Source organism: Catenulispora sp. GP43 (assembly GCF_041260665.1).
Classification (GTDB): domain Bacteria; phylum Actinomycetota; class Actinomycetes; order Streptomycetales; family Catenulisporaceae; genus Catenulispora.
In genome coordinates this window covers 1-57,671 of sequence record NZ_JBGCCT010000040.1, presented here as the reverse complement: position 1 = coordinate 57,671, position 57,671 = coordinate 1, and the positions used below count along the sequence as shown (strand labels likewise).

Annotated in this window: 48 protein-coding genes (1 of these 48 running past the window's edge); 28 read left to right on the top strand and 20 right to left on the bottom strand. The window is 71.3% G+C overall.

All coding sequences use genetic code 11. The features are described from left to right. Nucleotides 1-398 carry the 5' portion of an MFS transporter gene (locus tag ABH926_RS47275; protein WP_370373878.1) on the bottom strand. 1,120 nt of this gene lie to the left of the window's left edge, so only the first 398 of its 1,518 coding nucleotides appear in the window; its start codon is at nt 396-398; the stop codon falls past the left edge of the window. Between the two features lie 155 nt (nt 399-553). Here ABH926_RS47275 and ABH926_RS47270 point away from each other — a divergent pair, with 155 nt between their 5' ends. Beyond that, a complete protein-coding gene (locus ABH926_RS47270; protein ID WP_370373877.1) occupies nt 554-1,519 on the top strand; it encodes an RNA polymerase subunit sigma-70 in 966 nt (321 codons plus the stop codon). Nucleotides 1,520-1,561: 42 nt separating this feature from the next. On the opposite strand, the gene ABH926_RS47265 is transcribed toward ABH926_RS47270, so the two are convergent. Beyond that, nucleotides 1,562-2,422: an SAM-dependent methyltransferase gene (locus ABH926_RS47265; RefSeq protein ID WP_370373876.1), complete on the bottom strand. Its 861-nt coding sequence runs from the start codon at nt 2,420-2,422 to the stop codon at nt 1,562-1,564. A 148-nt stretch (nt 2,423-2,570) separates the two neighbouring features. On the opposite strand from ABH926_RS47265, the gene ABH926_RS47260 reads away from it, so the two are divergent. Next, nucleotides 2,571-3,788 carry an MFS transporter gene (locus ABH926_RS47260; protein ID WP_370373875.1) on the top strand — a complete coding sequence of 406 codons (1,218 nt, stop codon included), beginning with the start codon at nt 2,571-2,573 and terminating at the stop codon, nt 3,786-3,788. Between the two features lies 1 nt (nt 3,789). Continuing rightward, on the top strand, nt 3,790-4,533 hold the full coding sequence (locus tag ABH926_RS47255) for a hypothetical protein (RefSeq protein ID WP_370373874.1): 744 nt from the start codon (nt 3,790-3,792) through the stop codon (nt 4,531-4,533). A 6-nt stretch (nt 4,534-4,539) separates the two neighbouring features. Here ABH926_RS47255 and ABH926_RS47250 read toward each other — a convergent pair whose 3' ends face one another. From ABH926_RS47250 to ABH926_RS47235, 4 genes are all read right to left on the bottom strand, one after another. Next, nucleotides 4,540-5,031 (bottom strand): nucleotidyltransferase domain-containing protein, encoded by a 492-nt coding sequence (locus ABH926_RS47250; RefSeq protein WP_370373873.1) that lies wholly within the window; start codon nt 5,029-5,031, stop codon nt 4,540-4,542. A 31-nt stretch (nt 5,032-5,062) separates the two neighbouring features. Then, complete coding sequence (gene metH / locus ABH926_RS47245; RefSeq protein ID WP_370373872.1) at nt 5,063-8,572, bottom strand: methionine synthase; 3,510 nt, start codon at nt 8,570-8,572, stop codon at nt 5,063-5,065. A gap of 156 nt (nt 8,573-8,728) precedes the next feature. Next, entirely contained in the window at nt 8,729-10,318 is a 1,590-nt protein-coding gene (locus ABH926_RS47240; protein WP_370373871.1) for a hypothetical protein, read from the bottom strand. A gap of 174 nt (nt 10,319-10,492) precedes the next feature. Next, a complete protein-coding gene (locus ABH926_RS47235) occupies nt 10,493-11,653 on the bottom strand; it encodes an FAD-dependent oxidoreductase (protein WP_370373869.1) in 1,161 nt (386 codons plus the stop codon). Nucleotides 11,654-11,735: 82 nt separating this feature from the next. Between ABH926_RS47235 and ABH926_RS47230 the strand changes: the two genes are divergently transcribed. Further along, a complete protein-coding gene (locus tag ABH926_RS47230; RefSeq protein ID WP_370373966.1) occupies nt 11,736-12,326 on the top strand; it encodes a TetR/AcrR family transcriptional regulator in 591 nt (196 codons plus the stop codon). Nucleotides 12,327-12,506: 180 nt separating this feature from the next. On the opposite strand, the gene ABH926_RS47225 is transcribed toward ABH926_RS47230, so the two are convergent. Beyond that, nucleotides 12,507-13,253: a G1 family glutamic endopeptidase gene (locus tag ABH926_RS47225; RefSeq protein WP_370373868.1), complete on the bottom strand. Its 747-nt coding sequence runs from the start codon at nt 13,251-13,253 to the stop codon at nt 12,507-12,509. Between the two features lie 224 nt (nt 13,254-13,477). Further along, nucleotides 13,478-14,527 (bottom strand): helix-turn-helix domain-containing protein, encoded by a 1,050-nt coding sequence (locus ABH926_RS47220; RefSeq protein ID WP_370373867.1) that lies wholly within the window; start codon nt 14,525-14,527, stop codon nt 13,478-13,480. Nucleotides 14,528-14,667: 140 nt separating this feature from the next. Here ABH926_RS47220 and ABH926_RS47215 point away from each other — a divergent pair, with 140 nt between their 5' ends. Both ABH926_RS47215 and ABH926_RS47210 read left to right on the top strand, forming a co-directional pair. Further along, nucleotides 14,668-14,865: a helix-turn-helix transcriptional regulator gene (locus ABH926_RS47215; RefSeq protein WP_370373865.1), complete on the top strand. Its 198-nt coding sequence runs from the start codon at nt 14,668-14,670 to the stop codon at nt 14,863-14,865. Nucleotides 14,866-14,938: 73 nt separating this feature from the next. Then, nucleotides 14,939-15,292 (top strand): hypothetical protein, encoded by a 354-nt coding sequence (locus tag ABH926_RS47210; RefSeq protein ID WP_370373863.1) that lies wholly within the window; start codon nt 14,939-14,941, stop codon nt 15,290-15,292. A gap of 81 nt (nt 15,293-15,373) precedes the next feature. On the opposite strand, the gene ABH926_RS47205 is transcribed toward ABH926_RS47210, so the two are convergent. After that, entirely contained in the window at nt 15,374-17,170 is a 1,797-nt protein-coding gene (locus ABH926_RS47205; RefSeq protein ID WP_370373861.1) for an N-acetylmuramoyl-L-alanine amidase, read from the bottom strand. 208 nt (nt 17,171-17,378) lie between these two features. Between ABH926_RS47205 and ABH926_RS47200 the strand changes: the two genes are divergently transcribed. Then, nucleotides 17,379-18,743: a C39 family peptidase gene (locus tag ABH926_RS47200; RefSeq protein WP_370373859.1), complete on the top strand. Its 1,365-nt coding sequence runs from the start codon at nt 17,379-17,381 to the stop codon at nt 18,741-18,743. Nucleotides 18,744-18,878: 135 nt separating this feature from the next. On the opposite strand, the gene ABH926_RS47195 is transcribed toward ABH926_RS47200, so the two are convergent. Next, nucleotides 18,879-19,685 carry a DeoR/GlpR family DNA-binding transcription regulator gene (locus ABH926_RS47195; RefSeq protein ID WP_370373857.1) on the bottom strand — a complete coding sequence of 269 codons (807 nt, stop codon included), beginning with the start codon at nt 19,683-19,685 and terminating at the stop codon, nt 18,879-18,881. Between the two features lie 249 nt (nt 19,686-19,934). Between ABH926_RS47195 and ABH926_RS47190 the strand changes: the two genes are divergently transcribed. The 11 genes from ABH926_RS47190 to ABH926_RS47140 all read left to right on the top strand — a co-directional run bounded on the left by ABH926_RS47190 (nt 19,935) and on the right by ABH926_RS47140 (nt 33,577). Then, the gene (locus tag ABH926_RS47190) at nt 19,935-21,821 is read left to right on the top strand and encodes an ABC transporter substrate-binding protein (protein WP_370373855.1); all 1,887 of its coding nucleotides are present in this window, start codon (nt 19,935-19,937) and stop codon (nt 21,819-21,821) included. Nucleotides 21,822-21,826: 5 nt separating this feature from the next. After that, complete coding sequence (locus ABH926_RS47185; RefSeq protein ID WP_370373853.1) at nt 21,827-22,894, top strand: ABC transporter permease; 1,068 nt, start codon at nt 21,827-21,829, stop codon at nt 22,892-22,894. A 29-nt stretch (nt 22,895-22,923) separates the two neighbouring features. Next, nucleotides 22,924-23,730, top strand: coding sequence for an ABC transporter permease (locus tag ABH926_RS47180; RefSeq protein WP_370373964.1), 807 nt, complete (start codon nt 22,924-22,926; stop codon nt 23,728-23,730). Then, nucleotides 23,727-24,725, top strand: a complete 999-nt coding sequence (locus ABH926_RS47175; RefSeq protein ID WP_370373852.1) for an ABC transporter ATP-binding protein — start codon at nt 23,727-23,729, stop codon at nt 24,723-24,725. Before ABH926_RS47180 ends, ABH926_RS47175 begins: the two co-directional genes overlap by 4 nt. A 14-nt stretch (nt 24,726-24,739) precedes the next feature. Further along, nucleotides 24,740-25,954, top strand: coding sequence for an ABC transporter ATP-binding protein (locus ABH926_RS47170; RefSeq protein ID WP_370373850.1), 1,215 nt, complete (start codon nt 24,740-24,742; stop codon nt 25,952-25,954). Continuing rightward, nucleotides 25,951-28,047: an N-acetylmuramoyl-L-alanine amidase gene (locus ABH926_RS47165; RefSeq protein ID WP_370373848.1), complete on the top strand. Its 2,097-nt coding sequence runs from the start codon at nt 25,951-25,953 to the stop codon at nt 28,045-28,047. The genes ABH926_RS47170 and ABH926_RS47165 overlap by 4 nt, the downstream gene beginning before the upstream one ends. Before the next feature lie 181 nt (nt 28,048-28,228). Then, the gene (locus tag ABH926_RS47160; RefSeq protein ID WP_370373847.1) at nt 28,229-29,290 is read left to right on the top strand and encodes an N-acetylglucosamine kinase; all 1,062 of its coding nucleotides are present in this window, start codon (nt 28,229-28,231) and stop codon (nt 29,288-29,290) included. A gap of 103 nt (nt 29,291-29,393) precedes the next feature. After that, nucleotides 29,394-30,176, top strand: a complete 783-nt coding sequence (locus ABH926_RS47155; RefSeq protein WP_370373845.1) for a class I SAM-dependent methyltransferase — start codon at nt 29,394-29,396, stop codon at nt 30,174-30,176. Between the two features lie 382 nt (nt 30,177-30,558). Beyond that, nucleotides 30,559-31,674: an N-acetylglucosamine kinase gene (locus tag ABH926_RS47150; RefSeq protein ID WP_370373844.1), complete on the top strand. Its 1,116-nt coding sequence runs from the start codon at nt 30,559-30,561 to the stop codon at nt 31,672-31,674. 187 nt (nt 31,675-31,861) lie between these two features. Beyond that, the gene (locus ABH926_RS47145; protein WP_370373842.1) at nt 31,862-32,605 is read left to right on the top strand and encodes a lysozyme; all 744 of its coding nucleotides are present in this window, start codon (nt 31,862-31,864) and stop codon (nt 32,603-32,605) included. Between the two features lie 15 nt (nt 32,606-32,620). Continuing rightward, on the top strand, nt 32,621-33,577 hold the full coding sequence (locus tag ABH926_RS47140; protein WP_370373840.1) for a GH25 family lysozyme: 957 nt from the start codon (nt 32,621-32,623) through the stop codon (nt 33,575-33,577). A gap of 103 nt (nt 33,578-33,680) precedes the next feature. Here the strand turns inward: ABH926_RS47140 and ABH926_RS47135 are convergent, their stop codons facing one another. Then, the gene (locus ABH926_RS47135) at nt 33,681-34,775 is read right to left on the bottom strand and encodes a 3-carboxymuconate cyclase (protein ID WP_370373838.1); all 1,095 of its coding nucleotides are present in this window, start codon (nt 34,773-34,775) and stop codon (nt 33,681-33,683) included. 144 nt (nt 34,776-34,919) lie between these two features. Here ABH926_RS47135 and ABH926_RS47130 point away from each other — a divergent pair, with 144 nt between their 5' ends. The 3 genes from ABH926_RS47130 to ABH926_RS47120 all read left to right on the top strand — a co-directional run bounded on the left by ABH926_RS47130 (nt 34,920) and on the right by ABH926_RS47120 (nt 37,940). Continuing rightward, nucleotides 34,920-35,795, top strand: a complete 876-nt coding sequence (locus ABH926_RS47130; protein WP_370373836.1) for a tol-pal system YbgF family protein — start codon at nt 34,920-34,922, stop codon at nt 35,793-35,795. A 378-nt stretch (nt 35,796-36,173) separates the two neighbouring features. Then, the gene (locus tag ABH926_RS47125) at nt 36,174-37,118 is read left to right on the top strand and encodes a hypothetical protein (RefSeq protein ID WP_370373834.1); all 945 of its coding nucleotides are present in this window, start codon (nt 36,174-36,176) and stop codon (nt 37,116-37,118) included. A gap of 99 nt (nt 37,119-37,217) precedes the next feature. Next, nucleotides 37,218-37,940, top strand: a complete 723-nt coding sequence (locus ABH926_RS47120) for a tetratricopeptide repeat protein (protein ID WP_370373832.1) — start codon at nt 37,218-37,220, stop codon at nt 37,938-37,940. A gap of 76 nt (nt 37,941-38,016) precedes the next feature. Here ABH926_RS47120 and ABH926_RS47115 read toward each other — a convergent pair whose 3' ends face one another. Beyond that, nucleotides 38,017-41,001, bottom strand: coding sequence for a hypothetical protein (locus tag ABH926_RS47115; RefSeq protein WP_370373830.1), 2,985 nt, complete (start codon nt 40,999-41,001; stop codon nt 38,017-38,019). A 198-nt stretch (nt 41,002-41,199) separates the two neighbouring features. Here ABH926_RS47115 and ABH926_RS47110 point away from each other — a divergent pair, with 198 nt between their 5' ends. Then, complete coding sequence (locus ABH926_RS47110; RefSeq protein ID WP_370373828.1) at nt 41,200-41,928, top strand: endonuclease/exonuclease/phosphatase family protein; 729 nt, start codon at nt 41,200-41,202, stop codon at nt 41,926-41,928. A gap of 80 nt (nt 41,929-42,008) precedes the next feature. After that, on the top strand, nt 42,009-42,737 hold the full coding sequence (locus tag ABH926_RS47105; RefSeq protein WP_370373826.1) for a hypothetical protein: 729 nt from the start codon (nt 42,009-42,011) through the stop codon (nt 42,735-42,737). 29 nt (nt 42,738-42,766) lie between these two features. Here the strand turns inward: ABH926_RS47105 and ABH926_RS47100 are convergent, their stop codons facing one another. Next, nucleotides 42,767-43,522, bottom strand: coding sequence for a siderophore-interacting protein (locus tag ABH926_RS47100; protein WP_370373825.1), 756 nt, complete (start codon nt 43,520-43,522; stop codon nt 42,767-42,769). Between the two features lie 151 nt (nt 43,523-43,673). Here ABH926_RS47100 and ABH926_RS47095 point away from each other — a divergent pair, with 151 nt between their 5' ends. Both ABH926_RS47095 and ABH926_RS47090 read left to right on the top strand, forming a co-directional pair. Further along, the gene (locus ABH926_RS47095) at nt 43,674-44,837 is read left to right on the top strand and encodes a glycoside hydrolase family 105 protein (RefSeq protein ID WP_370373823.1); all 1,164 of its coding nucleotides are present in this window, start codon (nt 43,674-43,676) and stop codon (nt 44,835-44,837) included. Continuing rightward, a complete protein-coding gene (locus ABH926_RS47090) occupies nt 44,837-46,387 on the top strand; it encodes a glycoside hydrolase family 28 protein (RefSeq protein ID WP_370373821.1) in 1,551 nt (516 codons plus the stop codon). The genes ABH926_RS47095 and ABH926_RS47090 overlap by 1 nt, the downstream gene beginning before the upstream one ends. A gap of 63 nt (nt 46,388-46,450) precedes the next feature. Here the strand turns inward: ABH926_RS47090 and ABH926_RS47085 are convergent, their stop codons facing one another. Genes ABH926_RS47085 through ABH926_RS47055 form a run of 7 tightly spaced genes read right to left on the bottom strand, consistent with a single transcriptional unit; the run spans nt 46,451 to nt 53,455 of the window. Beyond that, nucleotides 46,451-47,821: an alkaline phosphatase family protein gene (locus ABH926_RS47085; protein WP_370373819.1), complete on the bottom strand. Its 1,371-nt coding sequence runs from the start codon at nt 47,819-47,821 to the stop codon at nt 46,451-46,453. Next, nucleotides 47,818-48,987, bottom strand: coding sequence for a metabolite traffic protein EboE (eboE, locus tag ABH926_RS47080; protein ID WP_370373818.1), 1,170 nt, complete (start codon nt 48,985-48,987; stop codon nt 47,818-47,820). Before eboE ends, ABH926_RS47085 begins: the two co-directional genes overlap by 4 nt. 2 nt (nt 48,988-48,989) lie before the next feature. After that, nucleotides 48,990-49,850 carry a TatD family hydrolase gene (locus ABH926_RS47075; RefSeq protein WP_370373816.1) on the bottom strand — a complete coding sequence of 287 codons (861 nt, stop codon included), beginning with the start codon at nt 49,848-49,850 and terminating at the stop codon, nt 48,990-48,992. After that, the gene (locus ABH926_RS47070) at nt 49,850-50,476 is read right to left on the bottom strand and encodes an EboA domain-containing protein (RefSeq protein WP_370373814.1); all 627 of its coding nucleotides are present in this window, start codon (nt 50,474-50,476) and stop codon (nt 49,850-49,852) included. Before ABH926_RS47070 ends, ABH926_RS47075 begins: the two co-directional genes overlap by 1 nt. Next, nucleotides 50,473-51,315, bottom strand: coding sequence for a sugar phosphate isomerase/epimerase family protein (locus ABH926_RS47065; RefSeq protein ID WP_370373813.1), 843 nt, complete (start codon nt 51,313-51,315; stop codon nt 50,473-50,475). Before ABH926_RS47065 ends, ABH926_RS47070 begins: the two co-directional genes overlap by 4 nt. Next, nucleotides 51,312-52,238 (bottom strand): SCO3242 family prenyltransferase, encoded by a 927-nt coding sequence (locus ABH926_RS47060; protein ID WP_370373811.1) that lies wholly within the window; start codon nt 52,236-52,238, stop codon nt 51,312-51,314. The genes ABH926_RS47065 and ABH926_RS47060 overlap by 4 nt, the downstream gene beginning before the upstream one ends. Further along, nucleotides 52,238-53,455: an inositol-3-phosphate synthase gene (locus ABH926_RS47055; RefSeq protein WP_370373809.1), complete on the bottom strand. Its 1,218-nt coding sequence runs from the start codon at nt 53,453-53,455 to the stop codon at nt 52,238-52,240. Before ABH926_RS47055 ends, ABH926_RS47060 begins: the two co-directional genes overlap by 1 nt. Nucleotides 53,456-53,661: 206 nt before the next feature. On the opposite strand from ABH926_RS47055, the gene ABH926_RS47050 reads away from it, so the two are divergent. From ABH926_RS47050 to ABH926_RS47040, 3 genes are all read left to right on the top strand, one after another. Further along, nucleotides 53,662-54,213, top strand: a complete 552-nt coding sequence (locus tag ABH926_RS47050) for a polyprenyl synthetase family protein (RefSeq protein ID WP_370373807.1) — start codon at nt 53,662-53,664, stop codon at nt 54,211-54,213. Beyond that, on the top strand, nt 54,210-56,816 hold the full coding sequence (locus tag ABH926_RS47045; protein WP_370373805.1) for a PQQ-dependent sugar dehydrogenase: 2,607 nt from the start codon (nt 54,210-54,212) through the stop codon (nt 56,814-56,816). Before ABH926_RS47050 ends, ABH926_RS47045 begins: the two co-directional genes overlap by 4 nt. Before the next feature lie 174 nt (nt 56,817-56,990). Continuing rightward, on the top strand, nt 56,991-57,521 hold the full coding sequence (locus tag ABH926_RS47040; RefSeq protein WP_370373803.1) for an RICIN domain-containing protein: 531 nt from the start codon (nt 56,991-56,993) through the stop codon (nt 57,519-57,521). The last annotated feature ends 150 nt before the right edge of the window (nt 57,522-57,671 follow it).

The window sequence follows — 57,671 nt, the reverse complement described above, 5'->3', positions numbered from 1 at the left end:
GCGCCGAGCCCCTGGACGCCGCGCATGACGATCAGGAAGGTGCCGCTGGTCGCCAGCCCGCACGCGCACGAGGCCGCGGTGAACAGCGCGAGCCCGGCCACGAAGGTCCGGCGGCGTCCGACCAGGTCGGCGGTCCGGCCGCCGAGCAGCAGGAAGCCGCCGAAGCTGATCGCGTACGCGGTCACCACCCACTGCAGGTTCGTCTGGGCGAAGTGGAGCTTGGCACCGATCGTCGGCAGCGCCACGTTGACGATCAGCATGTCGACCACGGTCATGAAGACCGCCACGGCCAGGAGCGCGAACGCCCGCCATCGGTGCGGGGCGCCGGGCGTCGCAGGCGCTTGTTCGCGGGTTTCGTTCCTGCCGTCCAGTGCGGTCATGGGTGCCTCTGAGGTCATGGGTGCCTCCGGTGGTCACGGGTGGGAGCCCTCACCGATGAAGCACCGGCCGGCGCGCGAACTCGCCTGGCCCACAGCGATGAATCCGGCCCGCCGCCGGTGTTGCATTCGGTAGGAGGTGTTTTCCAGTGGCCGACGAAAGGACAGGTTCCACCATGACCGAGGCGATCCTCGCCCGGGCCCGGGCCGGGGACGGCGAGGCCTTCCGTGAACTCGTCGGTCCGCACCGCCGCGAACTGCAGGCGCACTGCTACCGGATCCTCGGCTCGGTGCAGGACGCCGAGGACGTGCTCCAGGAGGCCCTGTTGGCGGCATGGCGTTCGATCGGCCGGTTCGACGGCCGGTCGCTGCGGGCGTGGCTGTACCGGATCGCCACCAACCACTGTCTGAACTACCTGCGCGGCCAGAAGCGGCGGCCGCAGCCGCCGGAGCGGGAATGGTCCGGCGATCCCTGGTGGCTGGAGCCGTATCCCGGCGACCTGGACGAGCTCACCCCCGGCCCCGAGGCCCGCTACGACGCCCGCGAGTCGATCGCCCTGTCGTTCGTGGCGGGCCTGCAACACCTGCCGCCCCAGCAGCGTGCGGTCCTGGTGCTGCGGGACGTGCTGGGCTTCTCGGCCGCCGAGACCGCGGACATGCTCGGCACCACCGCCACCGCGGTCAACAGCGCGCTGGTCCGGGCGCGCGCCGCGCTGCCGCCCGACCGGCCCGCGCACGAGGTGCCGATGCCCAAGTCGCCGGCGGAGGCCGCGGTCGTCGACCGCTTCGTCAGCGCGTTCCAGCGCTTCGACCTGCCGGAGCTGGTGAGTCTGCTGACCGACGACGCCCGGCTGACGATGCCGCCGGAGCCGGCCGAGCACCGGGGGCCCGGGACCATCGCCCGGTTCCTGCTGGAGCTGCACCAGGGCCAGGAGCTGCGGTTCCTGCCCACCCGCGCCAACGGCCAGCCCGCCATGGTGCTCTACATCCCCGACCCCCGGGCGCCGATCTGGCGGTTCTGCGGCCTGATCGTGTTCACGCTGCGGGGCGAGCGGGTGCAGGGGCTCACCCGGTTCGCGGGGCAGGCCTCGCTGACACGGTTCGGCTTCCCCCGCACGCTGCCGCGGGGCTTCGACGCCTGAGCAGCGACGCCTGAGCAGCAGGGTCGCCACCCTGCTGCCCCGTCACCCCTTGCGCGCCACGACCCCATAAGCGATCTGCCGTTCCCGCACCGTCTTCGTCAGGTTCCGCTCGGGCCGCCAGGCCGCCATCGGCACCAGCCCCGGCTCGGCCAGCTCCAGCTCCCCCACCAGCTCCAGCACCTCGTCCCGGCTGCGGGCCTGGCACGGGATCGCCGCCTGCCGGAACGCCGCCGACGTCGCCCGCGCCAGCTCCACCGCCAGGTCCGACGCGCCGTGCGTCAGCACCAGGCAGCTGCCGGGCGCGCAGGCGTCCATCAGCGTCCGCACGTGCTTGGCGGGCTGCTCGTGATCCGGCAGGAAGTGCAGCAGCCCGGTGACCACCATCGCCACCGGCTCCCCGAGGTCGATCACCGCCCGCAGCGCCGGCTCCCGCAGCAGCGCCTCCGGCTCGCGCAGGTCCCCCTCGACGAATGCGGTCCCCGGACCGCCGTCGGTGAGCAGGACCCGTGCGTGGGACAGCACGATCGGGTCGTTGTCGACGTAGGCCACGCGCGCCGCCGGCTGTACCGCGCGCGCGATCTGGTGCGCGGTCGGTGCCGCGGGCAGGCCGGTGCCGATGTCCACGAACTGGCTCACGCCCTCGGCCGCCAGGTGGCGGACCGCGCGGCGCAGGAAGTCGCGCTGTTCGCGGCAGGCGTCGCGTAAGTAGGGGTTGGCGCGCAGCAGCAGCTCGGCGGCGGCGCGGTCGGTGCGGAAGTGGTCCTTGCCGCCGAGCAGGTAGTCGTACACCCGCGCGACGTGCGGGGTGTCGGTGTCCAGGGCGGCCGGACGCCAGTGCTGCGGCGTGTCGAAAAGCGGCGGCAGCGGGCCCAGTCCTGCGTGATCGGCCACGTGATCGGCCATGCACCCTCCTGGCGGGCCGGGCCCCGGTCAATTGTCAGCGCTCGAAGTGCCCAGCTTAGCCAATCTCTTTCTCAGGTCCACAAGCCTTAATCCGACGATAAGATCGCTCCTGGTAAGGGGCGGACGGGGCCAGGGGCGGAGACAGCACATGTGGGAGAAGGAACGACGCTCGGTCGCGACCGTGTTCGCCACCCACGGCGCCGTGACCGGGACCTTCTCCTCGCGCCTGCCGTGGCTGTCCGACCACCTGCAGCTGTCCGCGGGAAGACTCGGTATCGCGCTGCTCATGCCCTCCATCGGAGCCATCGCCACGATGCCCTTCGCCGGCCGCGCGGTGGCCCGGTTCGGTACCAGGGCGACGGCGCGGGCGCTGATCGGCGTCTTCCTGGCCGTCACCGTGGCGACCTCCTGGATGCCGAGCCTGCCGGCGCTGGCGGCCTGCATGGTCGTCTCCGGCGCCGTCGGCGGCACCTCCGACATGGCGATGAACGCCCAGGGCATCCTGGTCGAGAAGCGCATGGCCCGCTCGATCATGTCCGGCCTGCACGGCAGCTGGAGCGCCGGCGTCCTGATCGCCGCGATGGCCGGCTCGCTGGCCGCGCACGCGCACGTCGACGCCCGCGTGCACTTCGCCGTCGCGGCGGCGGTGCTGGCCGCGGCGGCCGCCTGGGGCACGCACGGCTTCCGCACCAGCGCCGCCGACGTGGGCCTGGCCGAGGAGAAGAAGGAGGACGTGCCGCTGTTCGTGATCCCGCGCGGCGTGATCCTGCTGATCGGCCTGGTCGGCTTCTGCGGCATCTACGCCGAGGTGGCCGCGCAGGACTGGTCCTCGGTCTACATGCACCGCACCCTGCACGGCGACGAAGCCGAGGCCGCCTTCACCACCGGCATGTTCGCCTTCACCATGGCCGCCGGCCGCCTGGCCGGCGACGCGGTGGTGGGACGCCTGGGAGCCACGACGACCGTCCGCGGCTGCGGCGTCCTCGGCGCACTCGGCGGCCTGCTGGTGGTCGCGGCCCACGGCCCGATCCCGGCGATCCTGGGCTTCATGCTCATCGGCGTCGGCGTCGGCGTCTCGGTGGTGGTCCCGCTGGCCTTCGCCGCCGCCGGCCACGCCGGCCCGAACCCGACGATGGGCGTCGCGGGCGTGGCGACCATCGCCTACGGCGCGGGCATGGCCGCCCCCGGCATGATCGGCGGCATCGCCGACCTGACCTCGCTGCGCGTGGCCTTCAGCGCGGTGGCGGTACTGGCCGGCATGGTCGCCCTCGGCGGCGGCCTGCTGGGGCGCAACGCACCGGCGGCGGTGCACGGGGTGCCGGGGCCGCTGGCCGCGGAGGCTGAGGCGCTGGCTACGGAGGGGTGAGGTGGAGGCCTACCACGACGAAGGTCCGGTGGTGCTCGGCGACGAACTGCTGGAGCTGCCGGGATTCTGGGCCGCGTATCTGCTGTGGCTGTGCGGGACCCAGGACGACGTCGACGTACCACGACCAGCTCTGTTCGGGGCCGACGAGGCCGATTGCGACGCGGCCTATGAGCGGCTGCACAGCTTCGAGCGATGGCCGCTGTTCCGGATCCCGTTCGCGGACGGCCACTCGGTCTCGGTCCTCGGCCGCAACTTCGAGGACGACGAGGGCCTCGACTTCCACGTCACCCATCCGGAATGGGACACGCGACGACGCCTGGCCGGCATCGAAGGACACTGGGCCGGACCCGGACTGGCCTGGCCCGAACTGGTCCATATCGCAGCGCACCCCGACTCCGGCGCCGAGGGCATCCACGACCCCGATGCCCGGCTCCTGCTGCTCCTACCGGCGCTCGGCGACGCGGAGACGCCACCGGATGCCGCCGAAGTAGTCGCCGAGGCACTCATCGGCATCGGCGTGCCCGCGGAGACTGCGCCGGAGACAGCCGCCCGCATGCTCACCGATCTCCCGTTCTGGGGGCCCGCGGAATGGCTGGTGCCGGCTGTGGACGAAGGTTCGGCCTACACCGGCATCCTCGTCTGCGACGACCCGCACAGCCCGCGCTGCGGCCTCGGCCTGGCGCACGGCCTCACCGCCGACCAGGGCGAACGACTGGCCCGCGCGCTCGGAACCTGGCCGGGCTGACACCGCTCAGAAGTGCGTGGCGATCCCGAACACCCTGCGCAGCTGCGCCATGTCGTGCCGATCGTGGTCGGCCGGCTCATAGCCCTGATGGAAGTAGACCTGCTGTTCCGCCGACATGCAGGGCACCACGGTCCCGCCGATCACGCCGGTGACGAAGCACGAAGCGGGATAGACGAAAGGCCTGTCCGCCTCCAACGAGGCCTGCGACGCCGACCCGTCTTCGCCGAAGACCAGCGGGTGCAGATCGATCTCCCGCCCTCGCGCGTCCGCCATCACGAACCGCACCGGACGCCAGTCGAGCGTTTCGGCGAACCCCGCCCGCGCCAGGGCCGCCACGACCGCGGGCTCCTGATCGAGCCGGTGCATCAGGTCCACGTCGCGGTGCGGGCGCGTCTGCTGGCCGACCAGGGCGTCGATGCCCCAGCCGCCGCCGATCCAGACGTCGGCGCCCGCCGCCCGCAGGAGGACGTGGAGCTCGACCACGTCCTCGGTCGTCATCACCGGCCACTCACCTCTCGTTGAAGCACCCTCACCCCGCGTTGAAGTAAGAAGCCTCCGGGTGGTGCGCCACGATCGCATCCGTCGACTGCTCCGGATGCAACTGGTACTCCTCCGACAGCCGCACGTTGATCCGCTCCGGCTTAAGCAGCTCCACGATCTTCGTCCGGTCCTCCAGGTCCGGGCACGCCGGATACCCGAACGAGTACCGGCACCCGCGGTACTCCACCTTGAACAGCCCCTCGGTCGAGTCCGGGTCCTCGGCGGCGAAGCCGAGCTCGTCGCGCACGCGGGCGTGCCAGTACTCGGCCAGGGCCTCGGCGAGCTGGACCGACAGGCCGTGCAGCTCCATGTACTCCCGATAGGAGTTCCCCGCGAACAGCTCCGCCGTCGCCTCGGCGATGCGCGCGCCGACCGTCACCAGCTGGAACGGGGCCACGTCCACCTCGCCGGATTCCTGCGGGCGCCAGAAGTCGGACAGGCACAGGTGGCGGTCGCGGCGCTGGCGCGGGAAGGTGAAGCTGGTCCGCTGGTCGCCGCTCTCGTCGAGGATCAGCAGGCTGTCGCCCTTGCTGACCGCCGGGAAGTAGCCGTAGACGACCGCCGCGTCCAGCAGGTTCTCGGTCTGCAGGCGCTCCAGCCACATGCGCAGGCGCGGGCGGCCCTCGGTCTCGACCAGTTCCTCGTACGAGCGCCCGCCCGAGCCGCGCCCCGGCTTGAGCCCCCACTGGCCGAGGAACAGCGCGCGCTCGTCGAGGTAGGGCGCGTATTCGGCCAGCCGGATCCCCTTCACCATCCGGTCGCCCCAGAACGGCGGCGCCGGGATCGGGTTGTCCAGCGCCACGTCGGAGCGGGCCGGGATCGGCTCGTCCGGGATCTCGCGCAGCGGCCCGGAGGCCTTGACCCGCCGGGGACGCAGCGCCGGCAGGGACGCACCGGGGACCCCGGCCTTCACCGCCGCGACCGCGTCCATCAGGTTCAGCCCCTCGAAGGCGTCGCGCGCGTACCGCACCTCGCCCTGGTACAGCTCGGCGAGGTCCTGCTCGACGTAGGCCCGGGTCAGCGCGGCGCCGCCCAGCAGCACCGGCCAGCGCCCGGCCACGCCGCGGGTGTTCATCTCCTCCAGGTTCTCCTTCATCACCACCGTGGACTTCACCAGCAGCCCCGACATCCCGATGGCGTCGGCGGCGTTCTCCTCGGCGGCGTCCAGGATGGTCTGCAGCGGCTGCTTGATGCCGAGGTTGACCACGTTGTAGCCGTTGTTCGACAAGATGATGTCGACCAGGTTCTTGCCGATGTCGTGGACGTCGCCCTTCACCGTGGCCAGCACGATCGTGCCCTTCCCGGTGGAGTCCGACTTCTCCATGTGCGGCTCCAGGTGCGCCACCGCCGCCTTCATCGTCTCCGCGCTCTGCAGCACGAACGGCAGCTGCATCTCGCCGGAGCCGAACAGCTCGCCGACCGTCTTCATACCGTCCAGCAGCACCTCGTTGACGATCTCCAGCGCGGGACGCACGGCCAGGGCCTCGTCCAGGTCGGCCTCCAGCCCCTTGCGCTCGCCGTCGATGATGCGGCGCTTGAGACGCTCCTCCAGCGGCAGCGCCGCCAGCTCGTCGGCGCGGGAGGCCTTCTGCGAGGCGGCGTCCACGCCCTCGAACAGCTCCAGCAGCCGGGTCAGCGGGTCGTAGCCCTCGGCACGCCGGTCATAGACCAGGTCCAGGGCGACCTTGCGCTGCTCCTCCGGGATGCGGGCGATCGGCAGGATCTTGGAGGCGTGCACGATCGCCGAGTCCAGGCCGGCCTCGACGCACTCGTGCAGGAACACCGAGTTCAGCACCTGGCGCGCGGCCGGGTTCAGGCCGAAGGAGATGTTCGACAGGCCCAGGGTGGTCTGCACGTCCGGGTGCCGGCGCTTCAGCTCCCGGATGCCCTCGATGGTCTCCAGGCCGTCGCGCCGCGACTCCTCCTGCCCGGTACAGATCGTGAAGGTCAGACAGTCCACGAGGATCGAGTCCTCCGGGACGCCCCAGTTGGTCGTGATGTCCTCGATCAGCCGCTCGGCGATCGCCACCTTGTGCTCGGCGGTGCGGGCCTGGCCCTGCTCGTCGATGGTCAGGGCGATGACGCCGGCGCCGTGCGCGGAGACCAGCTCCATGATGCGCGCGAAGCGCGAGTCGGGGGCGTCGCCGTCCTCGTAGTTCACCGAGTTGATGACGGCCCGCCCGCCGAGCGTCTCCAGCCCGGCCTGGAGCACCTGCGGCTCGGTGGAGTCCAGCACGATCGGCAGCGTCGAGGCGGTCGCGAACCGGCTGGCCACGGCCTTCATGTCCGCGACGCCGTCCCGGCCCACGTAGTCGACGCAGAGGTCGAGCATGTGCGCGCCGTCGCGGATCTGGTTGCGGGCGATCTCCACGCACGCGTCCCAGTTCTCCGCCAGCAGCGCCTCGCGGAACGCCTTGGAGCCGTTGGTATTGGCCCGCTCGCCGATCGCCAGGTAGCTGATGTCCTGCCGGAACGGCACGTGCTGGTACAGCGACGAGGCCCCCGGCTCCCGCTTCGGCGAACGCTGGGGGACCTCGCGTCCGCCGAGACTGTCGACCAGCTGCCGCAGGTGCTCCGGCGTGGTGCCGCAGCAGCCGCCGATCAGCGCGATGCCGAACTGGTCGACGAAGCGCTGGTGCCAGTCGACGAGCTCCTCCGGGCTCAGCGGGTAGTGCGCGCCGTCGGAGGTGAGCACCGGCAGGCCGGCGTTCGGCATGCAGGACAGGCCGATCGTGGAGTGCTTGGCCAGGTAGCGCAGGTGCTCGCTCATCTCGGCCGGGCCGGTGGAGCAGTTCAGGCCGATGCGCTCGATGCCCAGGGACTCCAGCGCGGTCAGCGCCGCGCCGACCTCGGTGCCCAGCAGCATCGTGCCGGTGGTCTCGAACGCCGCCGAGGCCCACACCGGGATGTCGATCCCGGCCGCGCGCGCCGCGGCCTTGGCGCCCAGCACCGAGGCCTTGATCTGCAGCAGGTCCTGGCTGGTCTCCACCAGCAGCGCGTCCGCGCCGCCGGCGATCAGCCCGGCGGCCTCGGCCTGGTAGGCGTCGCGCAGCGTGGGGTAGTCGATCTGGCCCAGGGACGGCAGCTTGGTGCCCGGGCCGATGGAGCCGATCACCCAGCGCGGCCTGTCGGCGGTGGCGAAGCCGTCGGCGACCTCGCGGGCCAGCCGGGCGCCGGCTTCGGAGAGCTCGAAGACGCGGTCGGCGATGTCGTAGTCGCCGAGGTTGGTGTGGTTGGCGCCGAAGGTGTTGGTCTCCACGCAGTCCACGCCGGCGCGGAAGTACTCCTCGTGCACGGCCCGCACGATGTCGGGGCGGGAGATGTTGAGGATCTCGTTGCAGCCCTCGTGGCCCTGGAAGTCGTCCAGCGTCGGGTTCTGCGCCTGCAGCATGGTGCCCATGGCCCCGTCGGCCACCACCACCCTGGTCCGGAGTGCTTCGCGAAGCGCGGCGATCCTGGCGCTTCCGGCGTGCGCGGAAGGGACGGCGGTCGAGGCCATGAGGGTTCCTCCGGGGTGAGCGGCTGCTCTTACTTGACCAATCGGACACGATTCTAGTCCGCGGCGCTTTCTGAGACAGGGCGTGTCCACCTGGTGGAGTCCGGCCCGCCGGGCCTGCGGGAGGGCCGGTCGCCGGGCGTGTCGGCGGGCGTGTTGTCAGGAGGTGGAGGCCGACGCCGCAGGCTGGGCGCCCACCGCGGCGATCGCCGCCTCGACCGGCATCCGGCGGGTGGCGATCCGCCACGCCACCTCGGCCCACAGCTCGGGGCGGCCGTCCAGACGGGCGGCGACCAGGCCTTCGAGCGGGAAATGGCCGGTCCGGTCCAGTTCTTCCTCCGTGCGCAGCCCCTGAGCGCCGAACTCCTCGGGATCCAACAGGTCGATCCAGTGCCGGCGCGGCGTCCGCCGGGCGGCCTCGACCACGGGTTCGGCGGTGCCGGCGGCCATGGACGCGCGGACCGCGGGCAGCACGGCGTCCAGGCTCCCGGCGCGCTCCAGGTCCAGCGCCCACACCGGCTCCGGCCCCGCGACCTCGGCCAGCGCGCCGTACAGGCAGGTCAGCACGGCCGGCTCGGCGCGGTCCCGCAGACCCGCGACCACCTGGTGCAGCAGGGTCGGGTCGTCGGTCAACGACCAGGCCAGGTCGATGAGCTTGTCGCCGCCGGCGGCGGTCCACCGCAGCGCCTCGTGCACCCCGGCGACCTCGGCGAAGTCGCGGAACACCCGGCTCAGGACATCCGGCGGCACGATCCGCTTGAGCAGGACCTCGCGGGCCTGGCCGAGGTCGACCTGCGCCAGTAAGTAGTCGGGGCACAGCTCGTTCTTCAGCAGCCGGTGGTACCGGCGGACGGAGCTGTACGCGAGGTCATGCTCGACCATCACCCGGCTCAGCGGGGCGCTGCCGAGCATCCACTCCGCCTGGTCGTCGCCGGCGGTCTGGGGCTGGTTCGGGGACGGGTTCGGCGGTTCGACCAGCCCGTCGAGGTAGCGCGCCGCGACCGGCTGCGGGGCCAGGGCGAGCAGGATGTTCTGCGAGGCGTAGCCGGAGCGGTTCGGATGCAGGAAGCGGTGGACGGCGCCGGGTGCCTGATCGGAACGCAGCAGTTCGGCGACCGAGCCGGCGAAGCTGCCGCTGAGGTCGATCGCGCGGGCCCAGCGCTCGTAGTCCTCCCCCAGTTCCTCGGCCAGGCGGCGCGCGAGCAGAACCCTGACGTCGCCGGTCGCCCGACGCAGCCAAGGACGCGGATACTCCGCCGGGGTGCAGACCGCCAGCGCCAACGCCAGCGCCGCCGGCCGGGTGTGGTCCAGGACCTGCTCGGCGGTCAGTGACCCGGCGCACAGCGCTTCCAGCGCCAGGGCCCGGATGCGGGTCACGGCGGCACCGAGGTCGGCATCCGTGGGAGCGTCCTCGTCCAGGACCCGCAGATAGGCGTCCAGGCCGAGCGGCCGCGGCGGCACATGCTCGGGCTGCTGGACCAGCCGCCGCGCGAGCATCCCGCGCACCGGCCCGGGCCCCCACTGCGAGATGTGCGCGACGACGGCCGGCGCCAGCGGCAGCTCGGCGGTCGCGACAGCCTCGGCGAGCTGATCGGCGGACAGCGCGCCGAGGGCGGGCACGACATCGGCCGGCCGCGCCGACCCGAGCAGCCGCAGCAGCGCGACCGGACCGGGGACCGCATCGGGCGCGGCCTCGCGCAGACGGAGGCTTTCGGTGGGCCAGGCTGGCGAGGTCGCGATGAGGGGCACGGAGGTTATGACGAGTCCGGCCGCCGTCGCTGTTGCAGTCGGTTCACAGATTTCAGCGGGTTCACAGAGCTCGGCGGGTTCACAGAGCTCGCCGTGTTCGCCGAGCACCCCCGGCCTGGTCGGGAAAGCCACCGACATCTGTTCTGCCACCAGGGCATCTTGCCCTGTCCGCGCTCATCTGAGTACCGCCGGGGCCACCGGCTGCCGCTGTTCATTGAGAATCGTGCTGATCATCTTCAGCCACCGGGTGTAGAACCAGCTGATCAGGGCGTTGGGAGTGAGCAGCCCGGCACCCGGCCGGTACTTGTCAGTCACCTCCGAACCGGCCACCAGCTGCGTCAGCCGCGCCCCCTTGAGCCGCGACCGCTCGTACTCGGCGAGCCCGGCCGGCAGGTCGCCGGCGGCCACGCGCAGCCCGCGGGCCAGGGCCCAGCCGTCCTCCAGGGCCTGGTTCGCGCCCTGGGCCACCGTGGGCGGCATCGTGTGCGCGGCGTCGCCCAGCAGCACCACGCGGCCGCGGCTCCAGCCCCGGCCCACCTTCTGCCGCCGGTGGGCGAAGAACTCGATCTGCGCGTCGTCGGCGGCGGCCAGGGTCTCGGCCACCGGCGAGGCCCAGTGCCCGAACCGCTCCTTCAGCATGGCCGTGACCGAGGGCGGCTGCGGGTCGTCGGCGTTCCAGGGCCGGTCGAACCACCATTGCAGCAGGCCGTTCCCGGCCGGCATCAGCCCGCAGAACCCCTCGCGTCCGACGATCATCAGGCCGCGCCGCGAACGCGTGGTCTCCACGTCGACCGGCGTCAGCCCCTGCCAGGTCGCCCAGCCCGCGGGCCGGGTCGGATCCGCGCCGTACACCACGTCACGCACCGCCGAGCGCGAGCCGTCCGCGCCGATCACCAGGTCCGCCGCCACCGCCGAGCCGTCGGCGAAGCGCACCTCGGCCGAGCCGGGATCCTGCTCGATCGCCACCGCGCGCCGGCCGAAGTGCAGCGTGCCCTCCGGGAGCCCGTCGGCCAGCCGCCGGATGAGGTCCCGGCGCGGCGTCGAGCGGTGCGGGTAGCCGTAGCGGACCGCCGCCCGCGCACAGTCGATGTCCATCAGCATCCGGCCGTCGGTACCCCGCAGCATCGCGAGGTAGTCGATCGGCGCGCCGAGGTCGTCGTACGGCACGCCGAGCGCGTGCAGCACCGCCGTGCCGTTGCTCCAGAGTGTCAGCGCCGAGCCCGATGTCCGCAGCGCGTCGGCGCGTTCGTAGCACGCCACCTCGTGTCCGTCCGCGATCAGCGCCCGGGTCGCGGCCAGACCGCCGATCCCGGCTCCGATGACCACCACACGCATGGGTCCCCTCCTGTCGTCTCGCCCCACCATCGATACCACCACAACAATAGTACTATCCAAGCTCCGGTATCATCTCGGGGTGATGGCTCCCCCTCCGAACCTGGCCCGCCGCCGCGCCCTGACCGACGGCGCACTGCGCGTACTCGCCACCACCGGCCTGCACGGCTTCAGCCACCGCGCCGTGGACACCGCCGCCGACCTGCCCGCCGGCACCGCCGCCAACTACTTCGGCAGCCGCGACGCCCTGCTGGCCGCCACCGCCGAGCGCGTCCTGGAACTGCACGAGCAGGACATGGCCGCGGCCCACGGCCTGGTCAGCGGCCCGGTCGACCGCGAGGGCCTGATCGGCCTGCTGGCGATGTCCCTGGAGATGTCGGCGAACCTGCACCGCGAGCGCTACCTGGCGGTCTACGAGCTCACCCTGGAGTCCACCCGCCGCCCGGCCCTGCGCAAGACCTTCGACGCCATCAGGCACGCGGCGATCGAGTTCACCTGCGAGCAGCACCGGGCCCTGGGCCTGACCACCTCGCGGCAGGATGTGGAGACGCTGATCTCGCTGTACGGCGGCGCGCTGTTCACCCTGATCACCGGCCAGGCCGGCGACGACGGGAAGACCGACACCGCGACCTGCACCGCGCTGGCCCGCACGATGGTCGCGGGCATCTCGTCCTGAACACATGAAAGCGCCCGCCACGAAAGGCTCGTGGCGGGCGCACTCGGCGGACCGGTGGCTGTCGACGACCGGTCGGTCCGTCAGTGGTGCCGCGCTATCGGATCGCGCCGCTGGTTACGGCCCATTCCCAACCGTTCCGGCGGCAGGTGGCTCCGGCTGGCGGTGGCACCGAACCGCATCCTACTTCCGGCGGGCGTTGGCGCCGCCGCCGGGAACCATCGCGAAGGAGCCGTTGTTCAGCGCCGTGGGCCCGTAGCCGCCGCTGGTCAGCGCCTGCGGGTTCGCCGCGTCGAAGGGCTGGCCGTCGACGGTGACGTTGCTGAAGTCCTGCTCGGAGAACGACGGGTAGCTCGACGTCGGCGACTCGATGACCGCCTCGGCGCTGGCGTCCTGGCCGTTGTACTGCTGCTGGGTGGACTCGGTCCAGCCGGCGGTGTTGTCGGTCAGGGTGATGGTGTAGTTGCCGGTGCCGTCGTCGGAGACGCTGCCGGTGAAGGAGTCGCCGGCCGAGACCGGGTCGTTCCAGTACACCGGCTGCGCCGGGTACATCTCGTACCAGGCCGAGTAGACCGGGCTGCCGGAGGAGCAGTCGGTCTGCACGCCGGTCTGCTCCACGCTCTGCGAGCCGTAGCCGTCGATGCCGACCCACGGCGCGTACAGGTCGTTGCTGGTGTTGCAGGTGACCTGCGGCTCGGTCCAGGACCCGGAGATGCTGGAGAAGCTGCCGGTGGCGACGTAGCCGCCCCAGTTGCTGTCCTGGAAGTTCTTCACGTTGCGGTGGTGGTGCCCGAAGGACACCGGTATCCGGCTGCGGGCCGCGGCCGCGGGCGCGCCGGTGACGCCGGCTCCGGCGGTGAGGGCCGCGCAGGCCAGGGCCGCGGCGGCGAGGCGGGCGCGCCGGGGCGCGAAGGAGGTGGGGGTGTGCATGGTGGGGATCTCCAGTTCCGATGAATGGACGGGGACTGATTCGTCAGTCTCGGAACCGAACGGCCGGTTGGGAACGCGTCGCGGCGGGCCGATGGCGGCCATGGCCGGTCGCGGCCTAACCGCCGGACGTCGAACAACCGCGTCAAGGCTCGGTAAAACCCCAGATGGAACCGCATGACACTGATGCAGCGCTTCAGTTTCGGGCGCGGCGCCCCAGCCACGTTCTAGTCCAGCAGCCCCAACTGCGCAGCCTTCGCCCCGGCCGCGAACCGGCTCCGCACCCCGAGCGCCTCCAGCGCCTGCGCGACCAGCCGCCGCAGCGTCCGCTCCGAACACCCCAACTGCCGCGCTATGGCCTCGTCCTTGGCCCCGGTCGCCAGCGCGCGCAGCAGCCGGACGTGCACCGCCGTCAGCTCCTCGTCCCGGTCGCCGCCGGCACCGGCGAACGTCGCGTACTTCTCCGCGCCGACCCACAGGTGGTCGAACGCCGCCAGCAGGCAGCGGCCGACCACCTCGCTGCGGATCACCACGTCGCAGGGTGGCTCCGCCTCCGAGCCGGGGGTGACCACCACCGAGCCGTCGAGCACCAGCAGCCGCAGCGGAATGGCGTCGGCGACGCGCACCTGGCCGCCGTCCTTCTCCAGGGCGCTGAGATAGGCCGCGGCGCCGGGCCGCCGCGCCGCGGTCCTGGACACCAGCATCCGGAACCCGACTCCGCGCTTGAGCAGGCCCAGGTCCACCTTCAGGCTCTCGCGCAGCACGTCGTTAGGCGCCAGCGCGGGGTGCATCGCGACCGCGTCGCGCCGGTTGAGCAGCGCGCGCTCGTCCAGCCAGCGCCGCAGCGCCGCGCGGTCGGTGAAGCGCAGGACGTCCACGCGCTCGGACTCAAAGCCGGCCGGCGCCCCGGAGACCAGGTCCGCAAGATCGGAGACGGTGGAGCGCCAGCGCTCGACCTCCTCGGCCATCCGCCCCAGCCCGCCGCTGGCCTGGGCCAGCACGTCGAGCACCGCCTGCTCCGGCAGCGCGACCCCGTCGCCGTCCGGCGCCAGCAGCCGCCGCTCTCCCAGCCACTGGATCCCGGCGCGCGCCTGGTCCTCGGGGACGTCGAGGCCGGAGGCGACGGCGGCCACGGGATCGGCTGCTGGATCGGCCACAGAATCGGCCACGGGACCGGCGATGGGATCGGCCGCGGCGGGCCGGCCGCGGGCCAGGAGCCGGTAGGCACGGTGCGCGGTAGTAGCCGGGTCGGGAGGGCGAAATCCACGTCCTGACACGCCCTCACCGTAGTCCGGCGGAAGCGAGGCGTAAAGGTTGCGCGACCACGTAAGTAACCGGCGTGTGATCGACTACGCGCTCCGTAGAGCGATGTAAAGCACGCTTGACGCCGCCGCGATGTAAAGCGTACTTTCCATTCATGCGGAACGACATGCGGACCCTGCGACAGGCCAAAGGACTGTCGCAGCAGGACCTGGGGCAGGCACTCGGGGTGTCGCGGCAAACGGTCAACGCGATCGAGCAGAACCGCTACGACCCCTCGCTCCCCCTGGCGATCCGCATAGCGAGGTATTTCGGCACAACGGTGGAGGGGATGTTCCATGTCGACGGATGCTGACAGGGACGCTGGCGGGGGCCAGGAGCGAAGCGGCCGAGAGCGGACCCGCCGGGGCGGACCGTGGACGGTGCCGGTGGCGGCGACCGCGTTCGGCGGCGCGTACCTGGCGATCTACCTGGGCCACCACAACGTGGCGATGGCCGTCTCGGGCCTGGTCATCATGCTCGCCTACGCGGCGGTCCTGGTCTTCGGGTCGCGGCGCTCGGAGGCTGTGGCCCTGCTCCGCGGCGAGAGCGGCGACGAGCGGCGCCGGTCGATCGAGCAGCGGGCGGCGGCGCTGACCATGTACGTGCTGGCCCTGGTCCTGGTCGGCGGCAGTCTGATCGCGCTGATCCGCGGCAAGGACACGGCGACGTGGACGACCTTGTGCGCCGTGCTCGGCGGCACGTACCTGCTGTCCACGATCGTCCTGACCCGGCGCGGCTGAGCGCGAACGGCGCGGTGGCGCGGAACACAACATTCCACGCCACCGCGCCGGTTCGATCAATCAGTCGTCATCAGTACCGGATCAGTACCAGGCGACGACGGTCACCTCCGAGCTCGGCACCCACGCCTCCCGGTGGTTGTAGTCGATCCCGAACCACAGGTTCTGCGTGCCGTCCTCGAACACCGACTTCGGAGCGGCCCACTCCGAGCCGCTCGGCGCCGTCCCGATGATGTCCGCCGAGCTCGTGGTCGGCCGACCGTAGATGCCGATCGTCCCGTTCTTCGTGGCCGGCTTCAGGCTCACCACGTAGGAGTGGACCGGGACCGCGGACCCGGCCGGGACCGCCAGCCAGGCCTTCTTGGCGTCGGCGTAGTAGCTCGGCGTGGAGTTGGACAGCCGGTCGTTCTCGCCGTACCAGATCTCGTACATGGTCATCCCGGTCCCGGCCTGGTCGGGCTGGGAGGCCAGGGAGTAGTACGGCATCTGGGTCTCGACGTTGGTGGTCTCGTCCGTGGAATCAGCGCCCGGGGCTCCCGGGATGACCGCGTCCTTCGTACTGGGACCGGTGTAGAGGGTGAAGAAACTGTTGTTCGCGGTGGTCTCGGTCCCGTTCGGGCCCAGCGGCGACTGGTCGCTGCTCGGGTTGACCCGGAACAGGCCGGCGGCCGGGGTGTTGCCGGTGGGGTAGGCAACGCCCAGGGAGTGGATCAGGCCGAAGTAGTAGTCCCACAGCCAGTACTTGCCCGGGTCGACGTGGTTCGGCGAGGTGCCGGTGGTCGGCGAGGGCGTGGTGCCGTGCGAGTTGATGTGGGCGTGGTCCAGCGGGATGTTGTACTTGTTCAGCAGGTACGCCGTGAGCTTGGCCGAGGCCAGGTACTCGGTGGCGTTGTACCACTGGTAGCCGGTGGCGTCGATGCCCGCGTGCTCGATGCCGACGGCGTGCTCGTTGTACCAGAAGTTCCCCGCGTGGTACGCGATGTCCTTCTCTCTGAGCGTCTGGTAGACCGTGCCGTCGCTGTCGATGACGTAGTGCACGCTGACACCGCTGTTGATGTCCTGGAACGTGCTGATCGCGTCCGCCGCGGTGCCCTCGATGTCGTGGATGGTCACGTCGTACAGGGCGTAGCTCGTCGGCCGGTTCGAGCTCTGGTACGTGCACGCCCCGCTGACGACGTTGCAGTCATATGTCGTCGGCACCACACAGTCGATCGCCGAGGGGTAGTCGACGTTGCTGTCCTGCGTGCAGCCGGTCGGCAGCGCGGCCGGGGCCAGCGGCACCGAACCGAGCGTGGACTTGTCCGGCGTGACCGCCTGCGGCGCCAGGGTGATGCGCGAGCCGTCGTCGGCCGTGCCGCTGAAGCCGCCCTGGATCAGCTGGTACGCGGCGTCGGCGTACATCCCGGCCACCGAGCGCGAGGAGGCGTGGCTGTAGGCGGCGATCGGCGCGTACCAGCCGGCCAGCGTGGCCGGCAGCTTCGGCGCGAGCACCAGGGCCTCGGCGCGCAGCACCGCCGCGCCGCCGCGGATGTTGGCCGCGGTGTCGTGCCGCAGGGCGGACACGCTCAGCCCGGTCAGCTTCGCCGCCTGGTCGAGGGTGTCGGTCTTGTCGTTCTTCACCAGGTTCATGCAGCCGTAGCCGCCGTCGACGCTGGCCTGCCCGCCGTGGGCGCTGAGCCGGCCCTCCAGGTAGCACACCGATTCCAGCACCTGCTGCGGCACGCCGTAGGTGTGCGACGCCCCGGCGAACGCCGCCGTGACGCTGCCGGACTGCGTGCCGGCCTGGGCCGGGGCACCGCTCAGGCCGTAGCTGAGCAGCGCGGCCACGGCCAGCAGCACGCCGGCCAGGCGCCTGCGGGCTCTGGTGGGCCGCCTGCTCATATCCCGTCTCATCATCTGTCGCGATCACCGTCCGGTTGTGGGGTCCCGTGTATCAGAGTCCGGATCGACTCCCGGGGACATGGTGCGACTGACGCCGCCGTTTGTCACGTGAAATCAACAAGAAACCAAGATGATTCTTGACGGGTGCTGGGGTGACTGCCACACTCCCGGTTCGGGGAGCCGACCACGGAGCATCCGAAAGGCAGCCATGCACACCTCGCGCGCCGCCAGAGCGTTGACCAGCACGGCAGTCCTGATCGCGGCCGGCTTGACCGGCGCGGGAACGAGCGGGCCGGCGCACGCGGCCGCGGCGGCCACCGCGCGCCCCGCCGCCGCCACTGCCACCGCCGCCGAGCGCGTCAACTTCCACAAGTGGACGACGCAGGCCGACTTCCAGTCCGGCACCGCCTCCGGCGTCACCGCGCTGGCCGGCGACCGGCAGGGCATCGCGATCTCAAGTACCGTCGGCTCGCTCCGGTATAAGGACCCGTATCTGCACACCACCAAAACCTACGCCTACAGCACCTGGACTTCGCCGTCCTACACGCCGGGCTTCGGCGCCACCGAGCTGGTCTCCTCCTGGGACGCGCAGACCCCGGCCGGCACCTGGCTGAAGGTCGAGCTGAACGCCACCATGGAGGACGGCCACCAGACCGGCTGGCTGGACATGGGCAACTGGGCCTCCGGCGACACCGACATCGCGCGCACCTCGCTGAGCCCCTCGGCCGGCGCCTACGGCCAGGTGGACACCGACACCTTCAACGCCGCCGCCGGCCACACGCTGACCAGCTACCGGCTGCGGGCCACGCTGTACCGGCTGCCGACGAGCACCGCCAGCCCGCGGCTGTGGCAGCTCGGCGCGTTCGCCTCGGCGGTGCCGGCCCGCAGCAGCGTCACCCCGAGCCCGCTGGGCGGCGCCGAGGGCACGGACCTCGCGGTCCCGCAGTACTCACAGCAGATCCACGTCGGGCAGTACAGCCAGTACGGCGGCGGCGGGGACGCCTGGTGCAGCCCGACCTCCAGCGAGATGATCACCGAGTTCTGGGGCGACGGGCCCACCGCCGCCGACATGTCCTGGGTGGACCCGTCCTACGCCGACCCGAGCGTGGACTACGCGGCGCGCTCGACGTACGACTACGCCTACCAGGGCACCGGCAACTGGCCCTTCAACGCCGCCTACGCCGCGCACTACGGTTTGGACGCCGAGGTCGTCCAGCTGCCCTCGGTCGACGACCTGGAGACGCTGGTCAAGGCGGGCATCCCGGTGGCCATCTCCGTGGCCTTCGACAACGGCGAGCTCACCGGCTCCGGCTACGGCACCGCCGGGCACCTGATGGTGGTCGCCGGGTTCACCGCGGCCGGCGACTTCGTCGTCGACGACCCGTTCTCGCCCTCGGACGCCGCCGTGCACCACGTCTACCAGCGCAGCCAGCTGGAGAACATCTGGGAGCGGACGTACTGGACCCGCTCGGACGGCACCACCGGCTACGGCTCCGGCGGCGTGGCCTACCTGTACAAGCCGCACGACATGGCGCTGCCGCCGGTCGCGGACCCGAACAACCCGACATGGTGACGCGCGTGTAACAGCCCCCGCAGACAAGGCCCCGGCGAACCGCAGTCCGCCGGGGCCTTCGCCTTGCTGGGAAACCCGCCTTGCTCAAAACCCTGAGTGTCAGTCTAGCCCAGAGGGTCAGTCCAGCCCGGAGGGTCAGTCCAGCTCCGAGCCGGTCGGCGCGACGATCACCCGGGTCCCGCTCTGCTCCAGCGCGCGCACCGCGTCCGGGTCCGCGCCGGAGTCGGTGACGATCGCGGTGACCGCGGACAGCGGGCACACCCGGCCGACCGCGACCCGGCCGAGCTTGGCGCCGTCGGCGAGCACGTACACGGACTGGGCCTGGCCCAGGATCGCCTGCCGGACCGGGATCTCCTCCAGCTGCTCGCTGGTCACCCCGGCCTTCAGGTGCACGCCGGAGGCGGCGATGAACGCGCGGTCGGCGAAGAAGCGCTCGAAGAACTTCTCCGAGCCCGGGCCCACGCACGACAGGTCGCCGCGCCGCACCTGCCCGCCGGCCAGGTGGACCTCGACGCCCTCGCGGCCGGCGAGCTCCGCGGCGGTCGGCAGCGCCACGCACAGCGCCCGGCCGCTGAAGGTGGCCGGCAGTGCGCGCGCCGTCTCGGCGACCGTGGTGCCCAGGTCGAAGACCAGGGTCTCGCCGGGCTCGACCAGCGCGGCGGCCGCGGCGGCGATGGCGCGCTTGGGGTCCAGCCGGGCGATGGCCCGCTCGTCGGCGCCGGGCTCCCAGCCCCGCGACTCCTGCGCGACCGCGCCGCCGTAGACCCGGCGCAGGATGCCGCGCTCCTCCAGGACCTGCAGGTCCCGGCGGATGGTCTCGCCGGAGACGCCGTAGCGCGCGGCCAGATCCTCGACGCGGACCCGGGTGTCGCGGCGCAGCTGTGCGGCGATGCGCAGGCGGCGCTCCTCGGGGAGGACCGCGTCGAGCAGTTCTTCCTTCATCGGTCGGGACTCCACAGCTGGCCGGGGCGGACGCGCGCGGTCGCGCGCTGCCCTCAGCGTAGTGGGGTTCACCGCCGCTGGTCGTCCGACCTCCGCCATCAGCTGGGGAATATGTGGTTTCTTGGCCGAACAATGCGTGGACTCTTGACGACTCCTCAAGGAATTGCCACACTCGGCGCCACGGTGTCGCTGTATGAGGCGTGAGACCACAACACCGCAAGGCACCACCACACCGTTTGTGAGGACGCCATGCCCTTCCCGAACCCCCGACGACGCGCTTTCGCCCTGGCGGCGGCCCTGGCCGGGGCGGCGGTGCTGAGCGCCCCGGCCGCGGCCGCCTCCGGGCCGGCCCAGGCGCGCGGCACCCATAGTCAGACCTCGTACGCCCAGGCGGCGCCGAGCTCGGCCGCCAGCAGCGGCAAGACCCTGACCGTCGCGACCACCGGCAGCATCGACTCGCTCTCGCCGTTCCTGGCCCAGCGCGCGCTGCCCACCCAGATCCACCGCCTGATGTACGACTTCCTCACGAACTACGACGCCACCGACGACCACGCGATCGGCGCGCTGGCGACGTCCTGGACCACCTCGGCGGACAAGCTGACCTGGACCTTCACCATCCGAGACGGGATGAAGTGGTCCGACGGGCAGCCGGTGACCGCCGCCGACGTGGCGTTCACCTACAACCTGATGATGACCAACGCCGACGCGGCCACCGCGAACGGCAACTTCGTCGCCAACTTCTCCAAGGTGACGGCCACCGGGAACCAGTTGGTCGTCACCCTGAAGCAGCCGCAGTCCACGATGCTCGCGCTGGACGTCCCGATCGTGCCGCAGCACGTCTGGGCCTCGCACGTGGCGGACATCGGCACGTTCAACAACGACACCCAGTTCCCGGTGGTCGGCGACGGGCCGTTCATCCTCACCGGCTACCAGAAGGACCAGTACCTCACGCTGGACGCCAACCCGAACTACTGGCGCGGCAAGCCGGCCTTCGACCACCTGGTGTTCAAGTTCTACAAGGACGCCGACGCCGAGGTGGAGGCCCTGAAGAAGGGCGAGGTCGACTTCGTCAGCGGCCTGACCCCGGCGCAGTACGACGCGCTGAAGGGCCAGTCGGACATCGCCACCAACAACGCCCAGGGCAAGCGATTCTACGCCCTGGCGGTCAACCCCGGCGCGACCACCACCAGCGGGCAGGCGTTCGGCGACGGCAACCCGGCGTTGCAGAACCAGCAGTTCCGCCAGGCGCTGATGTACGCGATCGACACCAAGACGCTGGTCGCCAAGACCCTCGGCGGGTACGGCACGGTCGGCAGCGGCTACATAGCCCCGATCTTCTCCGCCTACCACTGGGACCCCGACCCGTCCACGGCCTACAGCTACAACCCGGACAAGGCGAACCAGATGCTGGACGCCGCCGGGTACAAGAAGGGCTCCAACGGGATGCGCACCACCCCCGACGGCAAGCCGCTGACCCTGCGCATCATGGGTGAGAGCAACCGGCCCGACGACACCCAGAACGCCGCGTACCTCGCCGACTGGCTCAAGGCCGTGGGAATCGCCACCACCACCCAGATCATGGACCAGGGCAAGCTCGCCGACACCGAGACCGCCGGCACCTTCGACCTGGCCTTCGACAGCTGGGGCGAGAACCCGGACCCGGACGCCGTGCTGTCGATCCAGAAGTGCGACGGCCGGCCCACCGCCCCGGGCAAGACCTTCAACGGCGACGACTTCATCTGCGACAAGAACTACGACGCGCTGTACCAGAAGCAGATCACCGAATACGACCCGGCCACCCGGGCCGCCGACGTGAAGCAGATGGAGCAGACGCTCTACACCGACGCCTACGTCAACGTCCTGTACTACGGGAACGTGCTGGAGGCCTACCGGTCCGACGTCATCGGCTCCATGGACAAGCAGCCGCAGCCCAACGGCCTGTACTGGGGCCAGGACGGCTACTGGGCCTTCTGGTCCGCCAAGCCCGCCGCCGCCTCCTCGGGCTCCTCCTCCTCGTCGAGCTCGAACACCGGCCTGATCGCCGGCATCGTGATCGCGATCGTGGTGATCGGCGGCGGCGGTGCCCTGGTCCTGACCCGCCGGCGCCGCGGCGCCACGGCCGAGGAACGCGAGTAGCGCACGTGTCGATCACCGCTTCCGCCCTGCCGGACGCCGCGTCCCCTCCTCCGGCTCCGGCCGGGGCCGCGGCGCCCCGGCGGCGCGGCCCCGTCATCCCCCTGCGCTACGTCGTCGGCCGCCTGGCCGGCGCGCTGGTGAGCATGCTGGCCGTGGTGTTCACCGGCTTCTTCCTGTTCCGTGTCATCCCCGGCGACCCGGTGCGGGCGCTGACCCGGGGCCATCCGGTCAGCGCCGCCCAGATGGCCACGATGCGCCACCAGTTCGGCATCGACAAGCCGCTGATCGCGCAGTTCGGCGACTACGCCGCGCGCGTGGCCCGCGGCGACCTGGGCACCTCCTACCAGTACAAGACGTCGGTCAGCGCTCTGATCGGCAGCCACGTGTGGGCCACCGTCTACCTGGTCGGCACCGCGACGCTGATCGCGGCGTTCCTGGGCCTGCGCATCGGCGTGCGCTCGGCGTGGAAGCACGGCGGCCGCGCCGACCGCGCGAACACCGGCATCGCGCTGGTGCTGTGGTCGATGCCGACGTTCTGGCTGGCGCTGATCCTGATCGTGGTGTTCGGCGTCGGCTTCGGGCCGATCCCGGGCATGTTCCCGACCGGCGGCATGAACTCGCCGAACGTGCACGGGCTCCTCCCCTCGATCTGGGACCACCTGCGGCACCTGGTGCTGCCCTGCCTGACGCTGGTCGCGGTGGTCTACGCGCAGTACCTGCTCACCATGCGCGCCACGCTGCTGGAGGAGGTCGGCGCCGACTACCTGACCACGGCGCGCGCCAAGGGCCTGCGCGAGGACGACGTCCGGCGCAAGCACGCCGTGCCGAACGCGATGCTGCCGGCCGTCACCCTGGTGTTCCTGAACCTGGGCACCGCGGTGTCCGGCTCGATCCTGACCGAGACCATCTTCTCCTGGCCGGGCCTGGGATCGCTGTTCTACGAGGCGCTGACCGTGCCGGACCAGCCGCTGCTGGAGGGCCTGTTCATCTTCTTCTCGGCGGCCGTGATCGTGATGAACCTGCTGGCCGAACTGCTCTACCCGATCCTCGACCCGAGAGTGCGCACCTCGTGATAGCCGACTTCCGCCGGCGCCGCGCCGGGATGGCCGGCCTGGCCTTCCTGGTCCTGACCGCCCTGGTGGCCTTGGCAGCCCCCTTGTTCATCTCCGGCAACGATCTGTCCGCGGTGTTCGCGCCGGGCACGCCGCGCCAGGCGCCCTCCGGCCACTTCCTGCTCGGCACCGACGCCTACGGCCGCTCGATGGTGGCCGTCACCATCTGGGGCGCGCGGATCTCGCTGACCGTGGGCCTGCTGGCCACGCTGCTGGCGGTCGGGATCGGGGCGCTGGTCGGCGTCACCGCCGGGCACTTCGGCGGCTGGGTCGACACGGTGCTGATGCGCGTCACCGACTGGTTCCTGGTGCTGCCGGTGCTGGTGCTGGCCACCGCGCTGGCCTCGGTGCTCACTCCGGGGGTCAGCACGGTGGTGGTGGCGATCGGGGTGACCGCGTGGCCGACCACGGCACGCGTGGTGCGGGCCCAGACGCTGTCGGTGGAGTCCCGGCCGTACATCGAGCGGGCCAGGGCGCTGGGCGGCGGGCACTGGCACGTGATGCGCCGGCACATCCTGCCCAACGTCATGCCCCTGATGCTGGCCCAGGCCACGCTGACGGTGTCGGCCGCGATCCTCACCGAGGCCACGCTGGCGTTCCTGGGCCTGAGCGACCCCACGAAGGTGTCCTGGGGCACGACCTTGCAGCTGGCCCGGGACGTCGGCGCGGTCAGCGCCGGCGACTGGTGGATCCTGCTGCCGCCGGGCGCCGCGATCGTCGCGGTGGCGCTGGCCTTCACCCTCGTCGGCCGAGCACTGGAGCAGGTGCTGAACCCGCGGCTTCAGGAGGCCTCATGAACGACGTTCTCCGGTTGGAAGACCTGAGCGTCTCCTACAAAACAGCAGCCGGCCCGGTCCCGGCGGTGCGCGGCGTGGACCTCGCGCTGCCCGCCGGCGGCCGGCTGGGCCTGGCCGGGGAGTCCGGCTGCGGCAAGTCGACACTGGCCGGCGCGGTCCTGCGGCTGCTGCCCAAGTCGGCGGAGGTGAGCGGCAAGATCCTGCTGGACGACGAGGACGTGCAGGCCATGACCTGGGGCCGGCTGCGCGCGGTGCGCTGGGCCGAGGCCTCGATCGTGTTCCAGGGCGCGATGCACTCGCTGAACCCGGTGCGCCGGGTCGGGGACCAGATCGCCGAGCCGATCCTGTTGCACGACAGGACGGTGTCCCGGGCCGCCGCCGACCGCCGGGTGGCCACCCTGCTGGACCAGGTCGGCCTGGTCGCGGCGCGCGCCGCGGCGTACCCGCACGAGCTGTCCGGCGGCCAGCGGCAGCGCGTGATGATCGCCATGGCGCTGGCCTGCTCGCCGCGCCTGATCGTGGCCGACGAACCGACCACGGCGCTGGACGTGATGATCCAGGCGCAGATCCTGCGCCTGATCGGCGAGCTGGTCGCCGAGCACGGCATCAGCCTGCTGATGATCAGCCACGACCTGGCGGTCCTGGCCGAGCACTGCGACCGCCTGGCGGTGATGTACGCGGGCCGGATCGTCGAGCAGGGCCCGGCCGCCGAGGTGTTCGCCGACGCCCGGCACCCCTACGGCCGCGCCCTGGCCGACGCCTTCCCGCGCATCGGCGACCCGGCCTCCCGCCGAGGCCCGCGCGGCCTGCCCGGCGACCCGCCGGACCCGGCGCACCTGCCGGCGGGCTGCACGTTCGCGCCGCGGTGCCCGATCGCCGCCGAGGAGTGCCTGACCGCCGAGCCGCCGCTGGTCGCGGCCGGGGACGCGGGCGGGGACGGGGACGTACGGAGCGCGGCGTGTGTGCGGATGGACGTTGCGCGGGAGGCGTTGTGAGTCCGGAGGTTGAGATGGAAGACACGGCGGCGCCCGGCACCAGCGCGGCGCAGCACGACCCCGCAGCCGAGCCGGCCCCGGTGCCCGGCCAAGCCCCGACTGACAACGCCGCTGCGGCCACGCCCCCCGTCCTGTCCGTTCGCGACCTGTTCGTCACCTTCCGGTCCCGCCACGGCCGCGGCCGGGCCCGGGCCGTCGACGGCGTCGACCTGGACATCGCGCCGGGCGAGATCGTGGCGCTGGTCGGCGAGTCCGGCTGCGGCAAGTCCACCTTGGCGCGGGCGCTGACCGGTCTGGTCGTGCCGACGGCCGGTCAGGTGCTTCATGACGGCGCGCCGGTGTCGTACAAGTCGCGGGCGCTGAAGGCCTACCGGCGCGGTGTGCAGCTGGTCCTGCAGGACCCGGCCGGCGCGCTCAACCCGCGCCGCACGGTCTACGAAGCCGTCGCCGAAGGCCTGCGCATCCACGGGAAATCAGCCCTCGGCGGCTTCCCCGACGAGAAGGCCAAGGTCGCCGACGCCCTCTCGCGCGCCGGCCTGCGCCCGCCGGAGCGCTTCCTGGCCCTGCATCCGCACCAGCTCTCCGGCGGCCAGCGGCAGCGCGTGGTGATCGCCGGGGCGCTGGTGCTGGATCCGCAGGTGCTCGTCGCCGACGAGCCGGTCGCCTCCCTGGACGCCTCGGTGCGCGGGGAGATCCTGAAGCTGATGCTGGACCTGCGCGCCGGCACCGGGCTGTCCGCGCTGGTCGTCACCCACGACCTGGGCCTGGCCTGGAACATCGCCGACCGGGTCGCGGTGATGTACCTGGGGCGGATCGTGGAGACCGGCACCGTCGAGGAGGTCCTCACCGCGCCGAAGCACCCGTACACCAAGGCGCTGCTGTCGGTGGTCGCCGAGTCCGGTCAGGATCCGGTGATCCTGACCGGCGAGACCCCCGACTCCGCCGCCATCCCGGCCGGCTGCCGCTTCCATCCGCGCTGCCCGCTGGTGGCCTCCGGCCAGGCCGAGCAGCTCGGCGTGGCTGAGCGCTGCCGGACCGAGGACCCCAAGCCGCTGCCCGCCACCGGCCGGCACGCCGCCTGCCATGCCGCGGACCTGCTGGGCGTGGCCGCACCAGACGCACTGAACGTACCGAACGCACTCGACGCACCGCACACACCACACGCACCGCACGCACCGCACGCACCACAGAACGCTCCCACCCCCTCCGATGACGAAGGAGCCCCATGAGACGCCCCCGCAGGCGCAGAGCCCTGATACCCGTGGTCGCCTCCGCGCTGGTCGCGGCGGCCGCGGCGTTCGTGCCGGCCGCGCACAGCGCCGCGGCGACCGGCACCCCGGCCGGTCCCTCCACCCCGGCCGACCCCGGCTCGCGCCAGGCCGCGTTCGCCGCGGCCTCGGCGGAGTTCGGTGTTCCGCTGCCGGTCCTGATGTCCGTGTCGTACAACGAGTCGCTGTGGGAGGCGCACGGCGGCAAGCCGAGCTTCTCGGCCGGCTACGGCCCGATGAACCTCACCAACCTGACCCAGGCCGAGCTCAACTCCGCCGGCTTCACCAGCACGTTCCGCACCCCGGACCTGCTCAACGCGCCGGCGCTGCACACCGCCGCGAAGGCCGCCGCGCTGGCCGGAATCGACCTGGCCACGGCCGAGACCAACGACGTGCAGAACATCCGGGCCGGCGCCGCGTTGCTGGCGTCTTATGAGAAGCAGTACAACCACGGCGCTCTGCCCCCGTCGGTGAACCTGACGGCCTGGACGGTCGGCGTGGCGCGCTACGCCGAGGCCTCGGAGACCAAGGTTGCGCAGGTCTTCGCCGACGACGTGTTCACCACCATCCGCACCGGCCAGTCGGCGACCACGCAGGACGGCCAGACGCTGTCGCTGGCCTCGCAGCCGTGGGCGTACGACGACCCGGCCGCCGCGAAGAAGCTGGGCCTGGTCAGCGTGGTCCCGCCGGCCGACCCGGTGCACGACCCGTCGCTGCTGTCCGCCCCGGAGTGCCCGGCCGACCTGGACTGCAGCTACTCCCCCGACGGCTTCTACCAGCTCGACCCCAACGACAAGTCGAACTACGGCGGGCACGACCCGGCGAACCGTCCGGCCACCACGGACATCCGCTACATCACCCTGCACGACAACGAGGAGACCAACGACGGGACGCTGTGGCTGTTCCACGACCCCTCGTACCAGGCCTCGGCGAACTACGAGGTGCGCTCCGAGGACGGGCACGTCACCCAGATGATGCCGGACGAGGACATCGCCTGGGACAGCGCGAACGAGTCCTTCTACCAGCACTCGATCGGCATCGAGCAGGAGGGCTACGCGCTCGACGGAGCCACCTGGTACAGCGAGCAGATGTACCACTCGACCGCCTCGCTGGTGCGCTACCTGGCGGCGAAGTACAACATCCCGCTGGACCGGCAGCACATCCTGGGACACGACAACATCCCCGGCAGCAGTGACAGCCGGATCGCCTCGCAGCACTGGGACCCGGGACCGTACTGGAACTGGTCGCACTTCATGGACCTGCTCGGCCAGCCGATCCACCCCGACGCCCCGCCGACGTCCGACGTCGTGGCGATCAACCCGGTGTTCCAGCTGAACCAGCAGGTGGTCTCCGGCTGCCAGAACATCCAGGACCTGACGCCGTACCCGGGGCCGTACCACGGTGCCGAGTGGCCGAACCTGAACGGGCCGTGCCCGGCGAGCTACTACATCAACATGCCCAAGCAGCCGACGAACTTCGTGTGGCTGCGGACCGCGCCCAGCGACAGCGCGCCGCTGCTGTCCGACCCCTACCTGCACTCGGACGGCTCGGCCGGCACCACCCAGGCCGATGACTGGGGCGACCAGGCCGGCACCGGGCAGGAGTTCGTGGTGGCCGACCGGGCGCCCGGGGGCTGGATCGCGATCTGGTTCGCCGGCCAGAAGGCGTGGTTCCACAACGACTTCGGACCGCTGACCGCCGCGCCGGTCAAGGCGCTGACGGTGGTGCCGAAGGCGGGCAAGACCAGCGTGCCGATCTACACCGAGTCCTTCCCGGAGGCCTCGGCGTACCCGGCGGCGTTCACGTCCTGGTACGGGGGCGTGCCGCGCTCGCAGCGGATCGCCTCGAAGTACACGCTGACGCCGGGGCAGGCGTACGTGACCGACGGGAAGCTGCTGCAGAGCGACTGGTTCAACGCCTTCAACATCGACGGGTCGGCGTTCATGGACCAGACCGACTTCAAGGGCACGACGCAGTACTACCTGATCACGTACAACCACCGGATGGCGTTCGTGAACGCCGCCGACGTGGACGTGGTGCCCTCGACGTCCTGAGGCGCCGGCGCTTCGCCGGTTCGTTCGGCGGGTGGGGCCGCGCAAGGCCGCCCCACCCGCTTCAAGGCTGCCCGTAACCGGTCCCGGACCTGGCCGGAACCGTTCTCAGGCCCCGGTTCGCATGCCAGACTGTGTCAGGCACCGATCCCACAGGACTTCACGTCCACGCCAGGAGGACCCCATGCCGTCGGCTTCACCCGTCGCCCCGACCCCGGACGCCGCGTCCGCCGACGCCGCCGGTGCCGCCGTCACCCGGAACGGGGTCGTGCTGGGCGTGGAGGCCGGATCGACGCTGGTGGAGGCGGTGGTCGCGACCGTCGGCGGCGAAGTGATCGGCCGCGGCCGCTCAGCCCTGGCGAACCCCACAGCTCTCCCCATCGCGGACGTCGTGGCGCACCTGAGCGACGCGGTCGCCCAGGCCCTGGGCACGGTCGCACCGGCCTCGGTGGCCGGCGTGGTGGTCGGCGCGGCGGGCATCCTGCGCTACTCCCGGGGGCCCAGCGCCGAGGCCCTGGCCAAGACCTGGGTGGACGCCGGCCTGACCTGCCCGGTGTCCGTGGTCGCCGACGCGGTGACCGCCTTCGCGGCCGGCACCCCGCGCCGCAGCGGCTCGGTCCTGATCGCCGGCGTCGGCTCGATAGCGGCCCGCGTCGAGGGCGAGGAGGTCACCGCCCGCATCGACGGCAACGGCTGGCTCGTCGGCGACGACGGCTCCGGCTTCTGGATCGGCCGCCAGGCGGTCCGCGCGGTCTTCGCAGCCCTCGACGGCCGCGGCGAGCAGACCCTGCTGGCCCCGGCGGTCCTGGCCACGGTCACCGGCGACGACGTGGTCCCGCACTCCACCGACGAGCAGATCGCCGCCCTGCGCGACGCGGTCTACGACGGCCCCCCGATCGCCCTGGCGGCCCTGGCCCCACTGGTCTCGGCGGCGGCGACGGCCGGCGACCGCGTGGCGCAGCGCATCGTGGACCGCGCCGTCAGCCTCCTGATGGCCACAGCCACCGCCCTGGCCGGCGACAACCCCGACGAACCCCTGGTCCTGGCCGGCTCCCTGCTGACCGCCCCCGGCCCGATCGGCGCCGAAGTCCAGCGCCGCCTGGCCGGACACCACGGCGGCACCCCGCTGATCGCCGCCCCGGGCGCGGTCGGCGCCGCGTGGCTGGCGGCACGGGTGCTGGAGCCGGGGATCGACGCCGGGGTGCATGCGCGGCTGGCTGGCGGGGCGGGGGCGGCGGCGGAGTAGGGCTGGCGGCGGCAGCTTTGCTGAACTGCAGGCGGCAGGCGGCAGGCGGCAGGCGGCAGGCGGCTCAGCCTTGCAGGCTGGACGGGCTCGGTACCCTTGTGCCATGCCGGATGTGTCGCCCCAGGAGCTACATCTCGATCGCGAGCGGGCCGGATCATTCGGGTCCGTGGCCGAGCGGTATGACCGGTACCGACCGAGGTATCCCAGCGAGTTGATCGACGACCTGGCCGGCTTGCGGCCCGCAAAGGTTCTCGATGTCGGATGTGGCACCGGCAAGGCCGCTGTGGCACTCGTCGAACGTGGTCTGTCCGTTCTCGGCGTCGAGGTGGACGAGCGCATGGCCCGGGTCGCCCGCGGCCATGGCGTCGAGGTGCAGGTTGCCGCCTTCGAGTCATGGGATGCGGCGGGGCGCACGTTCGACCTCATCACGTGCGGTGACGCCTGGCACTGGATCGACCCCGAGCGCGGGGTCGCCAAAGCCGCCGAGGTACTGAATGCGGGTGGGACCATCGCGCGGTTCTGGACGTCGACGGCATTGGACGAGGCCGTCAGCGCCGCCTTCGACCCCATTTACCGCATGTATGCGCCGGAAGTCACACAGGTCTGGCATTCGGCACAGAGCATGCCGCGAGTGCACGCCTCCAGCGACGACCTCTTCGAACGAAGCGCCTCATTCTTGCCGGTGGAAATGCGGAGTTACCAGTGGGAGCGCAGCTTCGACAGCGATGAATGGGTCGGCCTTGCGGCAACTGTCAGCGATCACCGGAAACTCGGGGCTGAGCGCCTCAAGGTGTTGCTGTCGGCACTCCGATTGAAGATCAATGAGCTTGGTGGCACCATCCACTCCCACCATGAGACCTATGCTCTCCTCGCCCAGCGGGTCTAGCGAAGTTGTGCACCATTTCCGCGCACCCTGTGCTGATGCGCTAAAGCCTGCCGGATGAGCGCGCACACCGCCGCGCGCCTTCACAGCGCCCCACCCCACGCGTCCTGACCTGGTCTTAGGCTGCCGCCATTTGTTCGGTACGCGGCGGCGTGTGCCAAGAATCCACATCAACCCAGACGCCGTCTCCGGCGTCGTCCGGCCCCGCCCGCGCCGCCCGTCACCTGCTGCGACCGCCCAGACCGGGAGCGTCCCAGATCCCAGGGCGGGCGTCAAGGGTCTGCGATGGCGTTGAGTTGTGGTGTCCGCTCTGGCAAGATCCCACATGACGCCACAGGGGTGTGCCCGGTGGCCGGTGGCGGGCGATCGGGAGGTGGCGGCATCCATGGCGGACCCGTGCGTGGTGGGGCTCGACGTCGGGGGGTCGCATTCGCGGGCCGTGCTGGCCACCGTCGACGGGCGCACGCTGGGGACCGGGCATGCCGGCGGCGGGAATCCGACCGTGCTGGGCGCCGCGGCCGCCGTCGCGAACATCGTGGCGGCGTTGCGGGCGGCGCTGGGCGACGTGCCCGGCGAGCGGGTCGGGGCCTGCGTGGTGGGGCTCGCCGGCGTCAGTACCCTGATGGCTGATCCGAAGGCGCCGCGGGTGCTGGAGCAGGCCTGGGCCGACGCCGGCCTGACCTGTCCGGTGCCGGTGGTCTCGGACGTCACCGTGTCCTTCGCCGCCGGCACCCCCGCCCCCGACGGCACGCTGCTGGTCTCCGGTACCGGCGCCGTCGCCGCCCGCATGCGCGACCGCCTGCCGGCCCGCTTCAGCGACGGCTACGGCTGGCTGCTCGGCGACGAGGGGTCCGGCTTCTGGATCGGACGCCAGGCCGCGCGTGCCGCCATCGCCGCCGCCGACGGCCGCCGGCCGATGGCACACCTCGCCACGGCGGTGCTGGCGCGACTGCTGGATCAGAGGTCTGAACAGGAGGCTGAGTCAGGCGACCCCACCCCGACCGCCGCGCACCCGTCAGCCCCCGTCCATCCCGCCGCCACCGGCGCGCTCCCGCCGGCCGCCAGCATCGGCGAGGGCTTCACGCTGCGCGGCCGCAAGCGCGCCGCCGAGCTCGTCCGGGCCGTGACCGCGCAGCCGACGGTCGCCCTGGCCGGGCTCGCCCCGCTGGTGATGGCCGCCTACGAGCTCGGCGACCCGGCGGCGGTGCGCATCGTCGCCGAGGCGGCGCAGGCCCTGGTGGAGAGCCTGGCCACGCTCGCGCCGGCGCCCGGGGAGCCGGTGGTGCTGGGCGGCTCGGTGCTGGTCAGCCGCTCGCCGGTGTTCCAGGCGGTGGCCGCGGCGATCGGCCGGCGCTGGCCGGACTCGCCGGTGGGGCTGGCCGCCGACGGCGCCGCCGGGGCCGCCTGGCTGGCCGCGCGGCGGCTGCTGGGGGCCGAGGCGGCGGCGGCCGGGCACGCGGTGTTCACCGGTGCGAACCATCAGTTCGCAGAATTCTCATAAACAGTCGTTGACTGTTGTTGTTTTCCCGCTACATTGACTCATTGCCGACGGCGGCGAGCCGGGGTCCGAAACAGCACCCTGACAGCTCCGCACCGCCGAAGGCACAGGACGGGGGCGTCTTCGGGCGTTCGCGCTCCCGGTCCACGTCGTGGTTCCACCATCAGGTCTCACCCCACAGGAGAGCTCAATGGTCAAGATCTCGTCGCACAGCGCCCTTCGCACCCGGCGCCGCGCCCTCACGGCGCTGGCGATCGGCGCGCTGGCCGGCACCGCGGCGCTGGCGCCGTCGATGGCCCAGGCCACCACCTACCCCCACGGCGACGACGTGTCGTCCCACCAGGGCAACGTGAACTGGTCGGCGACCAAGGCCGCCGGCGCCCAGTTCTCGTACTCCAAGGCGACCGAGGGCACGTACTACACCAACCCGTACTTCGCCCAGCAGTACAACGGCGCCTACAACGCCGGGCTGATCCGCGGCGCGTACACCTTCGCCATCCCGAACGGCTCCACCGGCGCCGCGCAGGCCGACTACTTCGTCGCGCACGGCGGCGGCTGGTCCAAGGACGGCAAGACCCTGCCGGGCGCGCTGGACATCGAGTACAACCCCTACGGCGCCGAGTGCTACGGCCTGAGCCAGAGCGCGATGGTCAGCTGGGTGTCCTCGTTCGTCAACGAGTACCACGCCAAGACCAGCCGCTGGGCCGTCATCTACACCACCACCGACTGGTGGTCGACCTGCACCGGCGACTCCGGCGCCTTCGCCAACAACGACCCGCTGTGGATCGCGAACTACAACGGCTCGGCGGGCACGCTGCCGGCCGGCTGGGGCTTCTACACCATCTGGCAGTACGCCGACTCCGGCTCCATGGCCGGCGACCAGGACGTCTTCAACGGCGACTACAGCCGTGTACAGGCGCTGGCCAACGGCTAAGGCGAAGGTGTCCTGATGTCCACCCTCGGAATCCGGTCCGCGCGCTCCTCGCGCCGCCTGGCCGTGCTGGCGCTGGCCGTGGCCACCGCCGGGGCGGTGCTCCTGCCGGCCGGCGGCAGCACGGCCGCGGCCGGCGCCCCCGTCGTCCAGGCGAACCCGCACCCGGGTTACGCGCGGACCGTCTCGGGCCAGTTGGTCAAGGTCGACACCACCTGGCACAACACGCCGGTGCACCCCACGGTGGCGACCCACCCGCAGCTCGACCACATGGGTTCCACGATCCCGGCCCACGAGCCGACCGCGCGCGGTGCCGCGCGGCCGGCCGTGACGCCGGACTCGGTGCCGCAACTGCCGGGCATCGACGTCAGTGCCTACCAGGGCAACCTGGACTGGGCCGGCATCGCACCCAACATCGACTTCTCTTACGCGAAGGCGAGCGAGGGCACGTACTACACCAATCCCGACTTCTACAACCAGTACGTCGGGCCCTACGACCAGGGACTGATCCGCGGCGCCTACCACTTCGCGAACCCCAACGACTCCAGCGGGTCGGCGCAGGCCGACTACTTCGTCACCAACGGCGGCGGCTGGTCCTCCGACGGTCTCACCCTGCCCGGGATGCTCGACATCGAGTACAACCCCTACGGCTCGGAGTGCTACGGCCTGAGCGGAAGCCAGATGACCAGCTGGATCTGGGACTTCGTGAACGAGTACGCGGCGCGCACCGGCGTCTACCCGGTGATCTACTCGACCACCGACTGGTGGAACACCTGCACCAGCGACGACACGAACTTCGCGAACTACGACCCGCTGTTCATCGCGAACTACGCGGCCTCCGGCGGCGGCACGCTGCCTCCGGGCTGGGGCTTCTACACCTTCTGGCAGTACGCGGACTCCGGTTCGGAGCCCGGCGACCAGGACGTGTTCAACGGCCCGTACAGCCAGCTGCAGGTCCTGGCCAGGAACGGCTGAGCGATCCTCGGTACCTGGAACGAAGAAGTCCCCGCCTCCGGCCTTCCGGAGGCGGGGACTTCTTCGTGTACTGATTTCGGGTACTAATGGACAGGCGCCGCTCCTACCGCGTCACCGCCGCCAGACCGGCCGCGCTGGCCGGGACCCCGGTGGTGGTGACACTCGGCGCCCCGGGCGTGCCGTCGGCGGCCAGCGGCACGTCGTCGATCCGGCCCTTGGCGGTGTCCAGGATCCACAGCGCGCCGCCGGACACGGCCGGGTCGCCGACGTGACCGCCGGGGGCCGCGGCGGTCGCGTCGAGCAGGCGCAGCGCACCGTCCGAGGCCACCGCGTAGGTCGACACGGTGCCGGACCCGGCGTTCTCGACGTAGGCGGTCCGGCCGTCCGGCCCGACGGCGACCCAGCAGGCCGCGGTCTGCCCGTCCGGCAGCGCGGCGGCGGTGGTGCGCAGCGCGCCGTGCCGGACCTGGTACCCGCTGGCCGAGCTGGCCCCGGCACCGGCCCCGACGTTCGACACCACGGCGGTCCCGCCGCGCCCGAACGCGAAGCCGAACGGCGTGTGGCCGGCCGAGGCGCTCCCCGTGGCCGGGCCCGGGACGCCGAAGAAGTCCAGCGCGAACACGTCGAGCGTGCTGGAGCCCTTCTCCGTCACCAGCAGCGCGCCGCCGTCGGGCGTCACGGCCACCTGCGCCGCACCCGAGGCGCCGGCCGACAGGGGCCGCTGCGCGATCCGGGCCAGGGTGCCGCCGAGTCGCCAGTAGGCCGTGACAGAGTTCTGACCCAGGACGTACACGTGGTCGCCGTGCACGGCGACGCTGACCGGACCCGTGCCGGCCCCGAAGGTCCCCAGCAGGCTCAGGGCGCCCGAGGGCGCCACGGCGAACTCCGAGACGCTGTCGGAGCCGCCGTTGACGGCGAACAGCGTGCGGCCGCCGTCGGCGGCCGTCACAGCCCCCTGCGATCCCAGCCCGGCGCCGGTCCCGGTGCCCCCGGTGGCGTAGGCGCCCACCGCCGAGCCGTCGGCGCGGAAGGCGAGGACCTCGTTGCCGGCGGCGGCGTTGGTCTCGGTGTAGACGGTGGTGTGCGCGGCTCCGGCCGGACGGTTCGCGGCCGCCTGGGCCTGGCCGCCGGTCACGGCGACGGCGCCCAGTGTCCCGGCGACGACCCCGACGATGGACAGTGCGTTCTTGGTCCTCACACTGATCCCCTCCTGAAAGCTGGTTCGTACTCGCTGACGGAGGAGCAGTGGCGGGGCCCGGCCGATGCGTTACAGGCGAATCATTTCGATCGCTACTCTGTTCTCTTCACGATCACAACCAGGGATCACCGCCAGGGGAGAAAGATGAGCCGGGTTCAGCTGTCGGGCGCTGAAGCCATGGAGTTGCTGCAACGGGGCGAGAACGCCGCCGACGACTTGGACTGGCCGGTGGTCGCCGCCTGCTACGAGGAGTTCCTGACCGCCTTTCCGGACACGCCGATCAGCCCCGAGCTCTGGTTCGACGCGGCGCTGGCCAACAAGTTCCTGCGGAACTGGCAGAAGGCGTACGAGCTGGGCCGGCAGGCGGCGCTGCGGGCCGGGGAGCCGGCCGGCAGCCCGGCGTGGTGGAACCTGGGGATCGCGGCCACGATGGTCGGCGACTGGGGCACGGCGCGGGAGGCGTGGACCAACTACGGCGTCCCGCTGTCCCCCGGCGAGGGCGAGATCGAGGACGGGTTCGGCTCGGCCCTGGTGCGCCTGGACCCCGACGGCGAGGCCGAGGTGGTCTGGGTGCGGCGGATCTGCCCCACCCGGGCCCGCATCCTGTCGGTGCCCTACGGCCGGCGCCGCTTCGGCGAGATCGTCGTGCACGACGGCGCCCCGACCGGCGAGCGCCGGGTCGAGGACCACACCTTCCCGGTCTTCGACGAGTTGGCGCTGTGGCGGGAGTCGCCGACCGCGACCTGGCTGGCCCAGGTGACGGCCCCGGCGCCGCGGGACATGACCGCGCTGGCGGACGCCTTCGACGACGCCGGGCTGGCGATGGAGCCGGTGGACAGCCTGACGTTCCACTGCACCTGCTGCCCCCGCGGCCCGCTGACCGCGGGCACCACGGTGCTGGCCGGGGCGCGGGACATACTGCTGGCCGCGCCCGACGAGCAGACCGCCACAAAGATCCTCACCGGCTGGGCCGTGCCGGGCACCGGACGGGCTTGGCACGCGATCCACGCCAAGGCGTGAGGCGTGAGGGCATGAGGGCGTGAGGACGTGACTGCGACGTATTTCTCAAGCGCCACAAGGGAATCGCGTCTAATACAAGCTTCGTAGATTGACTACGCAGATCCGCGAAGCACCCGGCCGCACTGCCGCCGACGGCGCATCACCGCTGGTCCGGGCGCCCTCAGGAGAACCGGGACAAGCCGTCCCCGATCATCCGAAGGCATGCCGTTACCCCGCAGAATCTACGCCTTCAGTCACCCTCAACCTGCCTTCCGGTCCGACTCAACACCCCGATATGCTCCAGCGCTGTCCACGAGCACTTATGCCGCTGACAACCCAGTCACACTAAGTGATCCGGCCGCGAGGTCCCGGGGCCGGCACAGAGAAGAGCCACCACACATGACCACAAGCCGAATAGGCCGCGGGGCGCTCGTCACCCTCGCCGGTGCGGCCGCGTCGCTGGCCGGTGCCGCCGGCGCCGCCAACGCCTGCGAGAAGCCGCCGCCGGAGCACACCTGCTCCCTGAGCAACAACGACGTGCAGTGGGCGGTGAACGGCAGCGACGGCAAGCCGGACGCCAACACCAAGTTCCACGCGAGCTCGTCGTTCACCCGGGTCACCGCCGAGCCCGTCTACGGTTTCACCGTCCAGTTGTCGCCGCACGCGATCGCCGACCAATGCACCGGCGGCGTCGACGTCTCGCTGGCCTCCTACACCGCCGACGGCGGCCCGACCTGGGAGTCCTCGGGCAACCAGACCTTCGTGGACTTCGCCACCGTGCACCTGACCACGGCGTCGAAGAGCTCGGAGACCCAGTCGCTCACGGTGAAGCTGCCCGGCACCCCCGGCGGCCCGTGCTTCGGCCAGATCGACCTCTACCACGGCAAGACGAAGTACGACGGCACCAACGGCCACCAGGTGCCGAACCACGACAAGGGCATCAACACGCCCCACGGCCTGTTCGCCGCCTGGAACGGCTCGGACGCCGGCGGCTGCGCGGCCACCCCGCCGCCCCCGCCGGTCACCACGCCGACGACGCCCCCCACGACGCCGCCGACCACACCGCCGACGACGAAGCCCAGCACGCCGCCGACGACGAGCCCGACCACGCACCCCTCGACGCCGGCCTCCAGCACGCCGCCGAGCACCCCGACCCCGAGCAGCAGCACCAGCACGCCGGCCACCCCGGCCACGCCGACCACCACCCCCGGCACCCCGACCCTGGCCCACACCGGCGCCAACGTCGGCGAGGTCAGCCTGGTCGCGCTGATGTTCTTCGGCGCCGGCGGCGGGGCGATGTTCGCCTCGCGCAAGGCCAAGACCGCGGGCGCGCGCAAGCACTGAACCAGAACGGACAACACGGGGCCTCGACCGCCGATCGGTGACAACCGGTCGGCGGTTCTTGTTCCCCCGAGCAAACACCCCTGCCGATAGCCTGAACCGATGGGGATTAGTGACACAGCTGAAAAACTCCTCGCCGCCGGCACCGAATCGCTGATGGCGGCGTCCTTCGCCCTCGGCGACTACGACGAGGCGCAGGACACGCTGGAGCGTGCGCGGCAGCAGGCCGTCACGGACGACGACCGCCGGGCCGAGGCCGCGGCATTGGACAAGCTCGCGATGGTGCTGCACTACCGCGCGCTGGAGAACAACCGCGACACCTCGAACGCCGAGGCCGAGGAGGCACTGTTCCGGCGGGCCCTGGCGATCCAGCGGGAGATCGGCGACCAGGCCGGCGCCGCCGAGTCGCTGTTCGGCATCGGACTGGTCCACCAGGTGCTGCTCCACGACTGGGACACGGCCATGCCCTACTACCGGGAGGCACTGCCGCTCGCGGATCAGCACGCTGATGCCTACGTGCGCTCGGAGTGCTACCGGCACCTGGGCTTCTACTACTTCGCCGAGAAGCGCGACGCCGACACGGCCCTGGAGCACCTGCACACTTCCCTGCGGCTCCGCGAAGAGTGGGGCGACCCGCGCTCGATCGCCGGCGGAACGCTGGCCATCGGCCAGATCGAGATGCTCGCCGGACGCTACGACGACGCCATCGGACACCTGCGGACGGCCGTGGAGCAGATGGAGCGCGCAGGCGTCGGCGGACGCAACGCCGCGACGGCCGCCGAGTGGCTGCGGCGGGCCGAGGCGGGGGAGCCGGTGCCGGACTGAGGGCGGACCGCTCGCACAAGCGAAACCGCTCCGACTCACCCACGAATCGGAGCGGTTTCCCCATCACCTCACGGTCCTACAACCCCCGCAGCCCGTTCGGCGTCCCGACCCCGGTCGGCGCGTCGTAGCCGGGCCCCGCCGTGCACAGGTAGTCCCCGCCGCAGTCCCAGTTGGCGTTCGTCCCGCTGGTGACGTCGAAGAAGTCCGCGGCGTGCGAGTAAATACTCTGCGCGCTCGTCAGTGCCGCCGAGTTCCCGGCCAGGGCGATCATCGCGGCGATGATCGGCGAGGACGCGCTCGTCCCCCCGAACACGCCCCAGCCGCCCTCGACGTACACCGCGACGCCGGTGGCCGGGTCCGCGACCGCTGAGACGTCGGCGACCGTGCGGTTGGGGCAGTGCGTGTCGTGCTGCCACGCCGGCTTCGCGATGTAGGCCGAGCAGCCCGAGCCGCCGCCCTTCCACGCGCTCTCGCTCCAGCCGCGCGCGGCGGTCGAGGACTTGGTGAGGCTGGTGCCGCCGACGGCGATCACCGTGCTCAGCGAGGCCGGCCAGGCGCCCTGGATGAACCCGGCGTCGCCGCTGGACACCGTGACCGCGACCCCCGGGTGCTGGAAGGCGGTGTTCCAGGCCTGCTCCGGCGTGCTCTCATCGCCGCCCCAGCTGTTGGAGACGGCCACGGCGCCGGAGCCGGTCGCGGTCTGCTCGGCGGTGCCGAGCGAGGACGAGTCCGTGCTGTCCGACTCCACCAGCAAGATGTGGCACGCCGGGCACACCGCGGAGACCATGTCCAGATCGAGCGAGACCTCGGGGTTCCAGTCGTCGTCGGCGTCGTGCGCCGGCAGCGGCAAGGTCTTGCCGTGCTCGTTGACCTTCTTGAAGCAGCCGTTGGCCGTGGTGCACGCCGGCAGCCCATACGTGCTGCGATACACGGCCAGATCCGACTCGGCCTGCGGATCGTCGTGGGCGTCCACAATCGCCACCGTCCGTCCGGCACCGCCGGCGGCCGGCAGCTTATAGGCCGACAGCAGAGCCGCGTGGGCGAATCCGTCGGGCAGCGCGGCGCCCTTGGCCAGCGGCTTCACCTGCGACGCCAGCGCGAAGCAGCGCACATGACCGGCCGCGGCGCTCGGGCAGACCGCGTGCACCCCGGCCGCTCCCCCGCCCGATCCCCCCGCTCCGGCTCCGCTGACCGCGATCCCGCCGGGCGCGTTGACCAGCGCGGCGTGGTGCGCGGTCTCGTCCAGGGTGCTCCCGGCCGCGTCGACGGCGCTCATCCGCAGCGCCAGATAGCCGGCCTTGGTGCCGGCCGGCACCGGCCACGTCGCAGACACCTGATGCCCGTCGCCGAGCGCGACGGTCGTGGGCTGCCAGGTCTTGCCGTCGTCGTAGGACACTGAGACGCTCGCGCTCTTCACCGCGCTCGCGGCCACGCCGCTCTGGTGCTGGAAGGCGATGTCGACCGTCCCGGTCCCGACCGGCACCGAGTCGTGTCCATCGGTGACGAACCGCGCCCGCGCGTAGAGGATCGGTACCGGCGTCGAGGCCGCGGCCTGCGCCGAGTCGAAGCCCCACGAGATCTGCGTGTGCGTCGACAGCGCCGTCGTGCTGCTGGCGTACGTGGTGTCCAGCGCGTACACATAGCGGTGCTTCGCGGCGGGCAGAGCCAGTGTGAACAACTGGCCTTCCGTGCCGCCGCTGTAGATCTGCTTGCCGTCCTGGGTGATCGTCGTCGGTCCGTCGCTCCACTGCCCGACGTCCCCGGAGCCGTCGGTGTCCATCTCGTCGACACCGTTGAGGGTGTTCCCGTCGCGGCACAGGAAGCAAGGCCCGTCATACGTCGAGGGCGCCGGCGTGATGACCGTCCCGCGCCAGGCCAACGTCAGGTGCTCACCGGCGGCGGGGACGAAGTCGCGCTCCAACTCGCCGTCCAGGGAGCCGTCGGCGCTGGCCGGAAGCATCAGGCCTTCGTAGGACACCCCGGCGACCGCGGATATGTACTGCCGCCCCTGCGACGGCGCGTGCACGGTGACAGCGGGCAGATCGGGAAGGGCCGGGCCGGACGAGCCGGGGCGGTTCCACAAGTCGTTCATGGTCAAGTCCTGCTGCGGCAGATCCGTGGCGTAGGTCGAGTCCACGGTCGCCAGCGCACCAGCGGCGTACGTCTGCGAAGCAGGGACCTGATCGTCGTTCGGGAACGCCAGCTCATAGCTGCCGGTCCCGGAGGCCTGCCGGCCGAACATCGAGAAGTTCAGCACCCCGTACTTCGCCTTGGCCGCGCCGCCGACGAAGAACTTCGTGCCGGCGAGCGCCCCGACGTCCAACGAGTCCTGATGCGCCGCCGTACCGCGGTCCCAGCCGGCGACGGCCGCCGCGAACGTGCTGGGCTGCGGGGTGGTGAACGCGACCTGCTGCGCGGTGCGGGCGTCCAGCGCGGCGGCGGCGCCGGCGGCCGGCACGGTGAGGTCGGTGACCGAGAGCAGGTCCGTCTCGGTGGCGGCGCCCGCCGAGTCGGTCTCGAAAGCGGCGACGGCCACGCTGTAGTGGCCGGCCGGGACTTCGATGCGCGCGTCCCCGGCGTTCATGATCCCGTCCCAGTTCGCCTTCGCGGGATCGTCGGTGTTCACCGCGATCACCTCGGCGGCCGGGACCGGCTTGCCGGCATGGTCCACGGCCGTGATGTGTAGCGAGGTCATCGGGAAGAACGGGGTGACGGCCGCGGCCTGCGGACTCGCCGATCCCACCTCGAACGCGTCCAGCGAGGAGATCCTCCCGATCTGCGCCACCGGGACGACGGCGATCCGTCCGCCGACGTTCGAAGTCACGGCGGCGGCGGAATGGCCGGGCGCCGGAAGGAAATCGGCTCTGGCGCCCGGCCCCGATCCGGTGACCCGGACGTGGTCGCCGGTCGGCAGCGGATAGACGTGTTCTGCGACAGGGGCCGCTGAAGGGTGGGCGGCGACGCTGCTCGCGCGGGCGCTGATCGGCATCACGGCGACCGCGCCGCCGACAAGAGCCGCGGCTGCCAGGAGACAGACTCGCCGTTGGGTGGGACGTCGCACTTCGGAATCCTCCAGACACCGAACGGAATCAGGCATCGAGGAATCTAGAAGCGAATCAGGGATCGAGTCAAGAAGCTTAACCAGATTCTGTCGCTCGGCTCGCTCGCCTACCGCAGGGGCGATCGTCGCGGTGCACTGAAGATCCACCAGTCGGTTCCAAAGCACACACCCCTGACCCCATCGGCGTTAGGGTGGCTCGTGATTTCCGTCGCGACCTGGAACATCCTGCACCGCGTCCACGCCGAGAACTGGGGCGAAGACATCCTGAGGCACTGGCCGGACGAAACGGATCGGATCGCCGCGATCACGGCACGGCTGATGGAGCGCGCTGAGCAGGTCATCGCCCTCCAGGAAGTCAGCGGCGACCAACTCAACGATCTGGTTCACGCCCTACCCGCCGACCGTGTGACACACGCTCTGCGCTACCCACGCGTCCCGAGACCGCGCTACGGAACGTCCTCACTAGAGGACCCAAGCGAGCACTTGGTCCTGGTGGTGAACGGGCCGGCCCACCAGATCGCCGCCGAAGCCTTCGACGACGATCCGGGCAAGGGACTGCTGGCCGTCCAGACCGGCGACACGCTCGTAGTCGCCACTCACGTGAGCTCCGGCCAACGCCGGGCCGGTCAGCTGGCTCGCTTGGCCGAGCTCACGACCGCCTCGACAAATCCGGTCGTCCTGCTCGGCGATTTCAACTGTGACTCCGCCAGTGTGTCAGCCGCTCTTGGCCCCGGATACACGCTCGCAGTCCTCCCGCTGAACGCACCGCCCACCCGGCCGTACGGCGCGGGCATCCCGGCCCAGACCATCGACCACATCATCGTCCGTGGCGGCGGTACGCGCGGCGCGCAGACCGAGAACGTCGGCAGCCTTTCGGACCACAACCTACTGCGTGCAGATGTGATGCCCGAAGGCGAAGCGAGGTAACGCGGAGCGCCTTGCTGAAACTGATCTCCCCGTGGTCTTCTTTGCGTTTCCATCCACGCCGATTCGGGAGACACACACGCGTGAACGACCAGATGCCGACGACGCCCACCGTGGCGGTCGACGTCGCCCAGGAGGCTCCGGCGCCGCAGCCGGCTCCGGCAGCACCTTTAGCCGCCCCGACGCCGTCCTACCCGGCACCGGTGCCGCCGGTCTACGGAAGCAGCCAGGTCTACGGAGGCACGCACGCCTACGGCCGCCCGGTCTCGGCCCAGGCCCCGCCGGCCCCGCTCCCGTCGAAGCCGGCCCTGGCACGCTGGCTGGTGGGCCTGGCCGCGGCCGGGATCGCCGGGCGGCTTCTGACCGTCGCGGCTTGTGCGAACCGGATATCGTTCGCTGACAACTTCCTGAGCGGCGGCACCGGCACGCTCGACGACGCGAACCAGGCCGACCGGTTCGTGACGATATCCAGCGTCGTCTCGGCGGTGGCCTTCCTGTCGTTCCTGGGTGTGCTCATCGCGGTGCGCAAGCGCGGCAAGCGCGGCGACGCGCTGTGCGCCGCCGTCGCGAACAACTCAGCGGTGAGAATGACCAGCCGCGTCTACCTGATAGCGGTCGTCGCCTCGGTGTTCCTGCGGAACGCCTTCCAGCGGAACGACTTCGCCTCCCCGCAGGACCAGATCCACAGCGTCATCCACGGGGACTGGGCATCGATCGCCCTGAACGTGTTCGTGGTCGCGTTCCTCGTGGCCATCGTCAAGGTGACCCGGCGGGAGCTGGCGAAGGCCCAGACGGCGGCGCCGGCCGCCTGAGCCTTCTGAACCCCTGAGCCTTCCCGGCGCTACCCGACCGCCGCCTCCTCGCGCTCGGCGAGGTCGCGCTTCCACTGCCGGAAGCCCTCCTCCGTGCGGCCGCGGCGCCAGTAGCCGGAGATCGACGCCCGGTCGGCCGGGACGCCCCGCTCCTTGCGGATGTAGGGCCGCAGTTCGTGCATGACGGCCTGGGCCTCGCCGTGGATGAAGACGTGCACCAGCCCGTCGCGCCACGGCTCGGCGCGCACGGCCTCGGCCAGCAGCCGCCCGGGCTCGGCCCCGTCGGCGTGGATCCAGGTGAGCTCCACGCCCTCGGGGCGGGCGAAGTCGAGTTCGTCGGCCGGGCCGGCGACCTCGACGAAGACCCGGCCCACGGCCTCGGCCGGCAGGACGGCGCAGGCCGCGGAGATGGCCGGGAGCGCCGAGATGTCGCCGGCCAGCAGGTGCCAGTCGGCGTCGGCGCGCGGGGCGTAGGCGCCGCCCGGGCCCATCAGGCCGATGGCATCGCCCGGCTGCGCGGCCGCGGCCCAGGGTCCGGCCACGCCCTCCTCGCCGTGGTAGACGAAGTCGATCGCGATCGTCTCGGCCTCGGTGTCCACGGCGCGCACGGTGTAGGTGCGGACGGTCTCGCCGTCGGGGCCGGGGACGCGCAGCTTGACGTAGGAGTCGGTGAACTCGCTGGGCTCGAACGTCGCGAAACCCGGGCCGCCCAAGTGGACCCGGATCAGGTGGTCGTTCAGGCGTTCCGTGCGGCGCACGACGAACTGGTGAAGGGTGCGGGCCACTAAGGACACCTCCGTTGTTAGGTTTACCTAATCTCCCACCTTAGAGGGTGGCGGTGAGACAAAACCAGTAAGGAACCTTGACAGGAAATCCCGGGGCCGATACATCGTATATCGTATGGCGATTCCGCCGACCCGACAGAAGGGTCCTGATATGCGAAGATCCACCATCCGAGCCCTGCGACACTCCGTGCTCCTGCTGCTCGCCGCCGCGCTGGCGGCCGCCGGCGCGGTCCCGGCCCGGGCCGCGACGACCACCGACTGGTCGGTCGCGATGGTCAAGTCCACGATGCAGCGCTTCACCCCGGCCACCATCGGCGGCTGGTCCTACCCCGTCGGCCTGTACCTCTACGGCCAGTACGAGGTCCACCAGCGCACCCACGATCCGTCATATCTGGCATATCTGAAGGCGTGGGTGGACCGGTTCGTCACGCCTAATGGAACCATCAACCAGAGCTTCGACAGCCTGGACAGTATGCTCGCCGGACGGCTGCTGATCATCCTGCACCACGAGACCGGCCAGTCCCGGTACGCGATCGCGGCGGCCACCATCCGCGACCGGCTCACCACCTACCCGCGCACCTCCGACGGCGGGTTCTGGCACGCCGACACCTCCTCGCGCGCGCACCAGCTGTGGGACGACGGCCTGTACATGGTCGTGCCCTTCCTGGACGAGTACGGCAAGGAGTTCGGCGACCCGAGCGCCCAGGCCGAGGCGGTCAAGCAGATCACCGTCTACACGTCCCACCTGCAGCAGCCCGACGGCCTGTTGCAGCACGCCTGGGACGAGTCCAAGAAGGCGAGCTGGGCCGACCCGGCCACCGGACTGTCCCCGGAGCAGTGGTGCCGGGCCAACGGCTGGTACGGCATGGCGCTGGTGACCACCCTGGACGACGTCCCGGCCACCCAGCCGGGCCGCGCCGCGCTGCTGGGCGACCTGGCCACGTTCGCCGCCGGCCTGCAGAAGTACCAGGACCCGGCGACCGGCCGGTGGTTCCAGGTCATCGACAAGCCCACCGGCGCCGGCAACTGGACCGAGACCTCGTGCTCGGCCATGAACGCGTACACGCTCTCGCGCGGCGCCCAACAGGGCTATATCGACGCGCACTACAGCGCCGTGGCGCTCAAGGCGTACCACGGCGTGCTCGCACGCATCTCGCTGAGCAAGGGCCTGACGAACCTGACGACCATCTCGATCGGGACCAACGTCGGCGACTACGCGTACTACATCGGACGCACCCAGGCCACGAACGACTTCCACGGGCTGGGCTCCTTTCTGATCATGAACGAGCAGCTCCGAGGAATGGGAGGAACCTGATGCGACTCCGCATACTCGCGTGCGCCGCGGCTCTGGCCATCGGCCTGGCCGCCCCGGCCGCGCCGGCTTCGGCGGCATCACCATCGGCATCGGCATCGGCATCGGCATCCACGACGACATCGGCATCGACCACGCACTCCGCGCTCCCGGTCTTCAACGTGAAGTCCTACGGCGCGTCCGGCAACGGCACCCACAACGACACCCCCGCGATCAACAAGGCCATCGCGGCGGCCAACGCGGCGAGCGGCGGCGGCATCGTGGAGGTTCCCTCGGGCACCTTTCTGTCGGCGAACTCCATCCACATGCTCAGCAACGTCACGCTCCAGCTGGACGCCGGCTCGACGATCCTCGGCTCGTCCGCCAAGACCTACGACCCGCCCGAGCCCAACCCCTACGACAAGTACCAGGACTTCGGACACAGCCACTTCCACGACGCGATGATCTGGGGCGACCGCCTGACGAACATCGGCTTCACCGGCTCGGGCACCATCGACGGCGGCGGCCACCTGATCGCCGGTAACCCGGCGACCGGCCAGGCCGACAAGATCATCTCCCTGACCCGCTGCACCGGCCTGACCCTCAGCGGCATCACCCTGAGCCGCGGCGGCCACTTCGGGGCCCTGATCAACGGCTGCACCAACGTGGTCTCCGACCACCTGACCATCGCCACCGCCGGCAACCGCGACGGCTGGAACATCATCTCCACCACCAACGTCAAGATCACCAATATCAAGATCTCGTCCAACGACGACGCCCTGGTCTTCAAGAGCGACTGGGCCCTGGGCCAGACCCTGCCCAGCGGCCACGTCACCGTGGACGGCGCGACGCTGAACGCGCAGTGCTGCAATGCCCTGATGTTCGGCTCGGAGACCTGCGGACCGTTCACCGACTACACGTTCGACCACATCGCCATCACCGGCGCCGGCAAGTCCGGCCTGGGCATGGTCAGCATGGACGGCGCGGACATCTCCGACGTGCACTACTCGAACGTCACGATGTCCGGGGTCAGCTCGCCGATCATGGAGAAGATCGGCGACCGACTTCGCTGCGGCGGATCGCCCACCCCGGGGCACATCTCGGACATCACGTTCACGAACGTGACCGGCACCGGCGCCAAGTCGCCCCAGTACAGCCCGACCTTGTGGGGCCTGGACGCCTCGCACCGCATCACCGGCGTCACCTTCGACGCCGTGAACCTGACCCTGCCCGGCGGCAGCGGCCCGGTGAGCACCGGGGTGCCGAGCAACAGCTCGGACTACAACCCGAACAGCATCGGCACCCGCCCGGCCTACGGCTGGTACCTGCACAACGTGGACGGGATCCAGTTCACCGACAGCTCGGTCCGCCTCACCGCCGACGACGCCCGACCGGCGGTGATCGCCAACGCGGCCGGCACGGTGAGCTTCAACGGCTTCACCGCCCAGCACGGCAGCAAGAGCCCGTATGACATCGGCTTCCAGAACGTGTCCGGGTACTGCGTCGCCTCCAGCCAGACCACGACCGGCGGCAAGGTGAAGGTCTCCAGCACCGGGTCCACCTCGGCCTGCTGAGCCACGACCACCACAAGCGCGGCCGTGGCCTCCGGCGAGAACCGCCAGAGGCCACGGCCGCGCTCACTTCGCCGATGCCAGCCCCAGCATCAGACTCTTCACATCGGTCGCGGCGAACCCCTCCCGTGCGAACTCCGGGCGCGAGCACAGCAGCACCGGCCCGTCATCCGCACTGTCGGGCAGCCGCCCGTGCGACCCGCGCACCGCGGAGGCGTCCAGGCCCACCACGTCCATCCGATAGCGCAGCCCGGCCTTCTTCCGAGCCAATGCCTTCGCGGCGCGCATCTTCGCCGCCCTCGGGTCCGCCGGGTCGAAGAAGAGCTCCATCGGGTCGTACCCGGGCTTGCGGTGGATCTCGACGGTGCGGGCGAAGTCCGGGGCGCGGTCGTCGTGCTGCCAGTAGTAGTACGTGAACCAGGCGTCGGGCTCGGCGACCGCGACGAGGTCGCCGGCGCGCGCGTGGTCGATCGCCAGCCGCCGCTTGTCCTCGGCGGCGAGCACCTCGTCGACCCCGTCCAGGTCGGCGATGGCGGCGCGGGCAAGCGGCAGGTCGGCGGGGTCGGCGACGTAGATGTGGGCGATCTGGTGGTCGGCGACCGCGAAGGCGCGCGACGCCCAGGGGTCCAGGTACTCCATGCCGTCCTGGGTGTGCACCTCGAGCAGTCCGGCGGCGCGCAGGGCCCGGTTGACGTGCACCGGTTTGGCGGCCCGGGTGATGCCGTACTCCGAGACGCACAGCACATCGTCGCCGCGCCCCCGGCAGGCCTCGATCAGGGGCCTGACAGCCATGTCGAGCTCGCCGGCGGCCGCGGCGGCCCGGGAGTCGTCGGGGCCGTAGCGTTGCAGGTCGTAGTCCAGGTGCGGCACGTAGACCAGCAGGACGTCGGGACGGTGCGCCGCCAGGATCCGGCCGGCCGCCGCCACGATCCAGCGCGTGGACTTGATCGACGCCGTCGGACCCCAGTAGTGGAACAAGGGGAAGTCCCCGAGGCGTGAGGTGAGCTCGTCGTGCAACTCCGGCGGCCGGGCGTAGAAATCAGGGTCCTTGCGTCCGTCGGCCCGGTAGACCGGCCGGGGCGTCACCGTCCAGTCGGTCGCGGCGCCCATCGCGTACCACCAGCACACGTTGGCCACCGTCGCGCCGGGACGCTCGCGCCGCAGCGCGTGCCAGAACAGGTCGCCGCCGACGAGCCGGTTGTGCTGGCGCCACAGCAGCGGCTCGCCGAGGTCGCGGAAGTACCAGCCGTTGCCCACGATGCCGTGCTCAGCCGGATCGGCCCCGGTGAGCATGCTCGCCTGCGCGGTGCAGGTGACGGCAGGGAACGAGGGAGTCACAGGGGCCTGAAATCCGGTGTCGGCCACGGACCTGATCGCCGGGGTGTACCGCAGCAGCTTCGGCGTCAGGCCGACGATGTCGAGGACCACCACCGTCACAGCGCCACCTCCAAGCCGGCCCTCACAAGTTCGGTATGGGCCCACCACATCTCGGCGGCGATCCCGACGGCCAGTTCCATGGCGTCGCGCGGACGTTCGTCCTCGGGAAGCACCTGCCAGGTGTACGTCTCGACCTCCACGTGGTCGGTCACCGCGTCGCCGCCGGGGAACAGCTCCGTCAGGGTCCTGATCAAGGTGTCGTGCGTCCCGGCCAGCGGCGGTGCCACGTCGGCGTGCAGCGGGATGTGGAAGTGCACCCGCCACGGCCCGGCCGCGGGCAGAGAATCGCCCTTGAGGGCCTCATCAAGGTCATCGGTCCCGCACAAGGCACCGGCAGCCACCTCGCGAGTCTGATGCAGATAGCGCGGCTCGACGAAGCGGGACAACGCGTCCCGGGCCGCCGCATCAGAGGGCTGAGCCGCCTCCAGCGCGGCCGACGCCTGGAGTTTCACCACCGGGATCCCGGCATCGGCGAGCATCTTCAGCGCCGGCACGGGATCCTCGTGGGCGACAGCCAGATGCGCGGCGTCCAGGCACACGCCGAAGTACGCGGGGTCCAGCCCGGCAAGCGCCTGGACCGCCTGTTCCGTCCGCTCGATCACGCACCCCGGTTCCGGCTCGAACCCGACCCGGATCGCGGCGCCGGTCCGGGCACGCAGATCCGCGAGGTGCTCGCCGACCAGGTCGATGTGCCGCCGGGCCGCGTCCCGCGCGGCATCCGGCCACGGGTCGCGCCAGCCCAGCGGCAGTGTCGAGATCGAGCCGCGGGCCGCGTCGGCGGGCAGCAGCCCGGCCAGGACCGTGGCGAGGTCCATGGTGTACTCGGCGCGCCGGCGATCGGACCAGTCGGGGTGGTAGACGCGGTACTTCACCGCCGCGTCGCCGAAACCGGAGTAGGGGAAGCCGTTGAGCGTCACGACTTCCAGGCCTCGCGCCGAGAGCTCAGCGGACAGCTGCCCGACGGCACGCGCGTCGGCGGCCAGCGCCGCGGCGACGTCGCGGGCCAGCCACAGGCCCAGGCCGAGCCGGTCGGCGCCGAGCAGCAGGCGCACCGGCTCGGCGTAGACCGCGAGCTGCTCCAGGACCGCGGCCAGGTTCTCGACCGGATGGACGTTCGCGCAGTAGCCGAGGTGCACGACGGTGCCGTCGGCATGTCGAAGACGCACCGCTACTCCCCCGTCTCGCCGCGCCGCACCGAGCTTCCTTGGAAGCTCTCGGCCAGCGGCCGGGTCTGCTCGTCGAGGTGCAGCCGACCGCTTTGGCCGTAGAACTCCACAGGATTGCGCCACAGCACCTGGTCCACATCCGCCGCGTCGAAGCCGGCGGCGAGCATCGCCTCGGCAGTGCGGAGCGTCTTGAGCGGATCGCTGCGTCCCCAGTCGGCGGCGGAGTTCACCAGGATCCGCCCGGTCCCGTACTCGCGCAGGATCGCGACCATCCGGCGTTCGTCCATCTTGGTGTCCGGGTAGATCGAGAAGCCGGCCCAGCACCCTGATTCCAGCACCGGTGCCACCGTCAGTTCATTGAGATGGTCCAGCAGCACCCGTTCCGGCGCCAGGCCCGACTCCCGCACGACGTCCAGGCTGCGCATCGTCCCGGCACGCTTGTCCCGGTGCGGGGTGTGGACCAGGACGGGCAGCTCGTGCCGGCGGGCTTTCTCAAGCTGGATCGCGAATACCTCGTCCTCCTGCGGGGTCATCGAGTCGTAGCCGACTTCCCCGACCGCCACCACCCGGTCCTTGGCCAGGTAGCGGTCGAGCACGTCGAGCACGTCCCGGCAGCGCGGATCATTCGCCTCCTTGGGATTCAGCGCGAGCGCGCAGTGGTGGCGCACGCCGAAACCCTCCGCGCGAAAGGGCTCCCAGCCCAGCAGCCCGTCGAAGTAGTCGACGAAGCTGCCGACCGAGGTCCTCGGCTGGCCGAACCAGAACGCGGGCTCCACGACCGCGCGGACGCCGGCCGCGGCCATCGCCCGATAGTCGTCGGTCGTGCGAGAGGTCATGTGGATGTGCGGGTCGAAGATGCGCATCAAAGGCTCCAGGGCACAGGGAATCGGGCAAGGATCGGCCACACCTCGTCGGGGACGGCGCGCCCGGCCGCGACCCGCTCGGCGGCGAAGTCGCTGAGCATCCGGGCCAGTTCGGCATCGGCGCGCTCGTCCAGCCCGGAGACCGCGGCCAGCGGGATGCCGCAGAACACGCATTTGAGGACCGCGTGCCGGTAGGCCGGCGGGCTCAGATGGCGCGCCGCGTAGCGGCCGAGGGCTGCGGCGATGAGCCTGGTGTCGTTGGTCCGCAGCGCGTCCTCGACGATCGGCAGGGCTCTGTCATCGAGGTCGATGCCGGTGTGGTCCAGGGCCAGCAGGACCGCGCGTTTCTCGTCGGCGTCGCCATCGGTATAGAGACTGAGAAGCAGATCGAGGTCCGGCCACGGAAAGGATGCCAGCAACAGCACCCGCGCGGCATCGTCGGTGCGCCAGCCGTCCGGCAAAGGCGCGCGGCCACAGGCCCTGGCTGCCGCGGGGAACAGCGTCCGCAGTTCGTCCTTGTCCCGAGCGGCTTTCTCGCGCGCGGTCGCGAGCCATTCGCAGGCGTGATCCGGCCCGCCGGTCAGAAAGACGGCTTCGAGATCGCTGATCGTGAGCAGGCCCGTCATGGCGACTCCGCCGCTTTCTTGAGGAACGTCAACGATTCGGACGCCACCCGGACGGCGGCGTGGGAGTGGCGCGGCAGCTCGACGGAGACCAGGCCGGGGTATCCGGACTCTGACAGCGCTCGCAGCACCGGCGGGAAGTCGATCTCCCCCTGCCCGAACTCCAGATGCTCGTGCACGCCTCGGCGCGTGTCGTCGATCTGCACGTTCACCAGACAGTCGGCGACACGCGCGACGCATTCGGCGACCGGAAGCGGCTCCAGGCACCGGCAGTGGCCGATGTCCAGGGTCACCCCGAACCCGTCCGGCCGGCCGAGGACTTCGCGCAGCTCCTCGAACCGGCCGAGGGTGTCCACGGCCATGCCCGGCTCCGGTTCGAAGCCGAGGACGACTCCGGCGTCCTGGGCCGCGGCGAGCACGATGTGGCAGCCGCGCGCGAGCCGGTCGAGGGTCAGCGCGGAATCGCAGGCTTCTGTGACCGTCCCGCTCCAGAACGACACGGCCTGCGCACCGAGTTCGGCGGCGATCCACACGGCGCGGGTCAGCAGATCGACGCGCAGCGCCCGGCCCTCGGGCTCGGCGGAGACCAGCGTGGGCTGGTGTTTGCGCCACGGATCGAGCAGATAGCGCGCACCGGTCTCGATGACGACGTCCAGTCCGAGACTGTCCAGGCGCCTTGCCAGCGCCGCGACGCGCCGGGGCAGGTCCGCGGCGTGGGGGTCGAGGTGCTGGTGGTCCAAGGTCAGGGCGACGCCGTCGTAGCCGAGGTCGGCCAGGATCGCGAGCGCGTCTTCCAGGCGGTGGTCGGCGAAGCCGTTGGTGCCGTAGCCGAAGCGCGTCATGTCGGGGACACCTTGCGGGCCAGGCGGCGGGCGAGCGGTCCGGCCGCGGCGACCGGGAGCGCGGCGAGGGGTTCGCCGCGCCCCGCGATCAGCGAGGCCTGCAACGGCATCAGGCTGATGATCCCGGCGCCGACGGCCTTGCGGACGGTCTCGGCGCGGCCGTCCCGGGCGACGGCGGCCTGCGCGCTGCCGAAGCGCCACGTGTACAGGCCGGCGAGCGCTGCGGCCAGGGCGCGCTGGGGAACCGGCACGGGTCGGCGACCGCGTCGGTCGTGGTGGTCGTGGTGGTCGTAGCGGTCGTGGCGCAGCACGGCCAGCGCGCCACCGGCCGCTCCGCCGCTCAGGACCGCCGTGGTCGCGGCGACGCGGCGGGAGGCCCCGCTGACCTCGCTGCGGCTGAGCACGGTGACGGCCAGGGTGTGGACACCGACGACGGCCGCCGCCGGGGCAGCGGACCGCATCGCGCCGATGCCACCGCCGGCACCGGCGCCCAGCAGCACGTCCAGGCTTCGGGCGGCCGCCATCGCGGGCGGCTCTGCCGGACCGTCCTTCCACACCAGGTCGTATCCCCACACGGCCCCGGCCAAGGGCACGGCGACGATCAGGGTACGTACTCCCCCGGCCAACGCCGCGATGCCGAGCCCGGCCGCGGTAAGGCCGCAGGCCAGCGCCAGGGCGGTCCGGGGGTGCACGCGGCCGGAGGGCAGGGGGCGCTCGGGGCGCTCGAAGACGTCGACGAACCGGTCGGCGTGGTCGTTGAGCGCCATGCCGGCCCAGTACAGGCACACGGACGCGGCGGCTGTTCCGCAAGTGCGCGCGTCGATGCGGCGTCCGGCCGCGGCGGCTCCGGCCAGGACGTCGCCGGGCACGCTGAAGGCCGCCGGAGCGCGGACGAGTTCGATGAGGGCTCTAATATCGGCCATCAGGAGCCCGCCTCGGGCTCGGGCTCCACCGCCACCGAGGGCGCCCAGGAGAGCAGCGCCTCGTACTGGTTCGCCAGGCGGTAGTCGGGCTCGTCGTGCTCGGTGGCCGGCACCGGGTCCTTGAAGAAGAACGAGGCCGGGGTGAACGCGCCTGCGGCACCGCACTCGTGTGCTCTGGCCAGCAGCCGCGCGAGGTCCAGGACCAGCGGCGCGGCCAGCGCCGAATCGCAGCCCTGCCAGGTGAACTGCATGGTCATCCGCACCCCGAGGAAGCCCTCGAAGCCGATGTGGTCCCACGCGGTCTTCCAGCCGCCCTGCGCCGGGACGTTGTCGATGTGGGTGCGGCCCTCGACCGGGGCGCCGAGCAGCCGGTCCAGCCCGCGGCGCTTGGAGGCGGTCTTGCTGGCGGCGGCGCCGGTGTCGGCCAGGGTCGCGCCGTCGCCGCCGCCGAGCAGGTTCGTCCCGGACCAGGAGCGGACCCGCAGAGCGCGCGAGGTGAGCATCGGGGCCAGCGCGGAGACCAGCAGGGTCTCGCCGGTCTTGGCATCGCTGCCGGCGTAGGGGACGCCGACGGAGCGGGCCAGCTCGTCCAGGGCGGGCAGGCGCGCGCCGGTGGAGGGGGTGAAGTCCACGTAGGGGCAGCCGGCGCGCAAGGCGGCGTAGGCGTATTCCGAGCTCGCCGGAAGATCCGCGTCGTCCCGGTCCAGGGCGGCTTCCAGATCAGCCAGCCGCCAGTGGTCCGGGTGATCCGGGTGGCCCGGGATCGGCGGCTCGGTCGAGGCGACGTTGATGACGACGACCCGGCGCAGCCGGCGCGCGGCGCGGAACTCCTCGAGGTCGGCGATCAGGCCGCTGATGCGCTGCCGCGCCGATCGAGGGTCGCCGGCGCGCGGCGTCGCGGGCCGGATCGCGGCGTCGGCGGCACGCAGGTCGTCGGCGACAGCGCCCGGCAGCGCGGCGGGGATCACGCCGTCGTCGGCGAGTTCGGCGGCCTGTTTCAGGATGCTGACATCACTGATGTCGTGGCCGCCGAACACCAGGTCCGCGTAGTCGGGCAGCCGCGCGGCGGCGAACCGCGGCCCGGCGGTCACGCAGCCGACCGGCTCGGCCAGCCCGGCCCGCAGCGCGGCCGCGCCCACGATCGCGGTCACCGCGACCGATCCCCGGGCCCCCACCAGCCACACGCCGGTCGCCGGGGCCTCGTCCGCACTCGTCATCGTGGTATGCCCTCCCGCCGATAGTTAGGTAAGTTTCCTAACTCGATGGCACCGTAGCGCCGGGTCCCGGGGGCGTCAACGCCCTGCGAACGCCGCCGCAGAGGGGCGGAACGCGATCGAATCAGACCCTTGACGGGCCGGAACGTATCTCATATATTCCCCAGCGTTTCTAGTTAGTAACCTTTCCTAACTTGACTCGAGGACTGATGGGCATTCTCGCCGAAGCACGAGAGCTGACCGCGCACCGCACGGTCGTGGGCCGCCTCCCGGGCACGCTGCGGGCCCGAGTGTCGTGGCCGACGCGGTGCCCGCGGCCGTCGCCGTCGAGCTGGTCCACGACTTCTCCCTGCTGCACGACGACGCCGGACCACGGCCTGGCTCGGCACCTCGTCGTGGCCGAGCGCAAGACCGGCGCCCTGTTCGGCGCGGCCTGCGAACTCGGCGCGCTGGCCGCACGCTGCCCGGACACCGCCTGGTGCCGGGCGTTCGGCCGGAACCTGGGCACGGCGTACCAGATCGCGGACGACCTCGCGGACGGCTGGCCCGGCCCGCGGTCCGCCCGCGACCGCGACCGCGGCGAAGCCCGCCGCCGGATCGCCGCGGCCCTGCACCACCTCGACACGGCGGCGGGCGCCGGATCCGCCGCCGAAGACCTCCGGCTGCTGGTCTCCGCCGTCCTGACCGAACCCAGCTCAGGGCGGCGGATCCCCGGAGCGCACACACCGCCGGAAACACCGAGTGAGGAGATCGAATCGTGAGCAGACCACGGATGACAGGACTCTTCCTGAGATCGGCGCTGGCCGCCGCCCTGGCGTTGCTCGGGGTGTACGCGGTCAGCGGGAACGCGGCCGCGACGCCGCCGAGCGGGTTCTCCGACACCGTCGTCGCCAACGTCACGCTGCCGGTCGGACTGGGCTTCACCCCCGACGGCCGCATGCTGGTCACCACCAAGCCGGGGCAGCTGTACGCGTACAGCAAGACCGGCACGCAGACCCTGGCCCTGGACGGGTCCGGGTTCATCTGCGCCAAGCAGCCCGGCCAGGACGAACGCGGGATGCTCGGCGTGGCCGTCGACCCGGCGTTCGCCACGAACGGCTACATCTACGTGTACTACTCCCACAGCACCAACGGCAGCTGCTTCAACCGGGTCTCGCGTTTCGCCCTGGACGCCACGAACCACGTGGTGGCCGGCAGCGAGAAGGTGCTGATCGACGGCATCCAGGGCGACGGCTTCCACAACGGCGGCGACCTGGTCTTCGGCAAGGACGGCGACCTGTACGTCTCGGTCGGCGACGGGCACTGCCTGGAGGGCTGCGACCCCTCGAACAAGGCCGCCCAGGACCTGACCAAGCTCAACGGCAAGATCCTGCGCATCAAGCCCGACGGCTCGATCCCGGCCGGCAACCCCTTCAGCGGCACCGGCACCGCCCGGTGCGACACCGGACCGATCACCTCCGGCAAGTGCCAGGAGATCTACGCCTACGGCTTCCGCAACCCCTTCCGCATCGCCGTGGACCCCAACGCCTCCGGGACCCGGATCTTCGTGAACGACGTCGGCGAGAACACCACCGAGGAGGTGGACCTGCTGAAGGCCGGCGGGAACTACGGCTGGCCGATCTGTGAGGGGCCCTGCAACCCGACGAACAAGGCCTACGTCGACCCGTACTACTCCTACCCCGACAACATGGGCGGCGGCCGGGGGTCGATCACCGGCGGCGCGTTCGTCCCGAACGGCGCCTGGAACCCGGCCTACAACGGCGACTACCTGTTCAGCGACTACGTGAAGAAGAACCAGTACCTGATCAACGCCACCGGCTCCAGCGGCACGGGCCTGAAGACCTTCTCCGCCGGCGCGACCGCGATCTCCATGGAGTTCGCACCGCAGAACCTCGGCGGCACCGGCACCCAGCAGGCCCTGTACTACACGGATCTGATCGGCGGCACGGTGCACAAGGTGACCTCCGGGACCACCACGCCCAACGCCTCCTTCACCACCAACGCCGGCACGGGCCTGGGCACCTACTGCTCCACCCACGCCACGACCGCCGGCAAGCCGCCCTTCACCGTGTCCTTCGACGGCTCGGCCAGCAGCGACCCCAACGGCCGGACGCTCACCTACGACTGGGACTTCGGCGACGGCAGCACGGCGACCACCACCACCCCGACGACCACCCACACCTACACCACCGTCGGGAACTTCACCCCGAAGCTGACGGTGAGGAACAGCGCCGGCGCCGCCTCGCCCCCGGCGACCGGCACGGTCCGCACCGACGACGCGCCCCCGGCCCTGACCATCGCCTCGCCGACCCCGACGAGCACCTTCACCGTCGGCCAGACCTACACCCCGTCCGGATCGGCCGTCGACAGCACCGGCACCACGCTGCCGGCCTCGGCGCTGACCTGGCAGGTGTGGCTGTTCCACATCAACCACGTGCACCCGGTGCTGGACCCGGTGGCGGGCAACGGCGCGACGTCGTTCGTGGCACCCCCGGCGGAAGAGTTCTCAGCGATCAAGGGCAACAGCCGTCTGCTGGTCTGCCTGTCGGGGACCGATACCCATGGCGTGACCCAGACGACCGAGCAGGACTTCAACCCGCAACTGGTCCACCTCAGCCTCGCCTCGCAGCCCTCCGGGCTGAAGATCGCCATCGCCGAGGACGACGTGGACCCGAACGGCACGGTCACCACCCCGGCGACCGTCACCTCCTGGGCGGGCTACCAACTGCACCTGAACGCCCCGAACCAGACCGACGCCTCGGGCACCTCGCAGACCTTCGCCTCCTGGTCCGACGGCGGCGCGCAGCAGCACGCCGTCACCCCGACCGCGGACACCACCTACACCGCGACCTTCACCCCGAGCACCAGCACCTGCTCGCCGGCCCAGCTGCTGACGAACCCGGGCTTCGAGTCCGGCGCGACCGGCTGGACCCAGAGCTCGACCCTGGGCTTCAGCCCGATCACCAAGGCCACCTCCGCCGAACCGGCGCACGCGGGCTCGTACGTGGCGTGGTTCGACGGCAACGGGAGCAAGGACACTGACAGCATCACCCAGGCCGTCACCGTCCCGGCCGGCTGCAAGGCCACGCTGTCCTACTGGCTGCACGTCGACACCACTGAGAACACCACCACGGCCAAGCCGGACACCTTCACCGTCCAGGCACTGGACAGCGCGGGCACGGTGCTCGGCACGGTCGGCACCTTCTCCAACCTGAACAAGGCCTCGGGCTACACCCAGCACACGGCAGACCTGTCCGCCTACGCCGGCCAGAGCATCAAGCTGAAGTTCACCGGCAGCGAGACCGACACCAACGGAGGTACGACCAACTTCGTCCTCGACGACACCTCACTCACCACAAGCTGACGACAGGCTGACGACGGGCTCACGACGGCTTGTCACGGCGGCCGGCTTTCCGCTGGCCGCACGCGTCCTGTTCCGCTGATCGGAACAGGACGCGACACCACCTCGGCCACCCGGCCAAGCTGATCCCCGAAAGCAGAGCTTTCATCCCATCACCATCCAATCAGGGGGAAAGAATTGCGTAAGGTCAGCAAGCGGGTGGCCCTGTTCGCGTCCTCGGCGGTCCTGGCAGTGCCGGGCGTCGTCATGGCCGGCACGGCGCACGCCGACGCCACCTCCACGGTGATCCGGATCTGGGGCTCCAGCCACTGCCTGGACAACGCCACCGAGAACTTCGCGAAGGTCCAGATGTGGGACTGCACCAAGCACGCCGAACAGAACTGGTTCCCGGTGTTCAACGGTGACAACGGAAACCTGGCGGACTTCAGCTTCCAGAACAAGAACACCAACCTGTACCTCACCGCGCCCGCCGGCGGAGGCGGGGGGACGGTCGTGATGTCCGGCTACACCGGGGACGCCACCCAGCAGTGGCTGCGCATCTACGACAACGACCCGTCCGACCAGACCGACGGCAGCTACCAGGTCTGGGAGAGCGCCTCCTCCCCCGGCTGGTGCCTGAACACCAACAGCGTGGGCAACGGCACCGTGATCCGGCTGTGGCCCTGCGACATCACCGACCACTACCAGAAGTGGCACTTCGACAACTGACGATCCAACCTGGGGGGGGACACAGGCTCTGGCTCCCGGCGCGTGCCGCCGGGAGCCAGAGCCCTGTCATATCCGGCGCTTCTGAGTGGTGTGTGGGTAGCCGGGTGGCGTGGGCGGGTGCGGTTTGGTTGTGGCTTTAGAAGCTTTTCT

Excerpts from the sequence above, each read along its gene's own strand:
- ABH926_RS47250 (WP_370373873.1), bottom strand. The coding sequence starts at position 5,031 with ATGACGACCGAGGACGTGGTCGAGCTCCACGTCCTCCTGCGGGCGGCG.
- ABH926_RS47075 (WP_370373816.1), bottom strand. The coding sequence starts at position 49,850 with ATGCGCATCTTCGACCCGCACATCCACATGACCTCTCGCACGACCGAC.
- ABH926_RS47095 (WP_370373823.1), top strand. The coding sequence starts at position 43,674 with ATGCGAAGATCCACCATCCGAGCCCTGCGACACTCCGTGCTCCTGCTG.
- ABH926_RS47180 (WP_370373964.1), top strand. The coding sequence starts at position 22,924 with ATGGCCGGCCTGGCCTTCCTGGTCCTGACCGCCCTGGTGGCCTTGGCA.
- ABH926_RS47190 (WP_370373855.1), top strand. The coding sequence starts at position 19,935 with ATGCCCTTCCCGAACCCCCGACGACGCGCTTTCGCCCTGGCGGCGGCC.
- ABH926_RS47270 (WP_370373877.1), top strand. The coding sequence starts at position 554 with ATGACCGAGGCGATCCTCGCCCGGGCCCGGGCCGGGGACGGCGAGGCC.
- metH (WP_370373872.1), bottom strand. The coding sequence starts at position 8,572 with ATGGCCTCGACCGCCGTCCCTTCCGCGCACGCCGGAAGCGCCAGGATC.
- ABH926_RS47120 (WP_370373832.1), top strand. The coding sequence starts at position 37,218 with ATGGGGATTAGTGACACAGCTGAAAAACTCCTCGCCGCCGGCACCGAA.
- ABH926_RS47070 (WP_370373814.1), bottom strand. The coding sequence starts at position 50,476 with ATGACGGGCCTGCTCACGATCAGCGATCTCGAAGCCGTCTTTCTGACC.
- ABH926_RS47205 (WP_370373861.1), bottom strand. The coding sequence starts at position 17,170 with ATGAGCAGGCGGCCCACCAGAGCCCGCAGGCGCCTGGCCGGCGTGCTG.
- ABH926_RS47200 (WP_370373859.1), top strand. The coding sequence starts at position 17,379 with ATGCACACCTCGCGCGCCGCCAGAGCGTTGACCAGCACGGCAGTCCTG.
- ABH926_RS47140 (WP_370373840.1), top strand. The coding sequence starts at position 32,621 with ATGTCCACCCTCGGAATCCGGTCCGCGCGCTCCTCGCGCCGCCTGGCC.
- ABH926_RS47125 (WP_370373834.1), top strand. The coding sequence starts at position 36,174 with ATGACCACAAGCCGAATAGGCCGCGGGGCGCTCGTCACCCTCGCCGGT.
- ABH926_RS47130 (WP_370373836.1), top strand. The coding sequence starts at position 34,920 with ATGAGCCGGGTTCAGCTGTCGGGCGCTGAAGCCATGGAGTTGCTGCAA.
- ABH926_RS47145 (WP_370373842.1), top strand. The coding sequence starts at position 31,862 with ATGGTCAAGATCTCGTCGCACAGCGCCCTTCGCACCCGGCGCCGCGCC.
- ABH926_RS47090 (WP_370373821.1), top strand. The coding sequence starts at position 44,837 with ATGCGACTCCGCATACTCGCGTGCGCCGCGGCTCTGGCCATCGGCCTG.
- ABH926_RS47195 (WP_370373857.1), bottom strand. The coding sequence starts at position 19,685 with ATGAAGGAAGAACTGCTCGACGCGGTCCTCCCCGAGGAGCGCCGCCTG.
- ABH926_RS47160 (WP_370373847.1), top strand. The coding sequence starts at position 28,229 with ATGCCGTCGGCTTCACCCGTCGCCCCGACCCCGGACGCCGCGTCCGCC.
- ABH926_RS47155 (WP_370373845.1), top strand. The coding sequence starts at position 29,394 with ATGCCGGATGTGTCGCCCCAGGAGCTACATCTCGATCGCGAGCGGGCC.
- ABH926_RS47225 (WP_370373868.1), bottom strand. The coding sequence starts at position 13,253 with ATGCACACCCCCACCTCCTTCGCGCCCCGGCGCGCCCGCCTCGCCGCC.
- ABH926_RS47060 (WP_370373811.1), bottom strand. The coding sequence starts at position 52,238 with ATGGCCGATATTAGAGCCCTCATCGAACTCGTCCGCGCTCCGGCGGCC.
- ABH926_RS47230 (WP_370373966.1), top strand. The coding sequence starts at position 11,736 with ATGGCTCCCCCTCCGAACCTGGCCCGCCGCCGCGCCCTGACCGACGGC.
- ABH926_RS47050 (WP_370373807.1), top strand. The coding sequence starts at position 53,662 with ATGGGCATTCTCGCCGAAGCACGAGAGCTGACCGCGCACCGCACGGTC.
- ABH926_RS47260 (WP_370373875.1), top strand. The coding sequence starts at position 2,571 with ATGTGGGAGAAGGAACGACGCTCGGTCGCGACCGTGTTCGCCACCCAC.
- ABH926_RS47215 (WP_370373865.1), top strand. The coding sequence starts at position 14,668 with ATGCGGAACGACATGCGGACCCTGCGACAGGCCAAAGGACTGTCGCAG.
- ABH926_RS47265 (WP_370373876.1), bottom strand. The coding sequence starts at position 2,422 with ATGGCCGATCACGTGGCCGATCACGCAGGACTGGGCCCGCTGCCGCCG.
- ABH926_RS47150 (WP_370373844.1), top strand. The coding sequence starts at position 30,559 with ATGGCGGACCCGTGCGTGGTGGGGCTCGACGTCGGGGGGTCGCATTCG.
- ABH926_RS47055 (WP_370373809.1), bottom strand. The coding sequence starts at position 53,455 with ATGACGAGTGCGGACGAGGCCCCGGCGACCGGCGTGTGGCTGGTGGGG.
- ABH926_RS47170 (WP_370373850.1), top strand. The coding sequence starts at position 24,740 with ATGGAAGACACGGCGGCGCCCGGCACCAGCGCGGCGCAGCACGACCCC.
- ABH926_RS47165 (WP_370373848.1), top strand. The coding sequence starts at position 25,951 with ATGAGACGCCCCCGCAGGCGCAGAGCCCTGATACCCGTGGTCGCCTCC.
- ABH926_RS47235 (WP_370373869.1), bottom strand. The coding sequence starts at position 11,653 with ATGCGTGTGGTGGTCATCGGAGCCGGGATCGGCGGTCTGGCCGCGACC.
- ABH926_RS47175 (WP_370373852.1), top strand. The coding sequence starts at position 23,727 with ATGAACGACGTTCTCCGGTTGGAAGACCTGAGCGTCTCCTACAAAACA.
- ABH926_RS47065 (WP_370373813.1), bottom strand. The coding sequence starts at position 51,315 with ATGACGCGCTTCGGCTACGGCACCAACGGCTTCGCCGACCACCGCCTG.